This is a genomic window from Nocardioides sp., from assembly GCF_035481145.1.
Taxonomy (GTDB): Bacteria; Actinomycetota; Actinomycetes; order Propionibacteriales; family Nocardioidaceae; genus Nocardioides.
In genome coordinates, this window is sequence record NZ_DATIHB010000093.1 from 1 (window position 1) to 42,259 (window position 42,259).

General features: G+C 71.1%; 47 protein-coding genes and 1 pseudogene. 7 read left to right on the forward strand and 41 right to left on the reverse strand.

What is annotated here, in order from left to right:
• Positions 1 to 651: hypothetical protein (locus VLF38_RS08265; RefSeq protein ID WP_325270796.1), on the forward strand; the 651-nt coding region annotated here is incomplete at its 5' end.
• A gap of 9 nt (positions 652 to 660) precedes the next feature.
• Here VLF38_RS08265 and VLF38_RS08270 read toward each other — a convergent pair.
• The 6 genes from VLF38_RS08270 to VLF38_RS08295 form a co-directional block, all read right to left on the reverse strand.
• On the reverse strand, positions 661 to 1,026 hold the full coding sequence (locus VLF38_RS08270) for a DoxX family protein (protein ID WP_325270797.1): 366 nt from the start codon (positions 1,024 to 1,026) through the stop codon (positions 661 to 663).
• Positions 1,027 to 1,065: 39 nt separating this feature from the next.
• A complete protein-coding gene (locus tag VLF38_RS08275; protein ID WP_325270798.1) occupies positions 1,066 to 1,914 on the reverse strand; it encodes a GNAT family N-acetyltransferase in 849 nt (282 codons plus the stop codon).
• A gap of 74 nt (positions 1,915 to 1,988) precedes the next feature.
• A complete protein-coding gene (gene ispG, locus VLF38_RS08280; protein WP_325270799.1) occupies positions 1,989 to 3,152 on the reverse strand; it encodes a flavodoxin-dependent (E)-4-hydroxy-3-methylbut-2-enyl-diphosphate synthase in 1,164 nt (387 codons plus the stop codon).
• A 41-nt stretch (positions 3,153 to 3,193) separates the two neighbouring features.
• Positions 3,194 to 4,552, reverse strand: coding sequence for a site-2 protease family protein (locus VLF38_RS08285; RefSeq protein WP_325270800.1), 1,359 nt, complete (start codon positions 4,550 to 4,552; stop codon positions 3,194 to 3,196).
• Entirely contained in the window at positions 4,552 to 5,688 is a 1,137-nt protein-coding gene (locus VLF38_RS08290) for a 1-deoxy-D-xylulose-5-phosphate reductoisomerase (protein WP_325270801.1), read from the reverse strand. Before VLF38_RS08290 ends, VLF38_RS08285 begins: the two co-directional genes overlap by 1 nt.
• Positions 5,685 to 6,278: a hypothetical protein gene (locus tag VLF38_RS08295; RefSeq protein WP_325270802.1), complete on the reverse strand. Its 594-nt coding sequence runs from the start codon at positions 6,276 to 6,278 to the stop codon at positions 5,685 to 5,687. Before VLF38_RS08295 ends, VLF38_RS08290 begins: the two co-directional genes overlap by 4 nt.
• Positions 6,279 to 6,392: 114 nt before the next feature.
• Between VLF38_RS08295 and bluB the strand changes: the two genes are divergently transcribed.
• Complete coding sequence (bluB, locus tag VLF38_RS08300; RefSeq protein ID WP_325270803.1) at positions 6,393 to 7,016, forward strand: 5,6-dimethylbenzimidazole synthase; 624 nt, start codon at positions 6,393 to 6,395, stop codon at positions 7,014 to 7,016.
• Positions 7,017 to 7,041: 25 nt separating this feature from the next.
• Here the strand turns inward: bluB and VLF38_RS08305 are convergent, their stop codons facing one another.
• Complete coding sequence (locus VLF38_RS08305; protein ID WP_325270804.1) at positions 7,042 to 7,239, reverse strand: hypothetical protein; 198 nt, start codon at positions 7,237 to 7,239, stop codon at positions 7,042 to 7,044.
• 119 nt (positions 7,240 to 7,358) lie between these two features.
• Here VLF38_RS08305 and VLF38_RS08310 point away from each other — a divergent pair, with 119 nt between their 5' ends.
• Positions 7,359 to 8,435 (forward strand): Rossmann fold nucleotide-binding protein, encoded by a 1,077-nt coding sequence (locus VLF38_RS08310; RefSeq protein ID WP_325270805.1) that lies wholly within the window; start codon positions 7,359 to 7,361, stop codon positions 8,433 to 8,435.
• 9 nt (positions 8,436 to 8,444) lie between these two features.
• Here VLF38_RS08310 and VLF38_RS08315 read toward each other — a convergent pair whose 3' ends face one another.
• The 9 genes from VLF38_RS08315 to VLF38_RS08355 form a co-directional block, all read right to left on the reverse strand.
• On the reverse strand, positions 8,445 to 8,876 hold the full coding sequence (locus tag VLF38_RS08315; protein WP_325270806.1) for a GNAT family N-acetyltransferase: 432 nt from the start codon (positions 8,874 to 8,876) through the stop codon (positions 8,445 to 8,447).
• Complete coding sequence (locus tag VLF38_RS08320; protein ID WP_325270807.1) at positions 8,873 to 9,481, reverse strand: hypothetical protein; 609 nt, start codon at positions 9,479 to 9,481, stop codon at positions 8,873 to 8,875. The genes VLF38_RS08315 and VLF38_RS08320 overlap by 4 nt, the downstream gene beginning before the upstream one ends.
• Complete coding sequence (locus VLF38_RS08325) at positions 9,478 to 10,359, reverse strand: vWA domain-containing protein (RefSeq protein WP_325270808.1); 882 nt, start codon at positions 10,357 to 10,359, stop codon at positions 9,478 to 9,480. Before VLF38_RS08325 ends, VLF38_RS08320 begins: the two co-directional genes overlap by 4 nt.
• Positions 10,356 to 11,285: a hypothetical protein gene (locus tag VLF38_RS08330; protein WP_325270809.1), complete on the reverse strand. Its 930-nt coding sequence runs from the start codon at positions 11,283 to 11,285 to the stop codon at positions 10,356 to 10,358. Before VLF38_RS08330 ends, VLF38_RS08325 begins: the two co-directional genes overlap by 4 nt.
• Positions 11,276 to 11,749 carry a hypothetical protein gene (locus tag VLF38_RS08335; RefSeq protein WP_325270810.1) on the reverse strand — a complete coding sequence of 158 codons (474 nt, stop codon included), beginning with the start codon at positions 11,747 to 11,749 and terminating at the stop codon, positions 11,276 to 11,278. Before VLF38_RS08335 ends, VLF38_RS08330 begins: the two co-directional genes overlap by 10 nt.
• Entirely contained in the window at positions 11,733 to 12,623 is an 891-nt protein-coding gene (locus VLF38_RS08340) for a DUF58 domain-containing protein (protein ID WP_325270811.1), read from the reverse strand. The genes VLF38_RS08335 and VLF38_RS08340 overlap by 17 nt, the downstream gene beginning before the upstream one ends.
• A 14-nt stretch (positions 12,624 to 12,637) precedes the next feature.
• Positions 12,638 to 13,663, reverse strand: coding sequence for a MoxR family ATPase (locus VLF38_RS08345; RefSeq protein ID WP_325270812.1), 1,026 nt, complete (start codon positions 13,661 to 13,663; stop codon positions 12,638 to 12,640).
• Between the two features lie 109 nt (positions 13,664 to 13,772).
• Positions 13,773 to 14,948 (reverse strand): glycosyltransferase family 1 protein, encoded by a 1,176-nt coding sequence (locus tag VLF38_RS08350; protein WP_325270813.1) that lies wholly within the window; start codon positions 14,946 to 14,948, stop codon positions 13,773 to 13,775.
• 72 nt (positions 14,949 to 15,020) lie between these two features.
• Positions 15,021 to 15,524: an SRPBCC family protein gene (locus tag VLF38_RS08355; RefSeq protein ID WP_325270814.1), complete on the reverse strand. Its 504-nt coding sequence runs from the start codon at positions 15,522 to 15,524 to the stop codon at positions 15,021 to 15,023.
• A gap of 67 nt (positions 15,525 to 15,591) precedes the next feature.
• Between VLF38_RS08355 and VLF38_RS08360 the strand changes: the two genes are divergently transcribed.
• Entirely contained in the window at positions 15,592 to 16,131 is a 540-nt protein-coding gene (locus VLF38_RS08360) for a TetR/AcrR family transcriptional regulator (protein ID WP_325270815.1), read from the forward strand.
• 2 nt (positions 16,132 to 16,133) lie between these two features.
• Positions 16,134 to 18,221, forward strand: a complete 2,088-nt coding sequence (locus VLF38_RS08365; RefSeq protein WP_325270816.1) for an MMPL family transporter — start codon at positions 16,134 to 16,136, stop codon at positions 18,219 to 18,221.
• A 33-nt stretch (positions 18,222 to 18,254) separates the two neighbouring features.
• On the opposite strand, the gene VLF38_RS08370 is transcribed toward VLF38_RS08365, so the two are convergent.
• The 8 genes from VLF38_RS08370 to rpsB all read right to left on the reverse strand — a co-directional run bounded on the left by VLF38_RS08370 (position 18,255) and on the right by rpsB (position 25,396).
• The gene (locus VLF38_RS08370) at positions 18,255 to 19,034 is read right to left on the reverse strand and encodes an alpha/beta hydrolase (protein ID WP_325270817.1); all 780 of its coding nucleotides are present in this window, start codon (positions 19,032 to 19,034) and stop codon (positions 18,255 to 18,257) included.
• 37 nt (positions 19,035 to 19,071) lie between these two features.
• Positions 19,072 to 20,199, reverse strand: a complete 1,128-nt coding sequence (gene rlmN, locus VLF38_RS08375) for a 23S rRNA (adenine(2503)-C(2))-methyltransferase RlmN (RefSeq protein WP_325270818.1) — start codon at positions 20,197 to 20,199, stop codon at positions 19,072 to 19,074.
• Positions 20,200 to 20,384: 185 nt separating this feature from the next.
• Complete coding sequence (locus VLF38_RS08380; RefSeq protein WP_325270819.1) at positions 20,385 to 21,197, reverse strand: META domain-containing protein; 813 nt, start codon at positions 21,195 to 21,197, stop codon at positions 20,385 to 20,387.
• A 61-nt stretch (positions 21,198 to 21,258) separates the two neighbouring features.
• Positions 21,259 to 22,134, reverse strand: a complete 876-nt coding sequence (locus tag VLF38_RS08385; protein ID WP_325270820.1) for a phosphatidate cytidylyltransferase — start codon at positions 22,132 to 22,134, stop codon at positions 21,259 to 21,261.
• 12 nt (positions 22,135 to 22,146) lie between these two features.
• Complete coding sequence (gene frr, locus VLF38_RS08390) at positions 22,147 to 22,701, reverse strand: ribosome recycling factor (RefSeq protein ID WP_325270836.1); 555 nt, start codon at positions 22,699 to 22,701, stop codon at positions 22,147 to 22,149.
• Between the two features lie 70 nt (positions 22,702 to 22,771).
• The gene (pyrH, locus tag VLF38_RS08395) at positions 22,772 to 23,485 is read right to left on the reverse strand and encodes a UMP kinase (RefSeq protein ID WP_107700147.1); all 714 of its coding nucleotides are present in this window, start codon (positions 23,483 to 23,485) and stop codon (positions 22,772 to 22,774) included.
• Between the two features lie 128 nt (positions 23,486 to 23,613).
• Positions 23,614 to 24,423, reverse strand: coding sequence for a translation elongation factor Ts (gene tsf, locus VLF38_RS08400; RefSeq protein ID WP_107700148.1), 810 nt, complete (start codon positions 24,421 to 24,423; stop codon positions 23,614 to 23,616).
• Positions 24,424 to 24,520: 97 nt separating this feature from the next.
• Positions 24,521 to 25,396, reverse strand: a complete 876-nt coding sequence (gene rpsB, locus VLF38_RS08405) for a 30S ribosomal protein S2 (protein WP_325270821.1) — start codon at positions 25,394 to 25,396, stop codon at positions 24,521 to 24,523.
• A gap of 427 nt (positions 25,397 to 25,823) precedes the next feature.
• On the opposite strand from rpsB, the gene VLF38_RS08410 reads away from it, so the two are divergent.
• A complete protein-coding gene (locus VLF38_RS08410) occupies positions 25,824 to 26,393 on the forward strand; it encodes a M23 family metallopeptidase (RefSeq protein ID WP_325270822.1) in 570 nt (189 codons plus the stop codon).
• A gap of 76 nt (positions 26,394 to 26,469) precedes the next feature.
• On the opposite strand, the gene VLF38_RS08415 is transcribed toward VLF38_RS08410, so the two are convergent.
• From VLF38_RS08415 to rplS, 10 genes are all read right to left on the reverse strand, one after another.
• Positions 26,470 to 27,402, reverse strand: a complete 933-nt coding sequence (locus tag VLF38_RS08415; protein WP_325270823.1) for a tyrosine recombinase XerC — start codon at positions 27,400 to 27,402, stop codon at positions 26,470 to 26,472.
• A 35-nt stretch (positions 27,403 to 27,437) separates the two neighbouring features.
• The gene (gene dprA / locus VLF38_RS08420; RefSeq protein ID WP_325270824.1) at positions 27,438 to 28,574 is read right to left on the reverse strand and encodes a DNA-processing protein DprA; all 1,137 of its coding nucleotides are present in this window, start codon (positions 28,572 to 28,574) and stop codon (positions 27,438 to 27,440) included.
• Complete coding sequence (locus tag VLF38_RS08425; RefSeq protein ID WP_325270825.1) at positions 28,571 to 30,157, reverse strand: YifB family Mg chelatase-like AAA ATPase; 1,587 nt, start codon at positions 30,155 to 30,157, stop codon at positions 28,571 to 28,573. The genes dprA and VLF38_RS08425 overlap by 4 nt, the downstream gene beginning before the upstream one ends.
• Positions 30,154 to 30,525 (reverse strand): YraN family protein, encoded by a 372-nt coding sequence (locus VLF38_RS08430; protein WP_325270826.1) that lies wholly within the window; start codon positions 30,523 to 30,525, stop codon positions 30,154 to 30,156. The genes VLF38_RS08425 and VLF38_RS08430 overlap by 4 nt, the downstream gene beginning before the upstream one ends.
• 219 nt (positions 30,526 to 30,744) lie before the next feature.
• Positions 30,745 to 32,442: a hypothetical protein gene (locus VLF38_RS08435; protein WP_325270827.1), complete on the reverse strand. Its 1,698-nt coding sequence runs from the start codon at positions 32,440 to 32,442 to the stop codon at positions 30,745 to 30,747.
• Positions 32,442 to 32,876 carry a TadE family protein gene (locus VLF38_RS08440; RefSeq protein ID WP_325270828.1) on the reverse strand — a complete coding sequence of 145 codons (435 nt, stop codon included), beginning with the start codon at positions 32,874 to 32,876 and terminating at the stop codon, positions 32,442 to 32,444. Before VLF38_RS08440 ends, VLF38_RS08435 begins: the two co-directional genes overlap by 1 nt.
• 138 nt (positions 32,877 to 33,014) lie before the next feature.
• Complete coding sequence (locus VLF38_RS08445) at positions 33,015 to 33,320, reverse strand: DUF2469 domain-containing protein (protein WP_107700156.1); 306 nt, start codon at positions 33,318 to 33,320, stop codon at positions 33,015 to 33,017.
• A complete protein-coding gene (locus tag VLF38_RS08450) occupies positions 33,317 to 34,093 on the reverse strand; it encodes a ribonuclease HII (RefSeq protein WP_325270829.1) in 777 nt (258 codons plus the stop codon). The genes VLF38_RS08445 and VLF38_RS08450 overlap by 4 nt, the downstream gene beginning before the upstream one ends.
• On the reverse strand, positions 34,090 to 34,902 hold the full coding sequence (gene lepB, locus VLF38_RS08455) for a signal peptidase I (RefSeq protein WP_325270830.1): 813 nt from the start codon (positions 34,900 to 34,902) through the stop codon (positions 34,090 to 34,092). The genes VLF38_RS08450 and lepB overlap by 4 nt, the downstream gene beginning before the upstream one ends.
• Before the next feature lie 49 nt (positions 34,903 to 34,951).
• Complete coding sequence (rplS, locus tag VLF38_RS08460; RefSeq protein WP_325270831.1) at positions 34,952 to 35,302, reverse strand: 50S ribosomal protein L19; 351 nt, start codon at positions 35,300 to 35,302, stop codon at positions 34,952 to 34,954.
• Between the two features lie 228 nt (positions 35,303 to 35,530).
• On the opposite strand from rplS, the gene VLF38_RS08465 reads away from it, so the two are divergent.
• Entirely contained in the window at positions 35,531 to 36,793 is a 1,263-nt protein-coding gene (locus tag VLF38_RS08465) for a Fic family protein (RefSeq protein ID WP_325270832.1), read from the forward strand.
• A gap of 92 nt (positions 36,794 to 36,885) precedes the next feature.
• Here the strand turns inward: VLF38_RS08465 and VLF38_RS08470 are convergent, their stop codons facing one another.
• From VLF38_RS08470 to VLF38_RS08500, 7 genes and pseudogenes are all read right to left on the reverse strand, one after another.
• On the reverse strand, positions 36,886 to 38,148 hold the full coding sequence (locus VLF38_RS08470; protein ID WP_325270833.1) for an ammonium transporter: 1,263 nt from the start codon (positions 38,146 to 38,148) through the stop codon (positions 36,886 to 36,888).
• Positions 38,149 to 38,362: 214 nt separating this feature from the next.
• Positions 38,363 to 38,731, reverse strand: a complete 369-nt coding sequence (locus tag VLF38_RS08475; RefSeq protein WP_325270837.1) for a GNAT family N-acetyltransferase — start codon at positions 38,729 to 38,731, stop codon at positions 38,363 to 38,365.
• A 126-nt stretch (positions 38,732 to 38,857) separates the two neighbouring features.
• Positions 38,858 to 39,529 (reverse strand): annotated as a pseudogene (gene trmD / locus VLF38_RS08480) (tRNA (guanosine(37)-N1)-methyltransferase TrmD); the annotation flags it as partial.
• Positions 39,526 to 40,113 (reverse strand): ribosome maturation factor RimM, encoded by a 588-nt coding sequence (gene rimM, locus VLF38_RS08485; RefSeq protein ID WP_325270834.1) that lies wholly within the window; start codon positions 40,111 to 40,113, stop codon positions 39,526 to 39,528. The gene rimM and the pseudogene trmD, both read right to left, overlap by 4 nt.
• Before the next feature lie 82 nt (positions 40,114 to 40,195).
• Entirely contained in the window at positions 40,196 to 40,438 is a 243-nt protein-coding gene (locus tag VLF38_RS08490) for an RNA-binding protein (RefSeq protein ID WP_325270838.1), read from the reverse strand.
• 2 nt (positions 40,439 to 40,440) lie between these two features.
• The gene (rpsP, locus tag VLF38_RS08495; protein WP_107700162.1) at positions 40,441 to 40,914 is read right to left on the reverse strand and encodes a 30S ribosomal protein S16; all 474 of its coding nucleotides are present in this window, start codon (positions 40,912 to 40,914) and stop codon (positions 40,441 to 40,443) included.
• A gap of 176 nt (positions 40,915 to 41,090) precedes the next feature.
• A complete protein-coding gene (locus VLF38_RS08500) occupies positions 41,091 to 42,161 on the reverse strand; it encodes an amidohydrolase family protein (RefSeq protein WP_325270835.1) in 1,071 nt (356 codons plus the stop codon).
• Positions 42,162 to 42,259 lie beyond the last annotated feature (98 nt).

Here is a 42,259-nt window from a genome sequence, read left to right on the forward strand (position 1 = left end):
GTCAAGCCACTGGTGATCGGCGCGGACGAGCTGACCCGTCAGTTCGACGTCGTCGACGCCCAGTCGTTCTCCGCCGCGATCCCGGGCGTCCTTCACCACGAGGCGAAGAGCGAGCGCATGATCGCGCTCGTCGACGAGTGGATGGCGCAGAAGAAGGTGGCCGCTCTCGTCGACGGTGTCGCGGCAGCCAACGTGCCGGTCGAGCTGGCCTACCGCCGCCTGCGCGACGGGCGGATCGGCACCCGCAACGGCGTCGTGATTGCGCTCGACTCGATGCACCCCCGCTGGGATCCCAAGCACCTCTGGATGACCCCGGTGACGCAGGCCGTCGCGGTCCAGATGATCGGCAACGCGCCCTACGCCGACCACCTCGAGCGCATGACACCCACGCTCAGCCCCGTGACCCTAGCCCCCAACCGCGCCGGCATGGACCGCGCCATCGCCTGGGGAGAAGCCTCGATGACGGCACTCCAGCCGCTCCTCGACGCGCTCACGGCGCCCGTGTGGTGGGACGGCGACCGGCCGTCGTACGACACGGAGGCGGAGCCGGTACGGCGCAGCTCGCTCGCACCGTCGATGTCCTCGGTGCTGGAGGCCTACGGACGGCGCCGCGAGTGGTGGCAGCGCACCCGCGGCCGCTACCTCACCTGATCGCGCGGGTCAGGCCTTCGAGGCGTTCAGCGCGGCCTTGATCATCGGCAGCTGCAGCGGGAGGCGCCCGTAGGCGACCGCCCTGAGCGTCGGGCTCCCCAGGCGGCGGGCGTCATCGGCCATCTTCAGGTTGCCCGGGAAGACACCGACGAGGAGCGCGGCGCTCGCCAGGCCCGCGACGCGACGCGTCGGCGGGAGGAGCATGCCGAGCGCACACGCGATCTCCGCGACCCCCGAGCCGATGATGATCTCGCGGTGCGCGGGAACGAAGTCCGGCATCAGCGGCTCGAACACGTTGGGCTTGACCAGGTGCAGCGTGCCGGAGGCGAGGAACGCGCCGGAGAGGAGCTTGCTGCCGAGCGGAAGAGGAGCCATGGCTCGAGGCTACTGCCGGAGCGGCACCGCGGGAACGGTTCAGAACATGATGGTCGAGAACCTGGCGGTCTCGACGAAACCGGCACGCGCGTACGCCGCACGGGCCGGAAGATTCCACTCGTTGACGTAGAGCGACACGGTCGGCGCGATCTCGGCCAGCACCAGCTCGGCGACGCGGGCCATGCCCGGCGCCGCCAGCCCGCGACCCCGCGCGTGCGGCGCCACCCAGACGCCCTGCACCTGCGCGGCGTACGGCGTCACGCTGGCGACCTCGGCCTTGAAGAGCACCCTGCCCTCCTCGTCGAACCGGGCGAACGACCAGCCCCGGTTGACCAGCTGGCGCACCCGGGCGCGGTAGAGCGGGCCTCCCCCGCCGGTCTCCGGCGAGACGCCGACCTCCTCGGTGTACATCGCCACGCAGGCCGGGTAGAGCGCGGACAGGTCGGCCTCCGTCGTACGCCGGACGAGCGGGTCGCTGGGGACCGTGGGCGCACCGGTGAGCTCGAGGTGCGGCTGGCGCCACCGCTCGGCACGCGGCACGGCGTAGTCGTCCTGGAGCATCGCCCACAGGCGCTCGACCGCCGCATGCGGCCCCACGAGCGTCGCCCAGCTCGCGGGGACGCCGCGGAGGTGGCGTGCGAAGTGCTCGAGGTCCGCGGGACCGGCCTGCACCGGCACCAGGTTGGCCCCGATGTGGAGCGCCGCGACGAGCTCGCGGCCCACGAACCGGCCGATCACCTCACCGCCCAGCCATGCCGGGTCGAGGCGCGTCATCCGGGCCCGGTAGTCGACGAAGACGTTGACCACAGGGTCGTTGGCGGCAAGCTCGAGGAAGGCCGGGACATCGGCCGATCCGAGGGTGCGCACCTGCGCCGTGGTGGACAACACGTTGTGACTGTAATCCGCCACCCATGGGCACGGGAATCCCGAGCTGGACGCGGTCGAGGTGCCGCGCCCGCGCGTCAGGAGACGGAGACCTCGGCGCCGGCGCCCTCGACCGGCTCCATCTCCTCGGCGAGGCGCATGGCCTCCTCGATCAGCGTCTCGACGATCTGCGCCTCGGGGACGGTCTTGATGACCTCGCCGCGGACGAAGATCTGGCCCTTGCCGTTGCCCGAGGCGACACCGAGGTCGGCCTCGCGGGCCTCACCGGGACCGTTGACGACGCACCCCATGACGGCGACGCGCAGCGGGACCTCCAGGCCCTCCAGGCCCGCCGTGACCTGCTCGGCCAGCTTGTAGACGTCGACCTGGGCGCGGCCGCAGCTCGGGCAGGAGACGATCTCGAGCTTGCGGGGGCGCAGGTTGAGCGACTGCAGGATCGAGATGCCGACCTTGACCTCTTCCACGGGCGGCGCAGAGAGGCTGACCCGGATCGTGTCGCCGATGCCCTTGGAGAGCAGCGCACCGAACGCGGTCGCGGACTTGATCGTGCCCTGGAACGCCGGGCCCGCCTCGGTCACGCCGAGGTGGAGCGGCCAGTCGCCCTTCTCGGCCAGCAGCTCGTAGGCACGGACCATCACGACCGGATCGTTGTGCTTGACCGAGATCTTGAAGTCACGGAAGCCGTGCTCCTCGAAGAGGCTCGCCTCCCAGATCGCGCTCTCGACCAGCGCCTCGGGCGTGGCCTTGCCGTACTTCTCCAGCAGGCGCTTGTCGAGCGATCCGGCGTTGACGCCGATGCGGATGCTCGTGCCACGGTCAGCGGCCGCGCGGGCGATCTGCTTGACCTGGTCGTCGAAGGCCCGGATGTTGCCCGGGTTGACCCGGACGGCAGCACAGCCGGCGTCGATCGCGGCGTAGACGTACTTCGGCTGGAAGTGGATGTCGGCGATGACCGGGATGTTCGCCTTGCTCGCGATCGCGGGCAGGGCGTCGGCGTCGTCCTGGCTCGGGCAGGCGACGCGCACGATGTCGCAGCCTGCCGCCGTGAGCTCGGCGATCTGTTGCAGCGTCGAGTTGACGTCGGAGGTCAGCGTCGTCGTCATCGACTGCACGCTCACCGGGGAGTCGGAGCCGACCCCGACCTTGCCCACCTTGATCTGGCGGGTCGGCCGGCGCGCTGCCAGCACGGGGGCGGGGGCTTCGGGCATGCCCAAGGAGATCGGCGTGCTGGTCGACGTCATGCCTCGAGTCTAGGGCGTGTCTGAGGGGGCCCGGCCCAGACCTACCCGTAGAGCCGGACGGGGATGATCAGGTCCGCCAGGATCAGCACGATGCCCATCACCACGAAGGCCATCGTCATCACGTAGGCGACCGGCAGCAGGCGGGCGACGTCGACATGGCCCGGGTCGGGACGCCGCAGGAGCCGGGCCCAGCCACGGCGCATGCCCTCCCAGAGCGCACCGGCGATGTGGCCACCGTCGAGCGGCAGCAGCGGCACGAAGTTGAACATGCCGACGAAGAGGTTGAAGCCCGCGATCAGGCCGAGCAGCGTGACGGCCTTGTCCTGCACGGGGAAGTCCTCGTGGGCCGCGATCTCACCGGCGAACCGACCGCCGCCGACGATGCTCACCGGGCCGTTGGGGTCGCGCTCCTCGAGGCCGACGAGCGCCATGCCGACGTGCCACACCTTGACCGGGAGCACAGCGATGGCCTCGACCGTCTCTCCCACCATCCCGCCCATCTGGCCGAGCGTGTAGAGCGGGCCGCCGGTGCGGGCCTCGGTGACGGGCGTGACGCCGAGGAAGCCCACCGGCTCGAGCTTCTCCGGGGCGGCGGGGTCGAGGGGGCGCGGGGTGACCTGCGTGGTGACGTCGAGCGTGCGCTCTGCTCCGTCGCGCTCGACGACGAGCGTCGCGGCCGCGGAGCCGTTGCCACGGATCCACTCCTGCAGCTGCGTCCACGAAGTGACGCGCTCGCCGTTCCAGGAGACCAGCCGGTCACCCGGCTCGATGCCCGCCGCAGCAGCCGGGGACGGGTGCTCGCGGAGCTCGGCGGGGGTGCACTCGCGCTGGTCCTGCGCGGCCGGAACGACGCAGGCGGAGACGCTCTCGACGACGGGCTCGGCGCGCACGTCGTTGTCGTTGCCGGCCGTGGCGAAGACGCCCCAGAAGATGAGGAAGGCGAGGAGCAGGTTGACGGTGGGGCCGCCCGCCATGACGACGACCTTCTTCCACCACGCCAGCTTGTAGAAGAGCCGCGGCTCGTCCTCGGGCTGCACGAGCTCCCACTCGGCCGCACGCGCGTCGGAGACCAGCTGGGTGAAGATTCCGGTGTTGGACTTCCGGACCCGCATGACCTGGTTGCCGTCGGCGTCGGTCTCGACCTCGGCGACCTCCTCGGCCCCCGGCGGCAGCATGCCGATGATCTTGACGTAGCCGCCGAGCGGGATCGCCTTGACGCCGTACTCCGTCTCGCCGACCTGCTTCGACCAGATCGTCGGACCGAAGCCGACGAAGTACTGCGTGACCTTGCCCCCGAACCTGCGCGCCGGGACCATGTGCCCCACCTCGTGCAGCGCGATCGAGGCGAGCATGGCGACCACAAAGACGAGGACGCCGAGGGTGTAGTACAGCAAGGCCATCAGAGCCGGTCCTTCATCCCCTCGATGCAGTGGCGGGCCTCGGCACGGGCCCACTGATCCGCGTTGAGAACATCATCGACGGTCAGCTGCTTCGAGCGTAGGTCTTCGGGCAAAAAGGCGTCGAACGCGTCGACGACCGACTCCACCGTGGCCACGATCTCGGTGAAGCCCAGACCCCCGGCCAGGAACGCCTCGACCGCGACCTCGTTGGCGGCGTTGTAGACGGCCGGGAAGCAGCCGCCCGCTGCGCCGACCCGACGGGCCAGCCCTACGGCCGGGAACGCCTCGTCGTCGAGCGGGAAGAACTGCCAGGTCTCCGGCCTCGTCCAGTCGCACGACGGGGCGGCGTCGGGCACGCGGTCGGGCCACTCCAGCCCCAGCGCGATCGGGATCATCATCGTCGGCGGGCTCGCCTGCAGGATCGTGGAGCCGTCGACGAACTCGACCATCGAGTGCACCACGCTGGTCGGGTGGACGACCACGTCGATCCGGTCGAACGGCAGCCCGAAGAGCAGGTGCGCCTCGATCACCTCGAGGCCCTTGTTGACCAGGGTCGCAGAGTTGACGGTGATCACCGGGCCCATCGCCCAGGTCGGGTGGTTGAGCGCCTGCTCGCGCGTGACCCCGGCGAGCTGCTCGCGCGACCAGCCGCGGAACGGGCCGCCGGAGGCGGTCAGGACGAGTCGGCGTACCTCCTGCGGGGTGCCGGCGCGCAGGCACTGGGCGACCGCGGAGTGCTCGGAGTCGACGGGGACGATCTGGCCCGGCTTCGCACGCTCGAGCACGAGCGGGCCGCCGATGATGAGCGACTCCTTGTTGGCCAGCGCGAGCGTGTTGCCGGCCTCGAGCGCGGCCAGGGTGGGGCGCAGCCCGACGGCGCCGGTGATGCCGTTGAGCACCACGTCGCACGCCAGGGCGGCGGCCTCGGTCGAGGCCTCCTCCCCCAGCCCGGAGAAGAGTGCTGGGTACGCCGCCGAGAATTCGGCGACCTGCTGCTCGAAGAGCTCGGGGTTGGAGCCGCCGGCGGTGAGGCCGACGACCCGGAAGCGGTCGGGGTTGGCCCGGACGAGGTCGAGCGCCTGCGTGCCGATCGAGCCGGTCGAACCGAGGACGACGATGTCGCGACGCTGGCTCACAGGGCGACCGCCTCTCCGGCGCCGAGCGCCATGACGAGCCGAGCGGCCGCGGAGTCGTGCGTCGGCACGTCGCGGGTGAGCACGGTCTCGCCGTCAACCTGCAGGGCAGGGGCGTCTCCGGCGACGTCGACGACCGGTGCCGGGTCGGTGCGTCCCGCGCTCAGCGCGAACTCCCATTCGAGCTGCCAGACCGGGTCCTGCGACGCGACGCCGTGCAGGAGCGCCGGAACACCACCCAGCGGCTCCAGCGAGCCGTCGGTCAGCACCATCGACGCTCGGTCGGTGGTGTCGGCGACGACCGCGCCCAGGCGGAGCGCGGCGAGGAACGCGACGGCCTCGGTCAGCGGGTCGGCGAGGCCGATCGCGACCTGCTGGCCGGGCGCCAGGTCGAAGCTGCGCATCACCCCACCGAGGGCCCCGACCTGCTCGAGCAGCCACGCCACGTCGTACGACCCGGTGGCGGTGGTGAGCGCCGGCGCCGAGGCCTCACCGCGGATGACCCGGAGGTCGAGCGCGTGGTAGCAGAGGTTGGTCGTGCCGGGTCGGTCGGCGCCCGGAGCGCGGAACCAGGTGAGATCGCGGGTGGCCACGGCACGAGCCTAGGGCGTGACCGGCGGGGGCCGCGGGGTAGGTTCAACCGCTGCGGTTCCGTCGCTGGTTGCGTGGTGCACTCGCTGGAACCCCGACCCGAGGAAAGCAGGACCGTGGAGCTGTACGACGCGATCAACCGTCGCCGGGACACGCGCGCCGAGTTCAACGGCGCGCCGATCGAGGACGACGTGCTCACCCGGGTCCTGTCCGCGGCGCACGCCGCGCCCAGCGTCGGCATGTCACAGCCATGGGACTACGTCCTGGTCCGCTCCGACGAGACGCGTCAGGCGTTCCGCGACCACGTCGCCTCCGAGCGCGACGTCTTCGCCGCCTCCCTCGAGGGCGAGCGCGCCGAGACGTTCAGCAAGATCAAGGTCGAGGGGATCCTCGAGTCCACCCTCGGCGTCGTCGTCGGCTACGACCCGACCCGCGGCGGCAGCAACGTGCTCGGCCGCCACGCCATCGCGGACGCGGGGCTCTACTCCGCCGTCTGCTCGATCCAGAACTTCTGGCTCGCCGCGACCCAGGAGGGGCTCGGCGTCGGCTGGGTCTCGTTCTACCGCGAGGAGTTCCTCCGCGAGCTGGTCGACATGCCGGAGCACGTCCGGCCGATCGCCTGGCTCTGCGTCGGTCCCGTCTCGGAGCTGCCCGAGGTGCCTGACCTCGAGCGGTTCGGGTGGCGGCACCGCTCGCCTCTCGCCACCGTCCTGCACGAGGAGCGCTACACCGAGCGCTGAGCCTGGGTGGCGGTCAACTGGGGCCTCAGCCGATGGCCATCAGGGCGCCGAGCACGAGCATCCCCGCGCTCACCGCCGCGACGACGATGCGTGCCCTCGGGTGCAGGCCAGCGAGGGTCAGGCTGGCAGCGAGCGGGAACAGGAAGAGCAGGTGGTGTGGGAAGACACCCAGCGCGGCGATGAGCAGCGTGAACGCCAACAGGACGTGCGGCGCCGTCGCCACCCTCGCCGAATCCAGCCTGACCATCCGACCTCCCGAGTCGACCCCATCGTGAGCGCCTCAGGCGCGGCGCGTCAACGCGGCCCGGAGTCAGGGCTGTGGAGGACCACTAGGTTGGCGCCATGAAGCAGAGGCGAGGGCAGGTCGTCGAGGTGCGCGACCTCGCGGACTTCGACGAACGCATCGGGGCCGGCGTCGCGTCGATGGCGGGATGGGTGCTGACCGGACTGGACCTGTCGGACCGGTCTGCCGTGCTCGCCGACGCCAGCGTCGCGGGCGCGATGTTCCTCGGGTGTGCACTCGCTCCGGGCGTCGAGGCCACCCTCGAGGAGCGGGGCGCGATCGTCTTCCCCGCGCTGCCCGGCGCACCGGTCGACCCCTACCGGTCGAGCCTCTACTCCCCCGCCGAGCTCTACGACGTCACCGACTACACCGGCTCGCTGGACGCGCGGTCCTACGCCTGGTCGCGCGAGACCGGGCGCGAGGCACTGCTCGCCCGCGCCCTGCACGACCACGGCATCGACACCGCCCTCGCTGCCTGGGTCGCCGGCCGCTCCCTCGTCGGCGTCATGGGCGGCCACGCGGCCCAGCGAGGCTCGGAGGAGTACGCCGCAGCAGCCCGGCTCGGGCACGGTCTGGCCCACACCTTCACCGTCGCGACCGGCGGCGGGCCGGGCGCCATGGAGGCAGCCAACCTCGGTGCGTGGATGGCGAAGCGCTCGCTGGACGAGCTCGACGAGGCACTCGCGGTTGTCGCCGGCGTACCGTCGTTCCGTCCCGACATCGGCGCGTGGGCCGCCTCGGCGTTCGAGGTCCGCGACCGCTGGCCCGACGGCGGCGAGTCGCTCGGTATCCCGACGTGGCACTACGGCCACGAGCCCCCCAACCCCTTCGCGACCTCGATCGCGAAGTACTTCGGCAACCCTGTGCGCGAGGCGATCCTGCTCCAGGTCTGCAACGCCGGCATCGTCTTCCTCCCCGGCGCCGGCGGCACGGTGCAGGAGATCTTCCAGGACGCCTGCGAGAACTACTACGCCGACGCGTCCTCGGTCGCGCCGATGGTCCTGGTCGGGCGGTCCTACTGGACCGAGACGTTTCCGGCGTGGCCGCTGCTCGAGGCGCTGGCGCGAGGCCGGCCCATGGAGCCACACGTGCACCTGGTCGACACCGTCGATGAGGCGATCGTCCTGCTCGGCTGACGTGCTGGCTCAGGCAAGGGGGGCACGCAGCATCCAGACATCGACAGCGTCCTCGGCGTACGTCGTGAAGCCGTGCCGCTCGTAGAGCCGACGCGCGGGGCTGCCCTGCAGCACGTTGAGCCGCACCTCTCCCGAGGTCTCGCCGAGCAGTCGCGTCAAGATCGCCGAACCGATTCCCTGCCCCTGCACCACCGGGGCGAGGTAGAAGTGCTCGAGCCACGTCTCCCCCGGTCCCGGTCGCACCGTCACGGATCCGGCGAACTCGCCGCGGACCTCGATCACCCGCGTGTGCTCGGGCACGAAGCCGGCCCGGAACCTCTGCCGGACCCGGACCTCGTCGTACCGGCCGAGGCGCTCGAGGTCGGGCCGGAGGACGACCGCCCGCAGCTCCGCGATCTGCTCGACGTCCGCCCGCGCGGCTGACCGGAGCGACCACCTCACCACTGGATCTGCTGCTCCGGCTCGTTCTTGGGCTCGAGCTCGATGTCCTTGACCTTGGCGGCTTCGCGGTTCTTCTTCTCGACCTCGTCGAGCTTCTGGTCCTCGGACTTGCTGCTCGAGCCGGACGACGCCTTGTTGATCTCGTCCTGGAGCTCCTTCTCGAGCTTGTCGTCGCACCCGGTGCCCTGGATCGCCGTGCGGGCGTCACGCAGGGCGACCTGCTGCGCGGCACGGTCGTCCCTGGAGGCAGCCTGGTCGGCCATCGCCTTGTGGGTGAGGGCGAGGTCGACGCGCACGTCGCACTTCCGGTCATCGGGCGCGTCCTCGAGCGCGGCGCTGAAGAGCGTGACGGCCGCCTTGTACTCCTTCGCACCGTACGCCGCAGTGCCGGCGTTGAAGGGGGCGATCCAGGGCGAGACGACGCCGAGGTCCCTGGCCCCCTCGAAGGTCGAGCGCGCGTCGGCATAGCGACCCGCCTCGTAGTCGTCGCGCGCGGAGTCGTTGCCGTGCACCAGCAGCCACAGGTGAACCGCGGCCAGCAGGGCCACCAGCGTGGGCAGCGCGCCGATGAGGAGCAGCCTGCGCTGCTCGGCGGAGAGCGTCATCCGGCCACCTCTCGGGCCTCGCGCCAGGCCAGGACGTCCAGGCGCAGCTCCACGAGGGCGAGGGCGGCGAGCAGGAGGGCGAGGATCCAGTAGAGCTCGAAGTCCTCGTTGCCGTCGGCCGGGGTGCTCGAGCCCTCCTGGGCGAGGGCGGCTGCCCAGGCGGTCAGCGAGCCCGTGCCGCCGCGGTAGGCGTACTCGACACCGACCTGTCGGGCGATCTTCTTCAGGTTCGCCTCGTCGATGCGGCTGAGGGCGTCACCACCGGTGGTCTGGTCACGGACGAAGGTCCACGGCGGCTCGCCGCCGGTCGGCATCCGGCCTCCAGCACTGGTCCCGTAGCCGAGCACGGCCCCCGCGTCGACGTACTGCGCGAGCGGTGCGAACGAGCGCTGCTTCACGCCCTTCTTCGTGTTCTCGCCGTCGCTGAGGAAGACCACGACCCGACGCCTCTCGGGGTGCTGCCGCTCGGCATCGCTGAGGACCTTCCGCATCAGGTCGAGCGGTCGGTCCATGACGGTGCCCGTGCCGGCCAGCATCGGCTCGCGGGTCACCTTCTGGACGGCCCGCTGCACGGCGGCACGGCTGTTGGTGAAGGCGAGGTCGACCTTGGCGTCGTGACCGAAGCCGATCAGTCCGATGTGGGCATCCGGAAGAGCCTTCGTGATCTGGGTGAGGTCCTCGCGCACCCCCTCCAGCCGCGACCGTACGCCGGCGTAGTCGAGCGCCGACATGCTGAGCGTCTCGTCGACCACCAGCAGCACCTCGAGCCGGTCACCGACGGGCTTCTCCGCGTCGCCCGCTCCCCCGACGCCCGGCCGGAACGCGATGAGCACGGCGAGGACGGCCATGGCGATGCGGACGTTCCAGTTGGGCTTCATCGGAACAACCCCCGCAGGCCGGCGAGCAGCAGGCCGCCGAGGCCGAGCAGCACGACGACAGTGGGTACGACGGGCCCGTCGCGCCGCAGCGCCACCGGCGGCGGGTCGAGGCGGACCGCTTCCTTCGACCAGACCGCGTCGACGGGGTTGCCCCCGGTCACGACGGCGCCACCGGTCAGCCGGGCGGCCGCCTTGAGGTCGGCCAGGCCGGACGCGGAGGCGCCCACGGGGACGGCGTACACCGTGACGCCACGATCGCGCGCGATGCCGGCAGCCTCGGCGATGCCCAGCACCGAGCCCGCGGAGGACCCGGAGCCGACGAGGACGACCGCGCGGCCACGCTTCGCCTTCGGGGCGTCGAACGCCTTCGCGCAGGTCACCAGGCCATCGCCGGTGGCAGCTCCCTCGGAGCCCTTCGCGCCGAGGGAGCGCAGCGTCTGCTGGGTCTCCGCGAGGACCGCGTCGGCCTGGGCGAAGTCGTCGGTGAGCGCCAGCAGCTCCGCCGTGCTGGCCTGGAATCCCTGCATGCCGAGACGGACCGGCTCGGTGCGCAGCACGGGAAGCAGGCCGCGCATCTGGCCGAGGGCCGCGATCGTGCCGGTGCGGGCGGCGGGGGTCAGGTCCGCGCAGACGATCAGGTCGCCGGGGCGAGCCGGCTCGTCGACGACCTCGGTGTGCAGCGGGCGCGCCGCGAGCCACACGGCGCCGACGAGGACGAGCCCGACGGAGACGAGCTGCACCTGCGTCAGCAGCAGCTGCTGGCGCGCCAGCTCGCGGAAGCGCGGCAGTGCCCGCAGGCGTGCCGCGTGCGCGACCGGCAGACCGACCGGTGTCTCGGGATCGGGCAGGAAGCGCATCAGCAGGGCGTAGGCCAGCGGCAGCAGCACGAGCAGCGCCACCAGCAGGAGCGGCCACCTCAGGTCCATGTGCGCACCAGCTCCCGGGCCTGCTGGAGGCTGCGCGCGAAGTCGTCGAGCGAGGCGTCGTCAGGCGCGAACTCGGGTGGGTACATCGCTGCGATGGCGTCGGCCACCCGCGGGTGCGACGAGGCGCGGAGCTCCTCCAGCGTCATCGTGCGCGCCGGGACGTCACTCACCTCGCCGACGAAGGCGCGGACCGTCGCGCTCAACCGCTGGAACCCCTCGCGCAGCGGCAGCTGGCCGGCGCGGACGTACTGGTCGATGCGGTCGAGCTCCTGCAGCCGGCGGCCACGGACCGTGTCGGCCGGGTTGCGCGAGGAGACGAACTCCTCGTCGACCTCAGCCGGACGGCGCCCACCCAGCAGCACCCATGCGTACCACCCCGCCACCGCCAGCACGAGGACGTACGGCAGCCACGTCCACGGCCCGGCGTACGACGCGGGGCCGACGAAGTCAGCGGCGGCGCGCATGGCGGTGGTGCTCCAGGAGGTCGAAGACGGTCTTGATGACGCTCGCCTCGTCGGCGACGTGGGCGTGGACGATGCCGAGGCCGTCGAGCTGGCGCTTGAGGGAGGTGGCATCGGCGACCAGCATGTCGGCGTACTGGCGGCGGAGCTCCTCGTCGTCGGCGATCCACTGCGGCAACGGGCGGCCCGTCTCGACGTCGGTGAGGGTGTCGAGGGCCAGGTCCTCCGAGGTGGGGTCGATCCCGCCGACGGTCACGAAGAGGACCTCGTGCTGCACCGCGAGGCGCTTGACCGCAGCGAGCGCGGCCTCGTCGAGCTCCCACGCGTCGCAGACCAGCGCCAGCACGGTCCGGCGCCGGACGGTGCGGACGACGTACTCGACGAGGGCGGCGAGGTCGGAGGCACCGGAGGTCGTGGCGGTCGCGTCGTGGATCGCCTGCAGGCCCCGCTCGAGAGGGAGCTCACCGCGCTGGGGCCGGAGCAGGTGCTGCTCGTCCGCGTCGCCCCAGGCCACGCCGACGAGGTCGCCGTGGCGGACCGCCAGCCAGCCCAGGATCCCGGCGGTCATGACCGCCAGGTCGCGCTTGGGCACGTCACGGCTCTGCAGCGCCGCCATGCTCCGCCCGGTCGAGACGACGAGCTGGATGGTGTGCTGCCGCAGCGCCGCGTAGCGCTTGACCAGCAGCGCACGTGAGCGCGCGGACGCCTTCCAGTCGATGTCCTTCACGTCGTCGCCGCGGACGTACTCACGCAGGTCGTTGAAGTCCATGCTCCGCCCGGCGTGCAGGGCGGCGTACTCCCCCTCGAGGAGGCCACGCACCTTGCGGTGTGCGTGGATGGAGAGGCGGGACTTGACCCGCGTGAGGTGGACGGCCATGCGTCAGGCCTGCCTCACGGGCTGGGGACGGTCTTCACGACGGCGTCGATGATGTCCTCCACACGGACCCTCTCGGCGAGTGCCTCGAAGGAGAGGTGCACCCGGTGCCGGAGTACGCCGTGGCGCAGCGTGCGCACGTCCTCGGGGAGGACGTGGTTGCGGCCGCTCATCAGCGCGAGCGCACGCGAGGCCTGGAAGAACGCGACGGTGGCGCGCGGTGAGGCACCCATGTCGACGTAGCCGCGGACGTCGGCCGGGAGGGCCTCACCGCGGGTCGCGGCGACCAGCGACGCGACGTACTTCTTGACCGCGGGGTCGACGTAGACCCGACGGGTCAGCGCGTGGAGCCAGGCGATGTGGTCGTGGCCGACAACGGCGGTCGCGGAGGTGTCGCGGCCGAGCGTGCCGTTCTCGATGCGCTCGAGGACCTGGACCTCCTCCTCGATGCTCGGGTAGTCGAGCACCTCCTTGAGCAGGAAGCGGTCCATCTGCGCGCGCGGGAGGACGTAGGTGCCCTCCTCCTCGATGGGGTTCTGGGTGGCGAGCACCATGAACGGCTGCGGGAGCTTGTGGATGACGCCCGCGATCGAGGTCTGCGCCTCCTGCATCGCCTCGAGCATGGCTGACTGGGTCTTCGCGCTGGCGCGGTTGATCTCGTCGAGGAGCACGAAGTTGGCGTGCACCGGACCCAGCTGGGTCTCGAAGGTGTGGTTGCGCGGGTCGTAGACCTGGGTGCCGATGATGTCGCTGGGCAGCAGGTCGGGCGTGCACTGGATCCGCGAGAACTCGGCGTGCACGCTGGCCGCGAGCGTGCTGGCCGCGAGGGTCTTGGCCAGGCCGGGCACCGACTCCACGAGGATGTGGCCCTCCGCGAGCAGCGCCACGAGCAGGGCGGTGCGGAGCCGCTCCTGGCCGACCACACGGCCGGAGAACGCGTGCTGGACGGCGCCGAGGATCTCGCCCGCCTGGGCCAGCTCCTCCGGCGTGATCACGGCAGTGGGAGCGGTGTTGGCTTCGGGAGCACCGGCGTGGCTGGACACGAGCGTCACCCTAGCCGCGTTCGCCTGTCAGGACAGGGGGTTCTGCTGCGAACTGGCGCGTGTGGTCGCGCGAATCCGCAGTTGTGGTCACGCGAACCCGCACTCGTGGTCAGGAAGCCCGGCGTAGCGGCGCGGGCCGGCGCGCGGCGATGACCTCGCGGTAGTGCGCGACGAGGGTTTCGTTGACGGCGTGCCAGCCGCGGCCCTCCACGCAGCGGCGGGCCCGGACCGCGAGCTGCTCGCGGAGGGCCTCGTCCTGCACCAGCAGCCGGACGTACGCCGTCAGCGCCTCGCCATCCCCCGGCGGGAAGAGGAAGCCCGCCGTGCGGTCGACGACGTCGACCGGTCCACCCTTCTCGGGCGCGATCACGGGCACGCCGGACGCCATCGCCTCCTGCAGCGACTGGCCGAACGTCTCATGGCGCCCGGTGTGCACGAAGACGTCGAGGCTCGCGTAGGCCGCGGCCAACTCACCGCCGTGGAGCATCCCGAGGAAGGTCGCGTTCGGGAGTGCCCTGCGGAGGTCGGCCTCCGACGGGCCGCCGCCGACCACCACGACCCGCACGCCGTCGAGGACGTCCAGGTGGCGGAGGAGCTCGATCTCCTTCTCCGGGGCGAGGCGGCCGACGTAGCCGACGAGGACCTCGCCCTCGGGCGCGAGCCGCCGGCGGAGCCCCTCGTCACGGTGCCGTGGATGGAACTGGGCGAGGTCGACGCCCCGCTTCCAGGTGCCGAGCCCCGGGACGCCGAGCGCCTCCAGCTGCTGCAGGCTGGCGGTGGACGGGGCAAGGGTGCGGTCGACGCTGGTGTGGATCTTCCGGGTCAGGGCCGCCATCGCAAGCGCACCACCGGGGATCCCGTAGCGCTCGGCGAAGCCGACCAGGTCGGTCTGGTAGATGGCGACAGTGGGGATCCCGAGCTCGGTCGCCGTCCGTGCGGCCTGGTAGCCGAGCGTCGCCGGGGAGGCGATGTGGACGACGTCCGGGCGGAAGTCGTGCATGATCCGGCGCAGCCGCCGCCGCGTCTCCAGCCCCACCCGGAAGTCGCGGTAGAACGGCAGCCGTGCGCCGCGCACGATGTCGACCCGGAATCCTGCGTACGTCTCGGGCCCGGTCGGCGCGACGAGCTCCGCCACGTGGCCCTCCGCCGCGAGGTGGTCGAGAACCCGGCTTACGGAGTTGGTGACGCCGTTGACCTGCGGGAGGAACGACTCGGCGACGACGAGGACGCGCAGTCCGTCGATGCGGACCGGGGTGATCTCGTGGACCTCGGCACGTGTGCGCATGGGTCCAGCATGCGCACACGGGCTTTCACCATCCCCCGATCAGCGTGGACGACCGGTGAATGTCGCGTGACGTCAGGGACGCTCGAGCTCGCGCTTGAGGTTCTTCAGCGTGCGCGCGATGTTGCGACGCTGGAAGGCAGCGAAGCTGGGGTGGCCGGTCGCCAGCGGGTCGAAGACGCGCACGCTGACGTCCGGCCAGCGGGTCCTGCCGTCGCGCCACACCTCGGTGACGAGGGTGCCGCCGTCCTGCGGCTCGAAGGTGTACTCCCACGACGCGACCGAGACCGGCAGCAGCAACGGCGCGAGGCCGTAGCGGTCCACGTCGAAGGCGAACCTGCGTCCGCGCTCGGCGGCGGTCACCGTGCACCGGGTCTGCCAGCGCGCCGGCCCACGCCGGTTGCTGCCGACGAAGTGCATCCCGACGTACGCCGCAGCGGCCGGCCGCGCCACCGTGGCACCGGTGTTCTCGGGGCTCCAGCGGCCCATCTGGGTCACGTCGCTGACGGCGTCGTAGGCCGTTTCGGGAGGGACCCCGATCCAGACGGAGTCGGCAACGGTCATCTCGCGCGTCGTCATGGCGCCACCGTAGCCGTGACGCAGACAACCCTTGCCATTTGTTAGTGAGCAGTCACAAACTAGGCGGGTGACCCCACGACGGATGAAGGCGGACGAGCGCCGCCAGCAGATCCTCGAGGCCGCGATGGTCGAGTTCAGCGGCGGCGGCTTCGACAGCGTGTCGGTCGGTGCCATCGCCGCACGCGCCGGCGTCTCCCAGCCCTACGTCTTCCGGCTCTTCGGCACCAAGAAGGAGCTCTACGTCGCCTGCATCGACGAGCGCACGCGGCAGATCCGCGAGGCCTTCACCGCAGCGGCCAGCACCAGCCCCACGGACGCACTGGCCGCCATGGCGGCGGCGTACGACGCGCTGCTGGCCGAGGACCCCGAGGCGCTCCGGTGCCAGCTCCAGGCCTGGGCGATGACCTCCGACCCCGAGATCGCCGCCGCCACCCGCTCGTCGTACCTCGACGTGTGGCGCGACGTGCACCGCCTCTCCGGCGCCACCGGCGAGGAGGTACGCGAGTTCATGGCCCAGGGCATGTTGCTCACGGTCCTCGCCGCCCTCGAGCTCCCCCACCTCTACACCGACCCCGACGCGCCCCTGCGCGACCAGCCCCAGGAGTGACCATGTTCGAGCGCATCGCCTCCCTCACCGGGACTCGCCCGTGGCGGGTCCTCGCCCTCACGCTGGTCGCCTTCGTGGTCTCCGCCGTGCTCGGCGGCCCTGTCGCGGGGCTGCTCAACTCCGACAGCGACTCCTTCTCCGACAACTCCTCGGCCAGCGCGACCGCCGACGAGCGCCTGGAGCAGGCGACCGGGCAGGCGGCCCTACCGGGCCTCGTCGTCCTCACCGAGAGCGGCGACCGGGACGCGCTCTCCGAGGCGCGCTCCGTGCTGGAGGCCGACCCCGCCGTCGCCCGGGTCGACGGCGGCGCGGGCGAGCCGTTCACCAGCACGGACGGGGCACGGGTCTTCCTCGCGGCCACCTTCGCGGCAGACGCCGACGCGGACGCCGCGACCGAGCACCTCACCGAGGAACTGCGCGCGATCGACGGCGTCCAGGTCGGCGGCGCACTCCCGGCGTACCAGGAGGTCAACGAGAACGTCGAGAGCGACCTCGTCACCGCCGAGCTGATCGCCTTCCCGCTGCTCTTCATCGTGTCGCTGCTGGTCTTCCGCTCGGCCGTGGCCGCCCTGCTGCCGCTCCTGGTGGGTGGCCTGACGATCGTCGTCTCGCTGCTCGGGCTGCGCGCCGTCAACGAGGTCGTCGACATCTCGATCTTCGCGCTCAACCTCTGCACCGGCCTGGGCCTCGGCCTCGCGATCGACTACTCGCTCTTCATGGTGTCGCGCTACCGCGAGGAGGCCGCGCGCGTCGGCTACACCGCCGAGGCCCTCCGCACGACGGTCCTCACGGCCGGGCGCACGGTCGTCTTCTCGGCCATCACGGTCGCAGGCGCCGGCGTCGCCCTGCTCGCCTTCCCCCTGCGCTTCCTCTACTCGATGGGCATCGGCGTGATGCTCGTGTCGCTGGTCTCGGCCGCGGTCTCGATCCTCGTGCTCCCCGCCCTCTTCGCGCTCCTGCGGCACCGCGTCGACGCGCTCGCCCTCGGCCGCTGGCGCGAGGCGCTCGCCCGGGAGGCCGCCGCGGAGCACACCGGTTTCTGGTACCGCTGGAGCCGCTGGGTGATGCGCAACCGCGTCGGCACCGCACTGGTCGGTGCCGTGCTCCTGCTCGCACTCGGCGCCCCCTTCCTCGGCATCAAGTTCACCGGCGTCGACGCGACCGTCCTCCCCGACGGGAGCGAGGCACGTGCCGTCGACACCGTCCTGCGCGAGGAGTTCCCCGGCGGTGGCGCCTCACCTGCCTACGTCGCCGTCTCGGCGCCGGAGTCCGCCGACCTCACCTCGTACGCCGCCGGGCTGGGGCAGATCGACCACGTCATCGCCGTCACGCCCCCGGTCTACGTCGGCGACGACACCTGGCGCCTCGACGTGCACACCGACGACCGTCCGCTCGCGGAGTCGTCGCTCGACGCGATCCGCGAGGTGCGTGACGCCGACGCGGGCCACCCGGCGTACGTCGGTGGGCAGGGCGCTGACCATCTCGACCAGCTCGCGGCGCTCGGCGACGGACTGCTCCCGGCACTCGCCATCCTGGCGGTGCTGACGATCGTCTCGCTCTTCCTGATGACCGGTTCGGTGATCCTGCCGATCAAGGCACTCGTGATGAACCTGCTCACCGTGGCCGCCACGTTCGGCATCCTCGTGCTGGTCTTCCAGGACGGCCGGTTCGAGGGGCTGCTCGACTACACCTCGCAGGGCGCGCTGGAGTCGACCCAGCCGGTCTTCCTCTTCGCGGTGGTCTTCGGCCTCTCGACCGACTACGCCGTCTTCCTGCTCACCCGGATCAAGGAGGCCCGCGATGCTGGGGCCTCGGAGCGGGAGTCGGTCGCCCTGGGCCTGCAGCGGACGGGGCGCATCGTGACGGCCGCGGCTGTGCTCTTCGCCATCGCGCTGGGTGCCTTCGCGACGTCCCAGATCATCTTCATCAAGGAGCTCGGCGTGGGCACCGCGCTCGCCGTCCTCATCGACGCGACGCTGGTGCGCGCCCTGCTCGTGCCGTCGCTGATGGCCATGCTGGGCAAGTGGAACTGGTGGTCGCCGGCTCCCCTGCGCAAGCTGCACGCTCGCGTGGGCCTGTCGCACGGCTGAAAGTCGCTCGTGAGCACCGCGGACGCGTCAGCCTCATGAGCGCAGGAACCGACGCACGACGTCGGTGAACGCCGCGGGCTTCTCGAGGTGGCTGCAGTGCCCGCAGTCAGGGATCACGGCGAGCCCCGCGTGCGGGATCCGCCGCTCGAACTCGCGGGCCACCGCCAGCGGCGAGCGGGCGTCGAGGGCACCCCAGATCAGCTGGGTCGGCACCCGCACCTGCGGGAGGACATCGCTGAGGTCGGCCTGCGCCATCGCCGTCGCTGCCGCCAGCATCGACGGGAGCCGCACATCGGCTGCCATCGCCGCCAGCAGGTCGACGGCGTAAGCAGGCGGGGTGCCTGCGAAGAGCCCGGGCGCGGGATCACCCCGGCCGTCCGGATCGCTCAACGCGTACCGCACCGCAGCCAGCCTGACGGTGGCTGCCTCCGACCCGAGCGAGCCGAGCCAGCCGGCGTACGCGTCGGCCAGCACCATCCTGCGCACCAGCTCGGGATGGCGCCGGTAGAGCTCGAGGATCACCGTGGTGCCCCAGGAGAGCCCGACGAGGCAGACGGGGCCGTCGGCGACCGCCCGCACCAGGCCGACGAGGCAGTCGGCGTAGTCGGCGAGCGTGAAGGTGGTCGGGACGTCATCCGACTCCCCCGCGCCCGGCTCGTCCCAGGCGAGCACGGTGAACTCGTCGCTCAGCGCCTCCAGCTGCCCGGTCCACGTGCGGCTGTCCTCGGCGCCGCCGTGCACGAAGACCACCACGCGCCCGTGCCCCGCCCGTCTGTAGGCGAGACGGAGGCCGTTCACCTCGACGGCGTACATGGCGCCGACAGTACGCCGCGGGCAGTCGCCGCGCGCCCTACTCCGAGGCGGCGAGCTGGCCGCAGGCAGCGTCGATGTCGCTGCCGCGGGTGTCGCGGAGCGTCGTGGAGATGCCGGAGGCGTTGAGGCGGCGGACGAACTCGTCCATGTCCTCCTCGCGCGAGCGGGTGAACTGCGAGCCCGGGATGTCGTTGAGCGGGATCGGGTTGATGTGCACCCAGCCCGTGCCGCGGTCGTTGGCGGAGAGCACCTCGGCGAGCAGGTCGGCGCGCCAGGCCTGGTCGTTGATGTCGCGCATCATGGCGTACTCGATGGAGACCCGACGGCCGGTCTTCTCGAAGTACTCGTACGCCGCGGCGACGGTCTCCTCGACGGAGAACCTCGTGTTGATCGGGACCAGCTCGTTGCGAAGCTCGTCATCCGGGGCGTGGAGCGAGAGCGCGAGCGTCACCGGGATGCCCTCGTCGGCGAGCTGCTTGATCCGCGGCACCAGACCGACGGTCGAGACCGTCACGTGGCGAGCGCTGAGGCCGAGGCCGGCGGGCGCGGGATCGGTCAGGCGGCGCACGGCGGCCACGGTGGACTTGTAGTTGGCCAGCGGCTCGCCCATGCCCATGAAGACCACGTTGGAGAGCCGGCCGGGGCCACCGGCGACGTCGCCGCTGGCCATCGCGCGCGCTCCGACGACGACCTGGTGGACGATCTCGGCCGTCGACATGTTGCGCTGCAGGCCGCCCTGGCCCGTGGCGCAGAACGGGCAGGCCATGCCACACCCCGCCTGCGACGAGATGCAGATCGTGGCGCGGTCGCGGTAGCGCATGAGCACGGACTCCACGAGCGAGCCGTCGAAGAGCTTCCAGAGCGTCTTGACCGTGGTGCCGCGGTCGGCCGTCTGCTGCTTGATCGGCGTCATCAGGTCCGGCAGCAGCGCCTTGACCAGCCCCGCGCGCTGGCCCGCGGGCAGGTCCGTCATCTCAGCCGGATCGTGCACGAGCCGACCGAAGTAGTGCGTGCTCAGCTGCTTGGCGCGGAAGCCGGGCAGCCCCATCTCGGTGAGCAGGTCCTTGCGGCCCGCCTCATCGAGGTCGGCGAGGTGGCGGGGCGGCTTGCCGCGTCCGCGTGGGGCCTCGAAGACGAGGGGCAGGGTCTGGAACTTCTCACTCATGACGCCGCCCAGTCTTCCACTCCCCCACGACGTACGACGAAACGCGCCGGTCGCCCTCACCTCCCGGTGTCCGTCGGCACGGGCTCGTCCCCTGTGCGAGCCCGGGCGGAGGCGACGGCGGAGTGAGGGCGACCGGCGCGCACACCGATCCTCGGGCTCCGCACAGGGCCTACGCCTCCGTGCACCTACTCAGGTGCGCGGAAGACCAGCCCGTTGTCTCCCCGCGTGAGGCGCAGCGTGCGCTCCTCGATGTCGTACGCCGTGCGACCGGTCAGCAGCGCCGAGAGGTCGGTGTCGAGCTGGTTGCGCGCCTCGTCCGCGCAGGCCATCAGCGTCCGCATGCCCGGCGTCCAGGTGACCGCACCGTCCCCGACCGCCACGTCGGCGCTCCACCCGTTGCAGAGGCCCGTGATCGTGGCGGTCGTGCCGGTCAGGACCAGGACGACGTCCGGGCCACCCGGCACCGAGGAGACCGCGTCGCCCTGGACCACCCCGTCGAGGAGCCACCGGGTGCCGGCCAGCGGCCGGTCGGGGGCCGCCTGCTCACGCGGGACCAGGGTGAGGACGACGTCGCCCGCGGTGATCGTCAGCGGGTCCTCGCCCAGCTGCACGGGCTCCGCGAAGAGAGCCGTCAGCCAGGCGTCCTGCTCCATCAGGGGCTCGGGACAGCCCATCTCGGTGCCGGCCATGGGCCCGGCAGTGAGGGTGTCGCCGTCGATCTCGTACTCCGCGCTCAGGTGGTTGCACCCAGCGCTGGCACCGAGCTGACCGTCGCGGAAGGTCAGCCGGATCTCCGAGCCGGGCACGAGGGCTCGGGCCTTTCCGCTGTCGGTGATCTCGGTGACGACGTACTCCCCTGACGGACCGCTGGCACCGCTCCGGGGACGTGCGTCGTCGGCCTGCTGGGCACAGCCGGCGAGGGTCGCCACCAGCGTGATCGCGGCGGCTGCCGCCCGGCGTACGCGGGCGGGGAGGGAAGCGAGCAGGAGGGACCTCATGTCCCTACGACGCACGGACGGCCGACCGGGTTCCCGATCGGCCGTCTGCGTCAGGAGCCGGTCAGCGCGTGAAGACCAGGTAGTGCAGCAGCAGCCAGACCGGGGCGACCGTCGCGAGCAACGAGTCGAGGCGGTCCATCAGGCCACCATGGCCCGGGATGATCTGGCTCATGTCCTTGATGCCGAGGTCGCGCTTGATGACGGACTCGCAGAGGTCGCCCAGCGTCGCCATGACGACCGCGATCAGGCCGAGCAGGACGCCGACCCACCACTCGCCCTCGAGCACGTAGTAGACCAGCGCCACACCGGCCGCGACGCAGAAGAGCATCGACCCGGCGAAGCCCTCCCACGACTTCTTCGGTGAGATGACCGGAGCCATCGGGTGCTTTCCGAAGAGCACACCGGCGATGTAGCCGCCGATGTCGGAGGCGATCGTGACCAGCACGAAGGCAACGACACCGAGCACGCCGTAGTCGACACGGTCGGTCCACTCCGGGGAGCCGTCCTCCGCGAGGAGGAGCGCCACGAAGGAGCCGAGGAACGGCAGGTAGATCAGTGCGAAGACCGCCGCGGTGGCGTTCTGCACGTAGCCCTCGACGCCCCGACGGAGCAGGTGGAGCATGATCGCCAGCGCGGTCACCGCGGTGGCCGTCACCAGCGCGGGCGCGCCCCAGAAGTAGGCGACGAAGACCATGACCACGCCGCCCACCATCAGCGGCTGCTCGGGCAGGTCGATGCCCTTGGCCAGGAAGCCCTTGCGGAGCTCCCAGACGGCGATGACCACCGCGGCAGCCACGATGAACATGAACGCGGTCTTCCAGAAGGCCAGCGAGAGCGCGATCGCGGCGAGCAGGATGACGGCAGAGGTGATGGCGGCCTTCAGGTCGCGGCCAGCGCGGCCGTGATCCTTCTGCGGCGCAGGTGTGGAGGTCGTCACAGGCGAACCCTCTCAGACTTCGAGGAGTTCTGCTTCCTTGGTCTTCAGCATCTCGTCGATCGCGTCGACGTGCTTCTTGGTGATCGCGTCGAGCTTCTTCTCGGCGCCGGTGACGTCGTCCTTGCTGACCTCGCCGTCCTTCTCGAGCTTCTCTGCCGTCTGCTTCGCCTTCTGACGCACCTGGCGGACCGAGACGCGGCCCTGCTCGGCCTTCTCCTTGGCCTGCTTGACGAACTCCTTGCGGCGCTCCTCGGTCAGCTCAGGGAAGACCGCGCGCAGCACCTTGCCGTCGTTGGACGGGTTGACGCCGAGGTCGCTGTCGCGGATCGCCTTCTCGATGGCCCCCATGGCGCCCTGGTCGAAGGGCTGGATCAGGATCGTGCGGGCATCCTGCGCGGTGAAGGTGGCGAGGCCGGAGAGCGGCGTCGGGGTGCCGTAGTACTCCGCAGTCAGCTTGTTGAAGACGGTCGGGGTGATGCGGCCGGCGCGGATCGTGGCGAACTGCTCGCGGGTCGCCTCGACCGACTTGGCCATCTTCTGGTCGGCCTCGTCGAGGATGGTGGTGATCGGCACGGTCATCTCCTGGTGGTTGCTGTGCGGTGCGGGACTCCGGCGTACGCCGGGAAGGTCTGGGGCGTCAGCCGGCGCTGACGAGCGTGCCGATCTTCTCACCCATGACGACGCGCAGGATGTTGCCCTCCGGCTCCATGCCGAAGACCACCATGGGGAGCTTGTTCTCTCCGCACAGGGCGAAGGCCGTCTGATCCATGATCTTGAGGCCCTGGGCGATCGCGTCGGTGTAGGTGACGTGGTCGAGCTTGGTGGCCGTCGGGTCGACGCGCGGGTCTGCGGTGTAGACGCCGTCGACGCCGTTCTTCGCGACGAGCACGACGTCGCACTTGCTCTCCAGCGCACGCTGGACGGCCACGGTGTCGGTCGAGAAGAACGGCATGCCCATGCCGGCACCGAAGATGACCACGCGGCCCTTCTCCATGTGGCGGATGGCGCGACGCGGGATGTACGGCTCGGCGACCTGGCCCATCGTGATGGCGGTCTGCACCCGGGTGTCGACGCCCTCCTTCTCCAGGAAGTCCTGGAGGGCGAGGCAGTTCATCACGATGCCGAGCATGCCCATGTAGTCGGCACGGACCCGATCCATGCCCTTCTCCTGGAGCTCAGCGCCCCGGAAGAAGTTGCCGCCGCCGGTCACGATCGCGACCTGGGCACCAGCCTCGACCACAGCCTTGATCTCGCGGGCAACGGCGGCGACGACGTCGGGGTCGACACCGACCGAGCCACCACCGAACACCTCACCGGAGAGCTTGAGCAGGACGCGGTTGTAGGCCGGCATGGAGATCCCTTCAGGGGTCTGGGTGGAGCGGATGCGCTCGGGAAAACCTATCGCACACCCCGGACAGACAGCAGGGCCGGTACGACGAGCGTCGTACCGGCCCTGCTGGGGTGCCTGTCAGCGGTGCGTCACGCACCGACCTCGAAGCGGGCGAACTTGGTGACCTTGGTGCCGGCGGCGTCCAGGACCTGGCGGACCGACTTCTTCGACTCGAAGACCGACTCCTGGTCGAGCAGGACGATCTCCTTGAAGAAGGCGCCGATGCGACCCTCGACGATCTTGGCGACGGCAGCCTCGGGCTTGCCCTCCTCGAGCGTCTTCTTGGTCAGGACGTCCTTCTCGGCCTCGACGACCTCGGCCGGGACCTCGTCGGCGGTGAGGAACTGCGCCTTGAGCGCGGCAGCCTGCTGGGCGGCCTGCTTGGCAGCAGCCTCGTCACCCTCGTACTGGACCAGGACACCCAGGGCCGGGGGAAGGTCGGAGGCCTTCTTGTGGAGGTACACCGTGGTGTTGCCCTCGAAGTAGGCGACCTCGCCGAGCTCGATCTTCTCGCCGATGGTGCGGGCGAGCTCGTCGACGGTCTCGCCGACGGTGGTGTCGCCCAGGGCGACGGCGCGCAGCGACTCGACGTCGGTGGCCTTGGCAGCGTCAGCGGCCTCGGCGATCGCGTTGGCGGCGTTGACGAAGGCCTCGTTCTTGGCGACGAAGTCGGTCTCGGCCTTGAGGCTGATCAGGGCGTTGCCGTGGGCGGCGACGAGGCCAGCGGAGGCCTCACGCTCGGCGGCGCGGGCCGCGGCCTTGGCGGCACCCTTGACGCGGAGCAGCTCGACAGCCTTGTCGAGGTCACCATCGGTCTCGTCGAGCGCCTTCTTGCACTCCATCATGCCGGCCTGGGTGATCTCGCGGAGCTTCTTGACGTCCGCAGCGGTGAAAGCCATTTGTTGTCCTCGCTAGGAAAAGTGAGTGTCAGACGGTGTGAGCGCGGAACGCGGGCTGCCGTCGTACGACGACAGCCCGCGTTTCACATGTGCTGGATCAGGCCTCGGCCGGAGCCTCGGTGGCCGCAGCCTCAGCAGCGGGCGCCTCGGCGGCAGCCTCGGCGGGGGCGTCAGCAGCGGGGGCCGCAGCAGCAGCGTCGGTCGGGGCGAGAAGCTCCGCCTCCCACTCGGCCAGGGGCTCCTCGGCGCCGACGGTCTCGGCACCCTCGGCGGCCTTGACGCCGGAGCGGGCGATGAGGCCCTCGGCGACGGCGTCCGCGATCACGCGGGTCAGCAGGCCGACGGCGCGGATGGCGTCGTCGTTGCCCGGGATCGGGAAGTCGACCTCGTCGGGGTCACAGTTGGTGTCGAGGATGCCCACGATCGGGATGCGCAGCTTGCGCGCCTCCTCGATGGCGAGGTGCTCCTTCTTGGTGTCGACGACCCAGATGGCGGAGGGGACGCGGGTCATCTCACGGATGCCACCGAGCGTCTTCTCGAGCTTGATGTGCTCCCGCTTCATCTGCAGGAGCTCCTTCTTGGTGCGGCCCGAACCGGCGACGGTGTCGAAGTCGACGAGGTCGAGCTCCTTGAGGCGGTTGATCCGCTGCGACATCGTCGAGAAGTTGGTGAGCATGCCGCCGAGCCAACGCTGGTTGACGTAGGGCATGCCGACGCGGGTCGCCTGCTCGGCGATCGACTCCTGCGCCTGCTTCTTCGTGCCGATGAACATGACCGTGCCGCCCTTGGCGACCGTCTCCTTGACGAAGGCGTAGCTGCGGTCGATGTAGGCCAGCGACTGCTGCAGGTCGATGATGTAGATGCCGTTGCGCTCGGTCATGATGAAGCGCTTCATCTTCGGGTTCCAGCGACGGGTCTGGTGTCCGAAGTGGACGCCGCTCTCGAGGAGCTGGCGCATGGTCACGACTGCCATGGTTCTTCTTCCTGGTTGTGTCGGCCGGGGTCCGTTGCGGCTGCCTTGGCCCTTGCGGGAGGCGGCCCGGGTGGTCCGGCCGGTGGGTTTTCAGTTGCTGCCGCCGACGGGTGCCGGTGGCCCTGGCGCCTGCACACCGCTCCGACCCACCATCTGGTGGAACCGAGGAGCGGGCCCGCGGACGATCGGCCCCCAGGGAGGAGCCGTCGCGGTCTTCTGGCGCGCGTAGTCAACCCACGGATGGGTTGCCTCCCCAGACTAGTCGCTCAGCGGGATCGGGGCGAATCCGGCAGTGTCCGCCACGCGCTCCTGGATCGTCCGGCCCACGCGCCCCGGTTTCCGTGCACAGGCCCGCCACGGCGCGATTCGTCCACCGCGACGAGGCCACAGCCTCCGGGCTCGGCGTACGGCGGCGCAGGGTCGGGGCATGTACCTGCTGATTCCCGCCCTCCTCACCGCCCTGTCCAGCCTTCCCGCGCCGGTCTCGGTCGCGCCGCCCGGCACGCTCCGGCCGCCCGTCGCCCACCGCGGGTCGGAGCCCGTCGTGCGGGTCGACCCCGCCGGCATCGGCGTGTGGCCGGTCGGCACGGCTGACGGTCCACCGGCCGTCGTGCACGGGTTCGCCCCTCCCCCTGCGCCGTACGCCGCGGGGCACCGCGGCGTCGACCTCGCCGCCGTCGCCGGCACGCCCGTCAAGGCGGCTCTTGCCGGACAGGTCCTCTTCGCCGGCACCATCGCGGGCAAGGGCGTTGTCGTGGTGGGCCATGGCGAGACCCGCACGACCTACGAGCCGGTCACACCGCTCGTGCGGGTGGGTGACCGGGTCGAGCGCGGCGGCCCCATCGGAGTGCTGCGGCCGGGCGGTCACTGCACGCCTGGCACCTGCCTGCACTGGGGCTGGCTCCGCGGAGACACCTATCTCGATCCGCTCGAGCTCGTCGGTGCCTTCGGCCCGGTTCGGCTCAAGCCGTGGACCGGTCTGCCGGCGGCGTCATGATCAGCGCAGGGGGCTCGGAGCTGCCTCGTAGGACTCGGGCTCCTGTCGGTGGCTTCAGGAAGCGCATGCGCACACGCTAGGCCCGCGGGTGTGCCTGCTGATAGGCCGTGCGGAGTCGATCGTTGCTGATGTGCGTGTAGACCTGCGTGGTCGCCATCGACGCGTGGCCGAGCAGCTCCTGCACCGTGCGCAGGTCGGCGCCACCCTCGAGGAGGTGGGTGGCCGCGGTGTGGCGCAGGCCGTGGGGGGCGATGTCCGGAGCGCCGGGGACGCTGCCCACCCGATCGTGCACGACCTGGCGCACGACGCGCTGGTCCACACGGCCCCCACGCGCGCCCAGGAAGAGTGCTGCGCCGGAGCCCTCCCGCGCGATCCCGCGACGTTCGGCGAGCCACCGCTTGAGCGCAGCGGAGGCCGGCTGCCCGAAGGGCACCGTGCGCTCCTTGCGCCCCTTGCCGAAGACCCGCACGACGTTGCGGTCGAAGTCGAGGTCGTCGACGTCGAGGCCACAGAGCTCCCCCACACGGATGCCGGTGGCGTAGAGCAGCTCGAGGATCGCCGCGTCGCGCACGCCCATCGGGCCTTCGTCCGCTGCGGTCGACGACGCGCTCTCGACCAGGGCGAGCGCCTCGTCCTGGCGGAGCACCTCGGGCAGCGTGCGGTGTGCCTTCGGCGAGGCCAGGCGCGCCCCGGGGTCCGCTGCGACCCGTCCGGTGCGGAGCAGCCAGGCCGTGAACACCCGGGCTGCCGTGGCCCGTCGGGCGATGGTGGTGCGCGCCTTGCCGAGGCTCTGCTGCTTGGCAAGCCAGCTCCGGAGCGCTCGGAGGTCGATGTCGTCGAGGCCCTCGCCTCCGAGCCTGGCCACGTGGCTGAGGAGCGAGGAGAGGTCACCGAGGTAGGCCCGCACGGTGTGGGGCGTGAGGTCGCGCTCGACCGAGAGGTGGCGCTCGAAGTCGCCGAGGACCGCGGCGTAGACCTCGGGCAGCAGCTCGCTCTCGCTCTCCTCCATCCCCCGATCGTAGGAGCGGGGTGGTGCGGCATCGCTCAGGCGCGCCCCTGCGGCCCGAGCCGCCAGCCGTGCGGCCCGCGCTCGACGAACCCGTCACGCAGGAGCAGGGTCAGGGCGCTCTGCACCGCCACCAGCCCCAGGCCGGCCGTGCGGGCGATCGACTCGGTCGGCACCGCCCGGCTGACCGGCACCGCATCGAGCACTCGCGCGTCGCGGGGGCGCAGCGCATCACGGGCACGGGTCTCCGAGCGAGGCTCCACGATGAGGTGGCTGCCCGACGTGCCGAGCAGCTCGAGCACCTCCGGGCCCGACGTCACGAGCTGGGCGGCCCCGGCACGGATCAACCCGTGGGTGCCGGTCGACTGCACGCTGGTCACCGGTCCCGGCACGGCCATCAGGGTGCGGCTGAGCCGCTCAGCCCACCGTGCCGTGCTCAGCGCTCCGCTGCGGTGCGCGGCCTCGACCACGACGGTGCCTCGGGCCAGCGCGGCGATCACCCGGTTGCGGCTGAGGAACCTCTGGCGCGTCGGCGCGCTGCCCGGCGGCACCTCGCTGACCACGGCCCCGGTCTCCGCGATGTGCTCGAGAAGTCGGGTGTGCGCCACCGGGTACGGCCGGTCGACTCCCCCGGCCAGCACGGCGACCGTGCGACCGCCGCCGGCCACCGCTCCACGGTGCGCCGCCTGGTCGATGCCGAACGCAGCACCCGAGATCACCGCCACCCCGTGGCCGGCCACCTCCGTCGCGAGCGCGCGAGCGGCTCCCTCGCCGTACGCCGTCGAGGAGCGTGAGCCGACCACGGCAACGCTGTCGTTGAGCTCGTCGAGCCGTGACGGACCCCGGACCCAGAGTCCGAGTGGCACCCCGCCGCGCTCATGGACCGCGCCGGCGTGAGCGAGGTCGCCGACCTGCGTCGGCCACTCGTCGTCGCTGGGCACGACATAGCGGATGCCGAGGCGGGCGGCCGTGGCCAGGTCACGCTCCGGGTCGTTGGCGGCGAGCCGGGCGGCGACGTCGGTCAGCACCCCTTCGAGGTCGCGCTCGGAGGCGAGCGCCTCGTGGAGTCGCACGGCGCCCATCTCGGCCACCAGCGTGGTGATGCGCGGGTCACCGGGCTCCCCGAGCCTGCTCAGCGCGACACGCGCGAGACGGTCGGCGTCCCTCGCGGTCACGAGGCCCTCCGCAGCATCCAGGAGTCGAGCGGCTCGCCCGTGCGCAGGCGCACGGCCACGTCGACGTCGGCCGGCAGTGGTCGCGGCCGCCCGGCCAGGTCGGCGAGCGTCCAGGCGAGCCGATGGACGCGGATCGCACCGCGGCGGGTGAGCGTGCCCGCCCGCACCGCCTCGTCGAGGCGGTCGCGCCCAGTGTCGGGAAGAGGCCACGTGTCGCGAAGTCGGGCCGCTGGGACCTGCGCGTTGAGCCGCCACGGACAGCCCGCGTAGCGCTCCGCCTGCCGGAGCCGCGCGCCCGCGACCCGCTCACGCACGGTCGCGGTGTCCTCCGGCGGGTCGTCGGCGGCACCGATCGAGCCCTCCTTGACGGGCAGCACCTCCCGGGTGATGTCGATGCGGTCGATCGCGGGGCCGTCGAGGCGGCGACGGTACTCGCGACGGACCTGCTCGCTGCAGCTGCACCGGTCCGCGCCGACGTCAGCGGCATAGTTGCCGCAGGCACAGGGGTTGCAGGCGAGGACGAAGAGCGCCTGGGCAGGGAAGGTGGCGATCTCGTCACCACGGGCGATGGTGACCTCGCCGGACTCGAGCGGCTGGCGGAGTGCGTCGAGGACGTCTCGCGCGAAGAGGGGGAACTCGTCGAGCAGGACGACGCCGCAATGGGCCTTGCTGATCTCGCCGGGACGGACCACCCCGGTGCCGCCGCCGAGCACGCTCTGCAGCGAGGAGCGGTGGTGCGGCGCACTGAACGGAGGCCGCGTGACGAGGCCCGCGTCGGGCCCGAGAGCGCGCTCGAGCGAGCGAACCGCGGTGACCTCGAGGGACTCGGCGATCGTCAGGTCGGGCAGGAGCCCGGGGAGCCGCTCCGCGAGCGACGTCTTGCCCGCCCCCTTGGGCCCCTTGAGCAGCAGGTGATGGCCCCCGGCCGCGGCGACCTCGACGGCGAGCCGCTCCTCGGCCATGCCCTCCAGGTCGGCGAGATCGAGGTGGGCCAGGCGGTCGTCGCCCCGCCACTGGAGCAGCCGGGCACCAGCCCGCGCGACGACCGGGGCCGCGTCCGGCACCTCCTCACCACGGAGCCAACCGACCACCTGGTCGAGCGAGCGCAACCCGTAGACCTCGACACCCGGCACCAGCGAGGCCTCGGCCCACTGCGGCTGCGGGACCACCACCCGACGCGCGCCGGAGCGGGCGGCCGCCATCACCATCGGCAGGGCGGCGGGCAGCGGCCGCAGCTGTCCGCTCAGCCCGAGCTCGCCGAGGAAGACCGTCTCGTCGAGGAGCAGGTCGGGCACCTGACCGGTCGCAGCGAGGATGCCGACGGCCATCGCGAGGTCGACCTGTGGACCGCGCTTGGGCAGGTCGGCTGGCGACAGCAGGATCGTGACCCGCCGGGTGGCCGGCCAGGTCAGCTGGATGTTGCTGATCGCCGAGCGGCACCGCTCACGGGCGTCGTTGATCGCTGTGTCGGGACGGCCCACCAGATTGGTGCCGACGAGGCCCTGCGAGACGTCGACCTCCACGTCGACGAGGTGCCCCAGCGCTCCGGCGAGCGTGATCGTGTGTGCCGTCGCACAGCTCATGCGCCGACCGCCCTGACATGCTCGATGACCGGGCCGTTCGGCGTACGGAGCACCCCGACGAGGTCGATCCGGACGTCGGGTGCACGGACCGCGTGCGCGGCCATCCATTGGCCCGCGAGCCGGCGCAGCCGCCCTGCCTTCTGCCTGCCCACCGCCTCGAGCGGCTGACCCCACCCGGTGGAGCTGCGGGTCTTCACCTCGCACACCACCAGTGTGTTGCCCTCGCGCAGGACGAGATCGAGCTCGCCACTCTCACCGCGCCAGTTGCGGTCAAGGAGCACCATGCCCTCGCCGATCAGGTGGCGAGCGGCGAGCTGCTCACCCCACGCCCCGAGCTTCTGTGCCTGGGTGCGCGCATCCACGGACACGCGCCGGACCTGCCTTGTCGTCATCGTCGATACCTCCTGCAGCCACGGTCGCCGCCGCGGGCGGCCGTGTCAGGAGTCCGCACCCTCGATGTGGAGCACCGGCCCGGTCGCCGCCATGGGGACGGAAACCGGGCCGGTGCGGAACCGGACCGGAGGGGGAAGCCCGGACCGGTCGTTCGTCACGCCCGGAGGCGAACCCTCGACAGCACGGACACCACGTCAGCCGCGCAGCGCGGGCGACGAGCAGTTCGGCTTGGGAGGTGCGACGTAGACGTCCGCGCCCGAGACGTTGACCCCGAAGGCCTCCGTCACCGGGGCCAGCACCTGGGTGTCGAGCGCCGAGACCACCGGGGCGAGGACCGTGTTGAGCAGGTAGTTGATCACCGCGGTGCTCGTCGTTCCCAGGAGCGGGACATCCGCGGTGACCGAGGTGGTGCTTCCGCGTCCGCCCAGTCCGATGGAGCCTGATCCGGTCTCCACCGGGGTCTTGAAGTCCTTCGGAGGCACGCGCACCTGGGCGAGCTGACTACCCCCTGAGAGGTTTGCGGTGACCCTCGCCCCGGCCGTCACGTCGGGGAGGAGTCCCAGCAACGTGATCGTCCTCGCGGCGAGCGACAGATCGAGCGAGGCGAGCCCGCTCGTGGTCTGCACGTCGATGCCGAACGGCGACGTCGTCGTGCCGTCTCCACAGATCGCGTCGACGAGCAGACCATCGGCACGGGCGACCTGGAGGCTCAACGCGAGGTCGACCGTGGTGGTCACCAGCGCGAGCAGGCTGGTCGTGTGCTTGCCCGTGACGTCGACCCGGATCTGCGCCGTGCGGGCCCGCGCCGTCCCGATCGCGCCGCACGCCATCTGTGGCGGCTCGATGACCCTGACGTTGGCCGTCACCCCCGTCATGCCGGGAAGGCTGATCGAGAGCGGGATGGCAAGGGCGTTGGAGCCGTTGGCGATGAACGCCGCCCCCGACACGAGGTCGAGGACGTTGACGGTCGCCTCCTTGGCGGCGGCGCTGGAGTCGGTCAGGGCGAAGAGCCGGCCGAGGTTCACCTGGGTGCTCAACCCGGTGGCTGCATTGAGCTGCTGGAGCACGGTGAGCGAGGCTGCCGCGTCGGGGTCCCCTGCGTTGCGGGTCAGGATCGCCGCAGTGGCATTGATCAGGGACCCGAGCGTGACCGAGGTGCTGGCGAGCTCGTCGACGGTGCCGAGGCCCAGCTCGGTCGAGAGATCGCTGAGCCGGATGCTCCCCTTCGCGAGGCCGCTGTACGACAGCACCGCGAGGTTGACCCCGAGGGCGTTGTTGATGAGCGGTCCGAGCACCGACGAGCTGGTGTCGATCCGCGCAGCGAACGACCCCAGCTTGAAGCAGGCGGTCTTCGTCGCGGCTGCGACGGCGGAGCGGGCAACGGTGCCGGACGAGGCGAAGACCGGCAGGAAGTAGTCGACACTCGTGCGGGTGAGCACCTTGACGTGCGTGGCCGCCGCGCCGGCGCTGTCGGAGAAGGTGCCATCGGCGTTGAGGACGCCCGGATAGGCGCAGATGCCCGTGGTCGAGAGCCGCGCACTCGCGGAGGCCACGTCTGCCGCAGCGCAGGTCTTCACCGTCAGGGCGTCACCCAGCGTGTCCCCCTGCCGGTTCAGCGACGAGGTGACACCGCTCTGCCAGGCCGCGTTGCTCTTGAGCACCGAGGACGTGGCCCCGTCGAGCTTGCGGGCCATGTCCATCGCCACCAGGTCGGCGACGGCCTGCATGTCACGGCGGGCCATGCGCTGGAAGCCGATGTCGACCGTGAACGACGTGGCTCCGACGAGCACCGTGCTGACGAGCAGGGCGGTGAAGACGGCGACGGCGCCCCGCTCGTCACGCCTCCGTCGGCGACGCCGCGGCGAAGGCCGGGGCGACGCGATCAAGGCCATCAGTTGACCTCGGCGCTGGAGGTGAACGTGAGCGAGGCAGGGATCAACGCGTCGGGCAGGAGGCTCGGGAGCGGGTTGTTGGCCCGGTAGGCGAACGCCACCGTCACGCTCATGCACGATGCGGTGCCGCACGTGCTGGTCGTCGGCGTACACGTGAGGCCGCCCGCCCCGCACGTCAGCGAGAGGCCGGAGAGCGCCTCGTTGACCGCGGCGGTCGCGCGCGTCGAGGCCTGCCCGGTCGAGGCGACGGCCGCGGCGCGGGCGCCCTCGGCCGCGGCCTGCGTCAGGGCCTGGCGGACACTGAACATGTAGCCGTAGGTGATGATCGCGAAGACCATCATGATCAGGATCGGCAGCACCAGGGCGAACTCCAGCGCAGCTGCACCGGCTTCGTCCCTCCGCGGCTGGACGCGCGTGACTGCACGACGAGACATGACCCCTCCCAAGGCGTGTCCATCGGCGCGGTTTCCCTCCCGGCGCCTCGGCTCAGGATAGTGGCGCTCACCACGCCTGTCGTGCCTGCGCGGGGAAATGAACCGATCGGGCTAGTCCGATCGGTCAGGCCACCGCTGTCACACCTTGGGGTCGAGGTCCGGCTTCGCCAGCTCCTCGACGTTGACGTCCTTGAAGGTGAGCACCTTGACGTTCTTCGCGAAGCGCGCGGGGCGGTACATGTCCCACACCCAGGCGTCGCTCATCGAGACCTCGAAGAAGACGTCGCCCTGCTCGGTGCGGGCCTTCACGTCGACCTGGTTGCACAAGTAGAAGCGACGGTCGGTCTCGACGACGTACTTGAAGATCCCGACGACGTCGCGGTACTCGCGGTAGAGGTGGAGCTCCATCTCGGTCTCGTACTTCTCGAGATCCTCGGCACTCATCGTGTCTCCTCCACCAGCGGTTGCGGCACATTCTGCACGGTCACGGGTACGCCGGACCCCGCGGCCCGCCGGAACGCCACCGGGTCGAGCTCGTCACAGCCCGGGAGCCGCCAGCTGAGGCGATGGTGCAGGGTCGGACCGTGCTCGAGCAGGGCCGCGAGGTGCTCGGGCGCGCTGTAGCCCTTGTTCTCCGCCCAGCCGTACGACGGGTGGTCGGCCGCGAGCTCGAGCAGGATCGCGTCACGGGCGGTCTTGGCCAGGACACTGGCCGCCGCGACCGCGGCGCACGTCATGTCGGCCTTGATCATCGTGACGACCCGCGGCACCTCGGCGACTGCGGATGCCGGTGCTCCGAAGAGGGCCTCCTGCTCCGGAGTGGAGAGGTAGTCGTGGTTGCCGTCGAGGAGCACCGCACCCACCGCCGGCCCGGTCTCCAGGTGCAGCTGGGCCAGTGCCCGCTGGCCGGCGAGACGGAGCGCCGCGGTGATCCCGAAGTCATCGATCTCGACCGGACTGGCGTGCCCCACGCCGTACGCGACCGCCCAGCGCTGGATGCGCGGGACCAGGCGCTCCCGCGCGGCCGGAGTGAGCAGCTTGCTGTCGCGCACCCCGGTGGGGGCCGAGCGCGTCGCGGCGTCGATCAGCACCATGCCGACCGTCACCGGGCCGCACAGGGCTCCGCGGCCGACCTCGTCGGCGGCGGCCAGGGTGACCAGGCCCTCGCGCAGGAGTCGCCGCTCGACGCGCAGGGTGGGGACGGCAGTCGGGCTCACTTCGGGTCCGGGACGTCCTCGAACGCGTCGGCCCGCGACACCAGGTCGAGGTGGCTGATCGGCCAGACCAGGGCGAAGACCTTGCCGACCACGTTGTCGACCGGCACGAACCCGCGCGTGGGCGGGCAGTCGGTCGCGTCCAGCTCGCAGAGGTGGCGACTGGAGTCGGCGGAGTCCTCGCGGTTGTCGCCCATCACGAAGAGGTACCCCTCCGGGACGGTGACGTTGAGAGCCCTGGGGCCGCACTTCTTCCTGGCCTGCACGCTCACGGGAGCAGCGCACTGCGCGTCCTTCGCGACGTACGCCTTCTCGTCGACAGCGACGCCGTTGACCTTCAGCCGACCGGACTTGTCGCAGCACGTGATGACGTCACCGCCCACGCCGACCACGCGCTTCACGAGGTGCCCGCCGGTGGGGTAGAGCCCGACCTTCGCCAGCACGCTGGCGAAGCCGGTGGTGGGGCCGGCCGCCTCCATCGCGTCGAGCCACCCGTCCGGGTCCTCGAAGACGACGACGTCGCCGCGCTGCGGGGTGCCCTTGGCCCAGTAGGAGACCTTCTGGACGAGGATCCGGTCGTTGATCTGCAGACCGGGCTGCATCGACTCCGACGGGATGTAGAAGGCCTGGATGAAGAAGGCCTTGAGCAGCACGGCCAGGCCGAGCGCGATCACCAGCAGGATCAGCGACTCCTGCCAGATCGGCAGCTGGCGCTTGCCCTTCGGGCCCAGCGAAATGGTCGAGGACCGCGCCCCCTCACCGTGATCGGTGGTCCCGTTGATCGGGTGGGGGTCGCGGTCCTCGGAAGTCACGCGGCAGAGCCTAACCGGCCCTGCGTCAGAGCAAGGGCAAGGCCACGACTCAGAACTCGCGGCGCTCCTTGATCTTGGCCTTCTTGCCCGTGAGGCTGCGCAGGTAGTAGAGCTTCGCGCGACGGACGTCACCGCGGGTCACGACCTCGATCTTCTCGAAGATCGGGGAGTGCAGCGGGAAGGTGCGCTCGACGCCGACACCGAACGAGATCTTGCGGACGGTGAAGGTGCGGCCGATGCCCGAGCCGTGGATGCGGATGACCGCGCCCTGGAAGACCTGGACACGCGAGCGCGAGCCCTCGATGACCTTGACGTGGACCTTGACGGTGTCACCGGCGCGGAAGGCCGGGACGTCGTCGCGCTTGATGTCAGCGGCGAGCTGGTCGATCACGTTGCTCATGTTCACTCCTCACGGGCGCCACAGGTCGACCGCGGAATCGAATTTCGTCGGAGAGGTCGTACGCCGTGTGGCCGGCGGCTTCCCGAGCCCCCTGTGGCAGGAGCGGGAGGCAGGACCTCCGGGTGTGTCTCGGAGCATCCCTTCGGCCAGCGTGGACCAAGGGGGAACTTTACGGCAGGAGCCCCGACCTGCGGAAATCCGGACACTGCGCCTGACAGGATCAGCGCCATGACCTCCTCCGACGCGCCGGCCGCGACCGACGGGCCGACCGACTGGCCGACCGACTGGCCGGCCCACCGGCCCGAGGTGCGGCCGTGGCGCCAGACGGCGGCCCGCGGTCCGCGCGCAGACCGCCAGGTCAACGAGATCACGGTGATGCTTCCCCCGAAGATCGCCCGGCTGACCTTCGAGCCCGAGCCCGCCCTCCTGCGGATGCTCGAGGCGGTCGCCGGGGGCCTGACCCACCTCGACATGGTCCACGGCCGCACGCTGGCCGCCCTCAACAGCCTGCTGCTGCGCACCGAGTCGGTGGACTCCTCCAAGATCGAGAACGTCGACGCCTCGCTCGCCGACTACGGCCGCGCCCTGCTCGGCGAGGGCGCCAACTCCTCGGCGATGTCGATGGCCGCGGCCACGACCGCCCTCTCCCGGATGATCCGCGACGCCGCGATGCTGCCGCGCACCGTGCGCAAGGAGGCGATGCTCCGGGCCCACCACGACCTCTTCGCCCGCGTGCCCAGCGACAACGTCCGTCCGGGCCACGTCCGGCACCGGCAGAACTGGGTCGGCGGCAGCGACTACTCGCCCCGCGGCGCCCTGCACGTCCCTCCCCCACCGGAGACCGTCGACGACTACCTCGACGACCTCTTCGCCTTCGCCAACCGCGACGACATGCCGGCGCTGGCCCAGGCGGCGATCGTGCACGCGCAGTTCGAGTCGATCCACCCCTTCACCGACGGCAACGGGCGCATCGGCCGCGCGCTCATCCATGCCGTGCTCCGCAAGCGCCGGGTCACGCGCCACCTGACGGTGCCGATCGCATCGGGCCTGGTCTCGCACCGCGACCAGTACTTCCAGGCGCTCGACGACTACCGGGCGGGCAACGCCTCCACGATCGTGACGATGCTGGCGAGTGCCGCGTCGATCGCGACGCGCGAGTCCCGCCAGACCGCGACGGAGATCATCGAGATCAGCGAACGCTGGCAGGAGGCGATGAGCCGTCCGTACGCCGGCTCGCTCGCCTACCGGCTCCTGGATCTCGTCATCGAGGAGCCGATGGTCAACCTCGCGCTCGTCACCGACCGCCTCGGCACGGACGACGCCGCGGCGAAGGACGTCCTCGCCCAGGCCGCTGCGGCCGGTGTCCTGGTCCGCGCGAAGGGGGCGCGCCGTACGCCGGTGTGGTTGGCGCGCGACGTCCTGCACGAGGTGCACGACCTCAGCATCCGCACCAGCGAGAAGGCGCTCACCCTCCACGCCGAGGAGAGCTGAGCCCGCAACCCGCACGAGCGGCCCGAAATGGCGGAAGGCCCGTCCCGCGTGCGTAACGCGGGACGGGCCTGCCGGGGTGGAGCAGAGGTGGATCAGACCTCGTAGCGGTAGCCCTCGCCGTGGAGCGCGAGGTCGATACCGGCGATCTCGTCCTCCTCCTTGGCGCGGAAGCCGATCGTCATGTCGATGACCTTGCCGAGGACGAAGGCGATGACGAACGAGTAGGCCAGGATCGTGAAGGCCGGGATGGCCTGGACCACGAGCTGCTCGTAGTTGCCGCCGGTGAAGAGGCCGGTGTCGATGGCGAAGAAGCCGAGGAACAGGGTTCCGATGAGACCGGAGACGAGGTGGATGCCCACCACGTCGAGGGTGTCGTCGACGCCGAGCTTGTACTTGAGGTCGATCGCGACGGCCGAGACCGAACCCGCGAGCAGGCCGAGGACGATCGCCCAGATCGGGGTCAGGTTGGCACAGGCCGGGGTGATCGCGACCAGACCGGCCACGATGCCGGAGGCGGCGCCGACCGCGGTCGCCTTGCCCTCGCGGAAGTGCTCGACCACGATCCAGCCGACCAGAGCGGCAGCCGGGGCGACCAGCGTGTTGACGAAGATCAGGCCCACCTGGCCGTCAGCGATGGCCGCGCCACCGTTGAAGCCGAACCAGCCGAACCACAGGATCGCAGCACCGATGAGGACCAGCGGCACGTTGTGCGGCTGCGCCTCCTCCTTGGAGAAGCCGATCTTGCGCTTGCCGAGGACGATCGCCAGGGCCAGGGCCGCAGCACCGGCGTTGATGTGGACCGCGGTACCACCGGCGAAGTCGATCGTGCCGGCCGAGAAGCCGAAGAACTCGTCCTGCTTGTTGACCCAGCCGGTGAAGTCACCGGTGGAGTCGAACGCGAAGACCCACGAGGCGACCGGGAAGTAGACGAGCGTTGCGAAGAGCGCGGTGAAGAGCATCCACGGCCAGAAGCGGGCGCGGTCGGCGATGGCACCGGAGATCAGCGCGACCGTGATGATGGCAAAGGTCGCACCGAAGATGGCCGAGGCCATGATGACGCCGGCACCGTCCTCACCGGCGAACGCGGCCTTGGCGGCGTCCTGCAGCGCGAAGTCGGAGAACGGGTTGCCGAGGACGCGCGGGATCCAGTCGGCGGACGAGCCGTCGACGTACGCCTGGTTGAAGCCGAAGAGGATCCACAGGACCGCGACGACGCCCATCGAGCCGAAGCTCAGCATCATCATCGAGATGACGGACTTGGACTTCACCAGGCCGCCGTAGAAGAACGCCAGGCCCGGCGTCATGAAGAGCACGAGGGCTGCAGTGATCAGCAGCCAGAGAACTCCGAGTGTCATATCAACCTCGTTAGATCAGGGGTCAGGGCACGTGGCCAGCGGCGCTGCTGGTCGGTGCGTGACGCCGATCTTGTCGAGGCCTGGTTTCCGGTTCCGGCGCTTTGTGTTTCCAGCCTGTAACAGATCTCACGGCCAAATCACGCCGCAGTTTCCGCGCCGCTCACCGGCGCACGGACAGGCGACCCCGGACCGGGTCAGCGGTGCTCGGACCGGGTCAGCGGTGCTTGGACCGGACCGGCTTGCCGAGCTCGAGGCCCGGGAAGCCGTACTTCGCATCGTCAGCCACGATGCGGTAGCCCGCGCGCTTGTAGCGACGCAGGTTGGCCTCGCTCGCCGCGCCCGTGAAGAGCCGGTACGCCGTGGCGCCGGCGGGTCGGGCGGCCTCGGCGTGCTCGAGCAGCACGCGCCCCAGTCCCCTGCCCTGCAGGTCGGGGGCGACCATGAGCCGGCCGATCTCCCAGGTCTCGCCGTCAGCATCCGCCTGCACCGAGCCCACGAGGCGGCCGGCCACCCGAACCACCCAGACGTGCTTCTCCGCGATGGTCGCCACGACGTCGTCGAGCCCGTCGCGGAGCGGCGGCATCAGCAGCGTGTCGTTGGCGAGCGCCTCCTGCACCACGCACGCGCGCTGGAGCGTCAGCAGCTCGCCAGCGTCCGCCGGGGTCGCCTTCACGATCTCCCACTCCCCCGCGACCGCGGAGCCGTGCAGGAGGTCCGGGCGGCGCTCGGCCGTCCGGCGTACGCGCTGGTCGTGGCGCCACGCGGCGACCTTGCCGTGGTCGCCGGAGAGGAGGACGTCGGGCACCTCGTGACCGCGCCAGGTCTGCGGCTTGGTGTAGACGGGGTACTCGAGCAGCCCGTCCTCGTGCGACTCCTCCACGAGCGACTCAGGATTGCCCATGAAGCCCGGGATCAGCCGGACGACGGCCTCGGTGATCGCCAGGGCCGCGACCTCTCCCCCGTTGAGCACGTAGTCACCGAGGCTGATCTCGCGGACCTCGGCGCGCTCACGGGCGTGGTCGATGACGCGCTGGTCGATGCCCTCGTAGCGCCCGCAGGCGAAGACCAGGCGCTCACGCGCGCTCAGCTCGGCCGCCAGTTCCTGGGTGAAGCGCTCCCCGCTCGGGGTCGTGAAGATGACCGTCGTGCGCTCGTCGACGCCGAGCTCATCGAACGCCTCGCCGAACGGCTCGGGCTTCATCACCATGCCGGCGCCACCGCCGTAGGGAGTGTCGTCGGTCTTGTGGTGCTTGTCGTGTGCCCACCGGCGCAGGTCGTGGACGTGCAGCTCGAGCAGGCCCCTGTCGCGGGCCTTGCCGGGCAGGCTCAGCTCGAGCGGCGCGAGATAGTCGGGAAAGATCGAGAGGACGTCGATCCTCATCGCTTTCCTTGAGGCTGGGTCTGCTCCGGGTCCGGCTCGTCGGTTTCCTCGAACGGCGTGACCAGGCCCGGGCGGTCGGCGATCACGACGCGGCCGCCGGCGACATCGACCTCGGGGACCAGCTGCGTGACGAACGGGACCAGCGCGTCGCGCCGGTCCGGCGTACGGATCTGGAGGAGGTCCTGGGCGCCGTGGAGCAGCTTGGTGACGGTGCCGAGCTCGCGCCCCTCCAGGTCGTACGCCGTGAGGCCGATCAGCTGGTGGTCGTAGAACTCGTCGGGGTCCTCCGGGGTCTCCTCCGGGTCGACCTGCGCGTGGAGCAGGACCCCGCGCGCGGCCTCGGCGGCGTTGCGGTCGGCGATCTCGGCGAACTTCGCGAGCAGCACGCCCTGGTGCCAGCGGACCTTCTCGACCGTGAGCGCCTTCGCGGCGTACGCCGACCCCTTCGGCGCGGTCGCGTCGAGGCGCGTGCCCGGCTCGAAACGGCGCTCCGGCTCGTCGGTGCGCACGTCGACGGTCACCTCGCCGCGGATGCCATGGGGCTTGCCGATGCGACCGACCAGGACCTCGATGCTGCTGCTCACGAGAGGCAAGCCTAGTCGGGGAAATGCGCGACGGGCGCCACCCCTGCTGGGGTGACGCCCGTCGTGTGTCGTGCGGTGTTGCTCAGTTGCGGCGGTCGACGTCCACGAAGTCGACCCGCGCCTCGCCGCGGCCCGCGAGGGCCGAGATGACGGTGCGGAACGCGGACGCCGTGCGGCCGCTGCGGCCGATCACCTTGCCGAGGTCGTCGGGGTGGACCCGGACCTCGAGCACGGAGCCGCGCCGGAGCTGCTTGTCGCGCACGGTCACGTCGCCCGGGTGGTCGACGATGCCGCGCACGAGGTGCTCGAGCGCGTCGGCGAGCATGCTCACGCCTCGGTGCCCTCGGCGGCCTCAGCGGCCTCCTCGGCGGGAGCCTCGGCAGCGGGGGCCTCCTCGGCCGGAGCGGCCTTGGCGGACTTCTTCTCGGCCTTCTTGATGGCCTCGGAGACGGGCTCGGCGTGGGCCTCGGCCAGCGCCTTGTTGAAGAGCTCGAGCTTGTCGGCCTTCGGAGCAGCGTGCTTCAGCGTGCCCTCGGCGCCCGGGAGGCCCTTGAACTTCTGCCAGTCACCCGTGACCTTGAGGATGGCCTCGACGGCCTCGGTCGGCTGCGCGCCGACACCCAGCCAGTACTGCGCGCGCTCGGAGGTGACGGCGATGAACGACGGCTCCTCCTTGGGGCGGTACGTGCCGATCTCCTCGATGACGGCGCCATCGCGCTTCTTCTTGGCGTCGACGACGACGATGCGGTACTGCGGCACCCGGATCTTGCCCAGGCGCTTGAGGCGAATCTTGACGGCCACGGTTGTGGTGTCTCCTTCAAAGCTTGAATGTGAGTGAGTCGCACGCCTTCAGGTGGGGACCGGGGCCTGCGAGCTCGAGGGGCCTGATCCGGACCGGGATAGAGGGTCGCGATCCGAGCAGGACTCAGCCGGTCATTCTGCCAGACGAGTGCGACGCCTCCGAAATCGACCAGGCCTCACGCCACGACCTTGCCGCGGAGCACCACCGCGGACGGCGTGTGCAGCACCGTGAGGTCGGCGCGCGGGTCCTCGTCGTACACGACGAAGTCGGCCTCGCTCCCCTCCTCGAGGGCCCCGAAGCCGAGCCAGGCCCGGCCCTTCCACGACGCTGCGGCGAGCGCATCCTCGGCGGGAATGCCCATCGCGTGCATCGCGAGGACCTCGTTGGCCAGGTTGCCGTGGCGCTTCTCGCCGCCGCCGTCGGTGCCGGCGAAGAGGGGCACGCCGGCCTCGAAGGCGCTCATCAGCACCTCGCGACGGCGGGCGTGGAGCTCCTTCATCCGGTCTGCGTAGACGGGGAACTTCCCCCGGCCCGCGTCGGAGAACTCCAGGAACTTGTCGGTCTGCATCACGGTCGGCACAAGGGCCGTGCCGCGGCGGGCCATCTCCTCGACGAGCTCCAGGGTGAGGCCCGTGCCGTGCTCGATGCAGTCGATGCCGGCCTTGATCAGGCCGGGCAGCACCTCGGGACCGAAGCAGTGGGCGGTCACCTTCGCGCCGTGGCGATGCGCGGTGGCGATCGCCTCGGCGAGGTCGGCGGCGGGGAACGTCGGGAGCAGGTCGCCGTCGGCGCGCGAGATCCAGTCGCCGACGATCTTCACCCAGCCGTCACCGCGCTCGGCCTGGCGCGCGATCTCCAGGGCAAGGTCGCGCGGCTCGACCTCGACGCCGTAGCCGGGGAGGTAGCGACGCGTACGCGCCACGTGGCGACCGGCACGGACCAGGCGTGGCAGGTCCTCACGCTCCTGGACGAACCGGGTGTCGATCGGCGAGCCGCAGTCGCGGATCAGCAGGGCACCCGCATCGCGGTCCTCGATCGCGGTGGCGATGGTCTCCTCCTCGGAGACCGCGCCCTCCTCCCCCAGCCCGAGGTGGCAGTGCGCGTCGACCAGGCCCGGCACGATCCAGCCGCGTCCGGCTGTCTCGACGTGCGGAGGCGCGTGGTAGGTCACGCGTCCATCGACGACGTAGAGGTCCTGGACCTCACCGCTGGGCAGGACCGGGCCGTGGAACCTGAGCGCGCTCATGTCGGCCAACGTAGCGCGTGCCGGCCCTGCCGAGCAGGCACAAACCTGCAGTACAGCAACGCCGAGGCGGCGCAAACCTGCAGGGGTGCTGCAGGGTT

Bases quoted from the DNA above. Each gene is read 5' to 3' on its own strand.
- VLF38_RS08500 (WP_325270835.1), bottom strand. From the start codon at position 42,161: ATGAGCGCGCTCAGGTTCCACGGCCCGGTCCTGCCCAGCGGTGAGGTC.
- rpsB (WP_325270821.1), bottom strand. From the start codon at position 25,396: ATGGCAGTCGTGACCATGCGCCAGCTCCTCGAGAGCGGCGTCCACTTC.
- VLF38_RS08365 (WP_325270816.1), top strand. From the start codon at position 16,134: ATGTTCGAGCGCATCGCCTCCCTCACCGGGACTCGCCCGTGGCGGGTC.
- VLF38_RS08445 (WP_107700156.1), bottom strand. From the start codon at position 33,320: ATGAGTGCCGAGGATCTCGAGAAGTACGAGACCGAGATGGAGCTCCAC.
- VLF38_RS08410 (WP_325270822.1), top strand. From the start codon at position 25,824: ATGTACCTGCTGATTCCCGCCCTCCTCACCGCCCTGTCCAGCCTTCCC.
- ispG (WP_325270799.1), bottom strand. From the start codon at position 3,152: ATGACGTCGACCAGCACGCCGATCTCCTTGGGCATGCCCGAAGCCCCC.
- pyrH (WP_107700147.1), bottom strand. From the start codon at position 23,485: ATGCCGGCCTACAACCGCGTCCTGCTCAAGCTCTCCGGTGAGGTGTTC.
- VLF38_RS08350 (WP_325270813.1), bottom strand. From the start codon at position 14,948: ATGCGCACACGTGCCGAGGTCCACGAGATCACCCCGGTCCGCATCGAC.
- VLF38_RS08270 (WP_325270797.1), bottom strand. From the start codon at position 1,026: ATGGCTCCTCTTCCGCTCGGCAGCAAGCTCCTCTCCGGCGCGTTCCTC.
- VLF38_RS08440 (WP_325270828.1), bottom strand. From the start codon at position 32,876: ATGTCTCGTCGTGCAGTCACGCGCGTCCAGCCGCGGAGGGACGAAGCC.
- VLF38_RS08335 (WP_325270810.1), bottom strand. From the start codon at position 11,749: ATGCGCGCCGCCGCTGACTTCGTCGGCCCCGCGTCGTACGCCGGGCCG.
- rplS (WP_325270831.1), bottom strand. From the start codon at position 35,302: ATGAGCAACGTGATCGACCAGCTCGCCGCTGACATCAAGCGCGACGAC.
- VLF38_RS08325 (WP_325270808.1), bottom strand. From the start codon at position 10,359: ATGAAGCCCAACTGGAACGTCCGCATCGCCATGGCCGTCCTCGCCGTG.
- VLF38_RS08490 (WP_325270838.1), bottom strand. From the start codon at position 40,438: ATGCTCGCCGACGCGCTCGAGCACCTCGTGCGCGGCATCGTCGACCAC.
- VLF38_RS08475 (WP_325270837.1), bottom strand. From the start codon at position 38,731: ATGCCGCCGCTCCGCGACGGGCTCGACGACGTCGTGGCGACCATCGCG.
- VLF38_RS08470 (WP_325270833.1), bottom strand. From the start codon at position 38,148: ATGACACTCGGAGTTCTCTGGCTGCTGATCACTGCAGCCCTCGTGCTC.
- VLF38_RS08310 (WP_325270805.1), top strand. From the start codon at position 7,359: ATGAAGCAGAGGCGAGGGCAGGTCGTCGAGGTGCGCGACCTCGCGGAC.
- VLF38_RS08465 (WP_325270832.1), top strand. From the start codon at position 35,531: ATGACCTCCTCCGACGCGCCGGCCGCGACCGACGGGCCGACCGACTGG.
- rlmN (WP_325270818.1), bottom strand. From the start codon at position 20,199: ATGAGTGAGAAGTTCCAGACCCTGCCCCTCGTCTTCGAGGCCCCACGC.
- tsf (WP_107700148.1), bottom strand. From the start codon at position 24,423: ATGGCTTTCACCGCTGCGGACGTCAAGAAGCTCCGCGAGATCACCCAG.
- VLF38_RS08320 (WP_325270807.1), bottom strand. From the start codon at position 9,481: ATGACGCTCTCCGCCGAGCAGCGCAGGCTGCTCCTCATCGGCGCGCTG.
- VLF38_RS08355 (WP_325270814.1), bottom strand. From the start codon at position 15,524: ATGACGACGCGCGAGATGACCGTTGCCGACTCCGTCTGGATCGGGGTC.
- VLF38_RS08285 (WP_325270800.1), bottom strand. From the start codon at position 4,552: ATGGCCTTGCTGTACTACACCCTCGGCGTCCTCGTCTTTGTGGTCGCC.
- VLF38_RS08340 (WP_325270811.1), bottom strand. From the start codon at position 12,623: ATGGCCGTCCACCTCACGCGGGTCAAGTCCCGCCTCTCCATCCACGCA.
- VLF38_RS08415 (WP_325270823.1), bottom strand. From the start codon at position 27,402: ATGGAGGAGAGCGAGAGCGAGCTGCTGCCCGAGGTCTACGCCGCGGTC.
- VLF38_RS08425 (WP_325270825.1), bottom strand. From the start codon at position 30,157: ATGAGCTGTGCGACGGCACACACGATCACGCTCGCCGGAGCGCTGGGG.
- VLF38_RS08380 (WP_325270819.1), bottom strand. From the start codon at position 21,197: ATGAGGTCCCTCCTGCTCGCTTCCCTCCCCGCCCGCGTACGCCGGGCG.
- VLF38_RS08370 (WP_325270817.1), bottom strand. From the start codon at position 19,034: ATGTACGCCGTCGAGGTGAACGGCCTCCGTCTCGCCTACAGACGGGCG.
- VLF38_RS08330 (WP_325270809.1), bottom strand. From the start codon at position 11,285: ATGGACCTGAGGTGGCCGCTCCTGCTGGTGGCGCTGCTCGTGCTGCTG.
- VLF38_RS08435 (WP_325270827.1), bottom strand. From the start codon at position 32,442: ATGGCCTTGATCGCGTCGCCCCGGCCTTCGCCGCGGCGTCGCCGACGG.